The organism is Paenibacillus sp. CECT 9249, from assembly GCF_918697855.1.
GTDB lineage: Bacteria > Bacillota > Bacilli > Paenibacillales > Paenibacillaceae > MSJ-34.
Window position 1 is genome coordinate 1 of record NZ_CAKKLI010000003.1, and the last position, 57,671, is coordinate 57,671.

Below are 57,671 nucleotides of genomic sequence, written 5' to 3' on the forward strand. Positions count from 1 at the left end.
CCCCCCTCAAGATGAGATTTCCCAATTCGTAAGACCCCTTGTAGACGACGAGGTTGATAGGTTGGAGGTGGAAGCGCAGCAATGCGTGCAGCTGACCAATACTAATCGGTCGAGGGCTTATCCTAAAACATACCCCAAAAAGTGACGATATGCTTCGAAGCGTATTCCGATTACTTTTCGGGGGACCCCGAATAAAGGATAACACAAGAATTCGCGTTTGTTTCGCATCTAGTTTTCAGGGAGCAACTCCTTGAATTGAATATTATTGTTCCCTGATAGCTCAGTCGGTAGAGCACTCGGCTGTTAACCGAGTTGTCACAGGTTCGAGTCCTGTTCGGGGAGCCATTATGGAGAGCTGTCCGAGTGGTCGAAGGAGCACGATTGGAAATCGTGTATACGTTAACCGCGTATCGAGGGTTCGAATCCCTCGCTCTCCGCCAGTATGTGGCCCGTTGGTCAAGGGGTTAAGACACCTCCCTTTCACGGAGGTAACAGGGGTTCGAATCCCCTACGGGTCACCATTATTTCTCTTTGATAACCATCATCATCGAAAAATGACTTGCAATATCCTAGAAGAATCTGATAAGATATTGATTGTCGTTAAATCGGAGGCTTAGCTCAGCTGGGAGAGCATCTGCCTTACAAGCAGAGGGTCGGCGGTTCGATCCCGTCAGCCTCCACCATATACAATATCGCGGGGTGGAGCAGCTCGGTAGCTCGTCGGGCTCATAACCCGAAGGTCGCAGGTTCAAATCCTGCCCCCGCAACCAATCAAATACGGAGCTGTGGTGTAGAGGCCTAACATGCCTGCCTGTCACGCAGGAGAACGCGGGTTCGAATCCCGTCAGCTCCGCCATTTACTTTCGAAACGATTAAGGCTCGGTAGCTCAGTCGGTAGAGCAGAGGACTGAAAATCCTCGTGTCGGCGGTTCGATTCCGTCCCGAGCCACCATTGAACAACAACATACGCCGGTGTAGCTCAATTGGTAGAGCAACTGACTTGTAATCAGTAGGTTGGGGGTTCAAGTCCTCTCGCCGGCACCATGCAGCACAATGTGGAGGCTTAGCGAAGTGGCCAAACGCAGCAGACTGTAAATCTGTTCTCTGACGAGTTCGGTGGTTCGAATCCATCAGCCTCCACCATTCCTTAACAATACAGGGGCATAGTTTAAAGGTAGAACAGCGGTCTCCAAAACCGTTAGTGTGGGTTCAATTCCTGCTGCCCCTGCCAGAATAACTTGTTTCATTCATATGGCGGTCGTGGCGAAGGGGTTAACGCACCGGATTGTGGCTCCGGCATTCGTGGGTTCAAGTCCCATCGATCGCCCCATAATTTCATCTTATTGGGGATTAGCCAAGCGGTAAGGCAACGGACTTTGACTCCGTCATTCCAAGGTTCGAATCCTTGATCCCCAGCCATTATGCGGACGTGGCTCAGCGGTAGAGCATCGCCTTGCCAAGGCGAGGGTCGCGGGTTCGATTCCCGTCGTCCGCTCCATTTATTAGGCGCCATAGCCAAGTGGTAAGGCAGAGCTCTGCAAAAGCTTTACCCCCAGTTCGAGTCTGGGTGGCGCCTCCACAATCTTCACCGTGCGGGAGTGGCGGAATCGGCAGACGCACAGGACTTAAAATCCTGCGGTAGGTGACTACCGTACCAGTTCAAGTCTGGTCTTCCGCACCAGTCATCATATGTGCCCTTAGCTCAGCCGGATAGAGCGTTTGACTACGAATCAAAAGGTCAGGAGTTCGAATCTCTTAGGGCACGCCATGTAACATCTTGTCGGGTTGCAGAGGTTGAAATTCCCTCTTTACTTGACGAAAGAAACATACTATAATCATATAGTACATGCCGGTGTGGCGGAATTGGCAGACGCGCGCGACTCAAAATCGTGAGGGAAACCGTGGGGGTTCGAGTCCCTTCACCGGCACCATATTCTTCATAACCTTCTTGTCCTTGAAACTGGAGATTTCAAGGACTTTTTTGATTTTATTTGACAGATTTAATTCTTCGGAAACTTTAACGCCAATTACTACTGTTGTTTAGGCTAGTTCGTTGCGAAAATGGGAAGTAGCGGCAAAAACAGGAGCTAATTTAGCGTGGTTTGACAAGTATGCGGATTTTTGGGACTTTTAGAGCCAACTTTTCCATTTAATTAGTTTGCACTGAGGCTAGGGCAATAATTAACGCCGCTTTTTGGATCTATCGATAAACATTTCACAAATTGTACTGTTAAGGAAACGATTTTCTCAAGTAACAAGAAACACCGGCCGGAAGCGCGCGCTCCGTGACCGGTGTTTTTTGATACGGCTAACCGTTCACCTGTTCGATATGGAGGTAGGTTTGCTTGCTTAAATCGATGAAATTGCCGCCAACCTGCACTAACGGGCGGGTCGGATCATGAGAATTGATCATAACGATATTCCCTTTGCTTCCGTCAGTTAACAGAACTTCGCTCCCGGTGAGCGATTGCATCATTTTATCAAGGAAGATATGTATAACTTTGGCGTCGAACGCACCGTAAGCGTTCTGGTTCATCTGTTTGAGCGTCTCGTAGAAAGGAGTGGCGTTTCGATACACCTTGTTTGAGCTCATCGCGTGAAATACGTCGGCAACGGCTACAATGCGGCTAAATAGATCGATCTCTTTCTCGCGAATCCCGTACGGATATCCGCTGCCGTCATGTCTTTCGTGATGCTGGAGCGCCACTAGAGCCTGTCTATGCGTCGTTCCGGCCGTGCTTTGAATGAGTTCGTAACCGTATATCGTATGTTTTTTCATTTGTTCGAATTCTTCGGCCGTTAGCGCTCCCGGCTTGTTCAATATATGTTCCGGCACCATCATTTTGCCGATATCGCATAATGTGGCGGCCATCGTCAAGTCGGATAATTCCTCATTGGGCAAGCGAAGCCATTTCCCGATCATTGAAGCGATAATGCCGACTGCAATCGTATGGCGGTACGTATAATCGTCCATTGCGCGAAGCGATGAAAAAATGCGAAACAAATTAGAAGTTTCGGCTGCATTCCGGATCGTCGGAATGACCTGATCATGAATATCTTCGAGCGGGATTTTGTTCTCGAAACGGACCTCCCTGAAAATATCCTGGACCATGGAAACGCTTTTATCAATGAGCGCTTTATGACCGTTTTGTTCGTTGGATGGCGGCGTTTCAAGCGGGTAAACATCATGCATGGAGATGTCGATTTGATGCTGCCCGATCATTTGCAAATGTTCTTCGTTCAGAACGGTTAAAGCCGGAACGATCAGAAGTCCCGTCTTATTGAATATATCTCGCTTCAACTGGCAGCCGAGAAACTTCTCAGTCGATAGCGCGCTCTCTCTGACCATCTGATTTCCTCCAATCGAGTGGGAATAGTTCGTTATTCCTATTACCATATTTTACATTAGAAGAGTGATTTCTACAATTGAGAATTGTTGAATCATAGCGAAATACAGGTTTCCAATCGACATCATACCTTAAGTCGATAGTGTACCCCGACCTAGGTCTAGGTGCAAAAACCGTCGTGGGTCCGTTTTGAAAAAAAGCGAAACAACCTAAAATAAAGACATAAGCAAGAAAGAAGACGAAAGGCGGTGAATCATTGCAATGAGAACAAATAAAAATTTTGGAATTGCGATAGCAATCATCGGATTAGGGGTTATCCTCCTACTCTCAAAGTTCGGCATCCTTGGCGGATTGATGGGGTATATCATTCCGATCCTAATGATCGCCCTCGGTTATTACGGAATTAAACAAGGCAATAAATTTTTCGGTTGGATCATTTTGATCATCGGTACCATCGCGCTTGTCAGCAAGATGGCTTGGATTTTCGGAATACTGCTCGCGATCGGTTTGATCGTTTTCGGAATATCGATGCTGTCCGACCGAAGAAAATCATATCGATGAAGTAAATGAAGGATAGGAGGCCGAAAGATGAGTGTTATTCGTCGGGTAAGGGACATAACTGCTGCAACGTTAAACGACCGTTTGGAACGGTCGGAAGATCCGGTGCGCTTGATTGACCAGTTTCTCGTCACGACTAAGCAGGAAATCGTCGAAGCGGAAAGATTGTACCAGCAGTATTTAATGCACGCGAATCAAATGAAGCAGCAGCTTCAACAAGCGCAGTTGCTTCGGGATAAGAGGGAACAACAAGCGCTGCTCGCCCTAAAGGCGGAAGAAGAACATATCGCTAAAATGGCATTGCAAGAAAAAATCCAGCAAGAAGAAAAAATCGAACAGTACACGGAACTGTACGAGCAAAGCAAAAACGCCATTTTGGAGTTGGAAGACCAAATCAATATGTTGAAGTCGGAGTATCAAACCGTCTTCGACAAACGTCAGTATTACTTCGCCCGGATGGAATCGCTTCGATTGCAGCAGCGAATGAATCAAAGAATGGGCGCATACGGAATGCAAGACGTTCCGCGCATGTTTCAACGCTTGGAAGACCGCGTCTCCGACTGGGAGCTGGAATCGCGCAGTTTGCGGGATCTGCGCCGGATGGGGCAAGAATTCGCGGTGCAGGCGGGAACGACTTTGCAATCGGCGCTTGACCGCGAGCTAAACCGATTAAAGCAGAAATTGGAGGATAGCGGAAAGGAGTAAAAGATGACCAAATTATATCGTTCTAACCGTGACAAAACATTTACCGGTCTTTGTGGCGGATTGGCGGAAATGCTGGGGATGGACTCTACCCTGATTCGAGTCTTGGTAGTGATTCTAACGGTCTTTACAGGCGGGACCGTACTGTTCATCTACATCGTAGCCAGCTTGGTCGTACCGAAAGAACCGACTTATCCGCCTTTCGGCCCGTTCGGTCCGGGTCCGGGTCCGGGCTATGGAAGCAACGGCTTCCACGGGTACAATCATAACAAATACGGCGGGTATGGAAACCAGGGCCCCGTTCCGCCAAACGGTCCTTTCGGGCCGTCATACGGACCGAGACCCCAAGGCCCGTCGGGATTTGGAACAAACATGAACGCTGGCGGTCCTGTCAACGGATCGAATCCGGCGAACGCATCGCCGATCGATGCGGCCATGGAAGATATCGAGAAAAAAGCATTGAAAAAAGAATTGGAAGAACTACGCGCCAAAGTTGCGAAATATGAGAAGGGAGATGTTTAAGAATGGGAGTATTTCAAAGAATTAAAGATATGACGAAAGCGTCGATTCACGACTTGTTGGATAAGGTGGAAGATCCGGTTGTCATGTTGAACCAATACTTGCGCGACATGGAAGGGGAAATTCACGAAGCGGAAGTAACCGTTGCGAAACAAATGGCGAACGAACGCCGCGTGAAACAACGTTATGACGAAGCGGCCCGCATCGCGGGAGAGCGCGAAGCGCAAGCGGAATTGGCGCTGCGCAACGGACAGGAAGAAGTTGCCCGCAAATTGCTTGAGGAAAAAATTTATTACGATCAAAAAGTTTCCGAGTACAGCAACATGCATATCGAAGCCAAAACACAGGCCGACGAGTTGATGAAGCAACTGCATGAAATGAAAGACGAGTACTACAAGCTGCGCAACAAACGCAATGAACTTGCGACTCGCGCGCAAATGGCGAAAGCGAAAAAGCAAATGGCCTCCATCACTACGCTGCATACGATTGAAGGCGGCGGAGCGGCCCGCGGTTTCCAACGGATGGAAGAGAAAATTATGCAATTAGAAGCGGAAGCCGACGTTATCCGCGCTCCGTACTCGGGCAGCAATCTGTACAGCCCGCCGGTCGATGCTGAGAAGCAGCTCAAGGTGGAAGAACAATTGAACGCATTGAAAAATAAATTGAACGACAAAAATTAAGGTTTCGATTTTCGCGAAATTCTGATAGACTATGATAGGCAAAGCCATACGGCGCGTTCCACGGCCGGATGGCTTTCCATCCTTTTCGTTGAGCATAAGGAGGTGCGGCATGGATCAGCGTAACCGAAACTTGGCGATCATCTTGATAGCGATAGGCGCATTTATATTGTTAAGCCGGTGGGTTAGCATTTTGACAATTGCCGCCCTCGTTCTTATCTTTTTTGGCGTGAAAAGACTGCGCAGCAATGAAGGAAAAAGCAGCTACAAGCTGTTAATTGTCGGCGCCATTCTGCTAATGTTCGACAATTTTACGATGATTTTCGGCATCGTACTTATCTCGCTCGGCCTATTCTATGCCAAATCCAAGAAGGCTCATCGCGACGAACGTTATATCCAGCGGCATAATTTGCATAGCAGCATTCAATGGAATCGCGAACCGTGGATATTGCGCAGCATTAGCCTATGGCATGTCGTCGGCGATATCGAAATGGACTTCTCATTGGCTATTCCCGAAAGCATGGAAAACGTCGTCGTTCTGCAAGGGGCGTTCGGCGATATCGACATAACGATCCCGGACGATATCGGCGTGTATATCGAAGCCTCGGTGCTCCTCGGACAGGTCAGCTTCGATCAGGATCAAGACTCGGGATTGGTGAACAAAAGGGTGTGGCAATCGCCGAATTATGAAATGAGCGAACATAAAGTGAAACTGTTTATTTCCTATATCGTAGGAGATATTGATATCCGATTGAACTAAAGAAAGGGGAATCGTGCGTTTGGAACCGAAAAAAACGACCAATATGGTCATTCGAAGCATGGGTCAAACGATTCTCTTTTCTTTAGTTTTGTTTGGCGTTATCATATTTTTAATGAAGTATTACGGCTATATCAAGCCGTTCGCGTCTTGGGTCGAAGGGGTGAACGCAAGCGTTACGGCCATTTTGGTCGTCGCGGTGATCGCCGCCGTATTCGGTTTTATTCAAAGCCATACAATAAAAAAGAGGCTGGATACGCTGCGCGATTCGGTATTGCAAATGGAGAAAGGCAATTTGTCCACGCCGTTGCCCGATTTAGGGGGCGATGAAGTCGGCCAGCTTGCGGAGCAGGTGAGACGAATGAGCAAAAAATGGGAAGAGCAAGTGAATTCGCTGCAGCGGCTTTCGACGAACAATGCGCAGTTGGCGCAGAAGGCTAGGTTTACTGCGATCATTGAAGAACGGCAGCGGCTCGCGCGCGAATTGCATGACGCGGTCAGCCAACAACTGTTCGCCATTTCCATGACGGCGACGGCCGTCGGGAGGACGCTCGAGAAAGATTTCGACCGGGCCCAGCGGCAGGTGAAGCTGATCGAGGAAATGGCTTCCGTTGCGCAATCGGAAATGCGCGCGCTGCTCTTGCATTTGCGTCCGGTTCACTTGGAAGGAAAAGGGTTGGAGCAAGGATTGCAGGAACTGCTGTCGGAGATGAGGGCGAAGGTGCCGATGGAAATCGTCTTCGAAATGGATGAGAACATTCAACTGTTAAAAGGGATAGAAGATCATATATTCCGAATCGTTCAAGAAGCGTTGTCCAATACGCTGCGTCATGCGAAAGCGACCAAAATGGAAATTAAGCTGAAGCTCCGGGCGGACGGCGTTCGCGTTCTGCTCAGGGATAACGGCGTCGGTTTCGATTTGGACGTGCAAAAACAAGCTTCTTACGGTTTGAAAACGATGCAGGAACGGGTCAATGAAATCGGCGGTTCCATTCAAATTATGACTGCGCCGGGTAAAGGAACGAAAATTGAGATCCGGATCCCAATCGTAAAAGAAGAAAGCGGAGGTCATGGGGAAGATGGAAACGGAATCGACGATTAAAGTATTGCTGGTTGACGATCATGAAATGGTAAGAATCGGCCTTGCCGCCGTATTGAATACGGAAGACGGCATCGAGGTCGTTGGCGAGGCGAGCAACGGCCATGAAGGGATCCGGTTGGCCCAAGAATATAAGCCTGACGTCGTGCTTATGGACTTGGTCATGGAAGGTATGGACGGCATCGAGACGACAAGGAAGCTGCTTGAGCTCCACCCCGATTGTAAAGTAATCGTGCTGACCAGTTATTTGGACGATGAGAAGATGTATCCGGTCATCGAGGCGGGCGCATTCAGTTATTTGCTCAAAACGTCGCGCGCGGGAGAAATTGCCGAAGCGATTCGGGCCGCGGCCCGCGGGCAGTCGGTGCTCGAATCGCAAGTCGCCTCGAAGATGATGAACCGATTGCGGCAACCGAAGGCGAGCGCAGCGGCCCACGAAGATTTGACCGACCGCGAAATGGACGTGCTTCGTCTGCTCGCGCAAGGGAAATCCAATCAAGATATCGCGGACGAATTGTTTATCGGCGTCAAAACCGTAAAATTTCACGTAACGAACATATTGGCGAAGCTGAACGTCGAAGACCGTACGCAAGCGGCCATTTATGCATATAAGAACGGATTGGCTGAATGAGAATAAACCCGGAATTTCCGGGTTTTTGGCTATTCTCCAAGCTTATTAAATGAACACGAGGAAGAGAAGTGCTAGCAAGGCCAAATCCAAAGCGATGCCGGCGCCGTATCCGAAACCACCATACGGATATGGGGCGAATGCGTTAAGTTTCGCGGAGTCTTTGTTCGCTACTTTCTTGCCTTTTTGCTTGCCGCCTTTCTTGGATGTTTTCGAATGGCCGTTCGTCAAGACAGACGGGTCGCCGTCCAGGAACAATTGACCGTTTCTGCAACCGGTGATCCGTCCGATGTATTGTCTGCCATCCTTCATAACGGCGCATACATAATACCCGCAATACGGATTGATAGCATCTTCGGTTAAAGGATAAATCGGAACCATAGATGCAGGGCACCTCCTATTATTAGTTTTCAAGCGAATGTGACAGGGCGGAAACATTCTTTAGATTCAGTGTATTCGATAGGCTTATCCCTTGTATGGTTACTAACCTATATGAGAAACGCCTATTTTTCCGAACGGCTTTATGGCGGAAGTGAAAGCGACGCTCTACGGCGGATTGATTTCGAGGAAAGGGGATACGCTATGAGGAAGGCGATATGGTTCGTATTCATTGCGCTGCTTGGGGCGGGGATCGTTGTTGCGATAATGGCGGGGATCACGCGTCCGGGGGATCGTCTTGCCGGCGATTTGGACATGCTGTGGTCGTTAGGCGAAGCGGAAGGAGCCGAGCGGATCGTCGCCAAATTGAACGGAAGTTTGGTCTATCGTCCCGATCAATCCGATTTCGCCGAAGAGGCGCGGCGAATCGGCGAAAGGTTGGCTTTTCCCGGCGGACAAATCCTTCAGGAACAAGGGAAAGAAATATACCGGGCCGTATCGGATCAGCCGAACGATAAGCTGCAACTGACAGTCTATAAAGAAGAAGACCACATGATAGGGTTCGTCGTTGAAATGGCGGGGGAAGGACGAGACGGTTACCGCAAAGTGGCGGACCGGTTGCGGAAACAGACGGAACGATTGCGCCGGCATCGGATTCCATACCGCTGGAATGCAACCGTTCAGGGATATGCGGGCAATGGCGGGACGGCCGATTATGATGCGATCACCGCACGGATTGCCAAACGCGTGAAGATGAAAGAGATGGAACGGTACACGGATGAGACGACGGTTAGCGCGACTTACTTCGCCCCGGAAATCGATGTCGGAATCGAGAGCGGGGGGAAGACCGTCAATTTGCAAATCGCGGTCCATGACGATCGCGAGAAGGATAAATCCCGTATTTCTATTGGAATTCCGCTTATTACGATCGAATATTAACCGAATTATGCCATCATATATTGAAAAAAATTTTTAATTGGATAGCGTAAAGCGATCAATTATGTTAAAATGACATATTATCAAACAAGTTTTCATTCCAGAATGGAAAAACACGTAAGTGCCTAAAATACATATAGGAAGAATGAGGACCATGATACAAAATCAAAACAACGAACATGCACTGACATCTGGAGCCGTCTTTTTCATATTCGGAGCGACAGGCGATTTGGCAAGCCGTAAATTGTTCCCCGCGCTTTATAGTTTATACCGGGAAGGGAAGTTGGCGGAAAATTTCGCCGTCGTCGGCGTAGCGCGCCGTCCGCGGACGAATGAAGAATTCCGGGAGGACGTATACCGCTCGATTCAAGAATTTTGCCGTTACAAAACGGAAGACGCCGAGCAATGGAACCGATTTGTCAAACATTTTGAATATAAATCGCTGGACATTAACAATGTCGAAGGCTTTCGCGAACTCAACGCGCAGACGGAAGCTTTGGAACGAGAATTCGATATTCCCGGCAACCGGCTTTTCTATTTGGCGCTTGCGCCGGAACTGTTCGGCAGCGTTTCGCAAAATTTGCGGGCCGGCGGCATGCTGGACACCGACGGTTGGCATCGGCTAGTCATCGAGAAGCCGTTCGGTTACGACTTGGAATCCGCGCAGAAATTGAACGAACAAATTAACGAAGTGTTCCGCGAAGAGGAAATTTTCCGTATCGATCATTATTTAGGGAAAGAAATGGTGCAAAATATCGAGGTTATCCGGTTTGCCAACCAATTCTTCGAACCTCTCTGGAACAACAAACATATCGCCAACGTTCAAATTACGTTAAGCGAAACGGTCGGCGTTGAGGAGCGCGGCGGATACTACGATCATGCCGGCGCGCTGCGCGACATGGGACAGAACCATATGCTGCAGATGTTGACGATGATCGCGATGGAACCGCCTAGCCGGCTCCATCCGGAAGATATCCGCGACGAGAAGGTGAAGGTTCTCCGCTCGCTGCGCAAATTCGCTTCGGCGGAGGAAGTGCGCGAGAATGTCATCCGCGGCCAATATACCGAAGGCGAACTGAACGGCAAACCGTTGCCGGGTTACCGGCAGGAAGATAAAGTGAATCCGGAGTCGGTAACGGAAACGTATTTCGCCGCCCGGGTGTTCGTCGACAATTTCCGCTGGGCGGGCGTTCCGTTCTATATCCGTACGGGCAAGCGTCTGCCGGTTAAGACGACGGAAGTCGTCGTCGAATTCAAGCGGATGCCCACGAATGTCTATTTAGGCCAGAAGCATAAATTGGAACCGAACTTGCTTGTCATTCGGGTGAATCCGATGGAAGGCATCTATGTGAAGATCAATGCGAAGAAGCCGGGCTCGGAATCGGAAATTCAACCGCTCGCGATGGATTTTTGTCAAAGCTGTCTCGTCGGCATTAATTCGCCGGAAGCGTACGAACGCCTGATCTTCGATGCGGCGCGCGGCGACTCCACTTATTTCACGCGCTGGGACGAGGTCGCTTCGGCTTGGGCTTTCGTCGATCGGATCGCAGAAGCTTGGGCGGAAGGAACGGACGATTTGCAGCAATATCCGGCCGGTACGTGGGGGCCGAAGAAAACCGACGAAATACTGGAGAAGGACGGTTTTCACTGGTGGCCGGTCAACGGACAAGTGGAAGACAACGTAGTTTGGGTGAAAGGCTCGTAAACAAACGGCAAGATGTCCTCAAGCGGAATATCCGCTTGGGGCATTTTTGTCTTTCGGACGCCGAAAGACGCCAACCCGCGATCGCGGAAAAAAATCACGTTTTGACGCGTTTTGTGGTACAATAATAGCTATGTGATTTTCGTATGGAAGGGATAAAACTATGAGCAAAACGCTTTCGGAACAAATTAGCAAAGAGGTGGATAAACGCAGAACGTTTGCCATCATCTCCCACCCCGATGCGGGGAAAACGACGTTAACGGAAAAGCTGCTTCTATTCGGAGGCGCCATTCGGCTGGCAGGGACGGTAAAAGCGCGCAAAGCCTCGAAGCATGCAACGAGCGACTGGATGGAAATCGAGAAGCAGCGGGGCATCTCCGTCACTTCATCGGTTATGCAGTTCGACTATAACGGCCATCGCGTCAATATTCTCGATACGCCCGGCCACCAAGACTTCAGTGAAGATACGTACCGGACTTTGACGGCGGCGGATAGCGCGGTCATGTTGATCGACGTGGCCAAAGGCGTCGAGGCGCAGACGATCAAATTGTTCCAGGTTTGCGCCAAACGCGGCATTCCAATTTTTACGTTCATTAATAAGCTGGACCGCGAAGGGCGCAGTCCGTTCGAGTTGATGGAAGAAATCGAACAAGTGCTGGGCATCCGTTCCGTACCGATGAACTGGCCGATCGGGATGGGGCGGGACTTATGCGGCGTATACGATCGGGCGAAAAATCAGGTGGAACTGTTCCAAGGGGACGATCATTCCGTCATTAAGGTACAAAAGGTGGAAGATTACCACGATCCGGTAATTCGCGAGATGGCGGGACAGTTTCTGCATGACCAACTATGCGAGGAATTGGAACTGCTCGATGTCGCCGGCGATCCGTTCGATTTCGAGAAAGTGAAGCGGGGCGAATTGACGCCGGTTTTCTTCGGCAGCGCGATCAACAATTTCGGTGTGCAGACGTTTCTTGAAAATTTCCTGCAGCTTGCGCCGAAGCCGGCTCCGCGCCAAACGATCGAAGGGTTGCTGGAGCCTACCGACGAGAAATTTTCCGGTTATATATTCAAAATCCAGGCGAACATGAATCCGGCTCATCGCGACCGAATCGCATTCCTGCGCGTTTGTTCCGGGAAGTTCGAACGGGGCATGGCCGTGAAGCATGTGCGCGTCGGTAAAGAAATCAAGCTATCTCAGCCGCAGCAATTTCTGGCGCAAGACCGCGATATCGTTCAGGAAGCTTATCCGGGGGATATTATCGGCTTGTTCGATCCCGGCATATTCCGCATCGGCGATAGCTTGAGTCAAGGTTCCGAGGTGACATTCGACGAACTGCCGACGTTCTCGCCCGAATTATTCGCCAGAGTCACGGTCAAGAATGCGTTAAAGCATAAGCAATACCAGAAAGGCGTCGATCAGTTGACGGAGGAAGGAACGATTCAGGTGTTCTACTCCACGGGGACGTTCGACGAGACGATTCTCGGCGTTGTCGGCCAGCTGCAATTCGAAGTGTTCGAATATCGGATGAAAGCCGAATATGGCGTGGAAGTGCTGCTGCAGCGGCTGCCGTTCCAATTCGGCCGCTGGGTTGTCGGCGACAGCATCGATCCGGCGAAATTCCGCATTAATTCGCAGCTTGTCAAGGACAAGAAAGACAATTACGTCGCCTTGTTCGAGAACGAATATGCGATGCGGACCGCAATCGACAAAATGCCTGACGTAAAATTTCTGGAGACGGCTCCGTAAGAGCCGTCTTTTCTTGTATTGCGATTAGGGGATATCGTGCCTGTTCCGATGCGTTCTGACGCTGAGAACGAGCCCTACCGCGATCATATTCGTCAATAAGGAGCTTCCTCCGTAACTTATAAAGGGCAGCGCGATTCCCGTCATCGGCATCATGCCGATATGCATGGCGATATTCTCGAAGATTTGCAAAGTCAACATTGAAATGACGCCGACCACGATGTACGACCCGGACAAATCTTTGCATTCGGACGCGATGCGGATCATCCGGTAGAAGAGCAGGAAGAACAAGATGAGCAATAACGCCGAGCCTGCAAACCCGAATTCTTCTCCGATGACGACATAAATAGAGTCTGCGTAATTATAAGGGATGAATCCGTTTTGCGTATAAAAACCGTGCTGAAACCCTTTGCCGAACAACTGCCCCACCCCGACGGCGGTGAGCGAATTCATGACATGCCAAGCGGAATTCGGATCCGCCCCGGGGTCCAGAAACGTTTGTATCCGTTCTAATTGATGCGGCTTAACAATTTTGGAGAATAGATTGAAATCGAAATAATACAAAGCAACGATGAGCCCGACGATGGCAGCGGCCGTTCCGGCGCCGACCGCAATATGTTTGATACGGATATTGCCCGACCATAGCATGCCGATATAAATGCTGATGAATACGATCGCCGTGCCTAAATCGGGCTGCATCAAGACCAACACAAACGGTACCGCCGTGAACAGAGTAATCGGCAGGATGTCGCTCCACACTTGAAGCGCGTCGCCCTGCCTTTTTTCTTGCAGTTTGGCAATGACGAGAATGAGCGCAATTTTCACAAGCTCGGACGGTTGAAATTGAATAAAGGCGAGATTGATCCATCGTCTCGATCCGTTAATCGTTACTCCTTGGAACATGACATAGATGAGGAATACAATCCCGATTCCGTATAAAAGATAGGATAATTTACGAACGAAAATTCGATAATCGATAAGCGCCAGCACACAGACCAAAATACCGGATACCCCGTATAGCAGCAGGTTGTTCATGTGCAGTCCTTCGTATTTCGTAAGATTGGTTGCGCTGTAAATGGCGATGGTGCTCACGGCCATGAAAATGCCGACAATAAGCAAAATGATATAATCCAGTTCTCTCCACTTTTTAAACATGCATATTACCTCCAATAAAAAAAATGAATCCCCTAACTACTAGAGGATTCATGGAATATGCAAATGCAAATAGAAACTTCCGATGTCCCTCCAAGTCGAGTTTTGGCACTATACAACGTAAAGGCAACGTCGAGCGTTGTCTTAGCCACATTATGAAAAGCCTTAATCCGGCAATCCCTGTTCAACCCATGGGCATCTTTCGATATTTCTGGGCAGTGGCATCTGTTTGTATAGGAGCCTCACCTAACGAGGTAATTGGCAAATCATTTTATTATCTATAGCATCATACGACTCATGCCGATGAAATGTCAATACTTCTGGAGGAAAAAGATATAAATAATGGCAAACACTACTGAAGAACAACTTTGTCCCCTTCGTTCAGCCCGCTGATCACTTCGGTTTTATCCGCCGTCTCCAATCCGATTTCAATAAATGTTTTCTCGAGTCCTTCCGGGGTCTGCTTCATAACATAGTACTTGTCGTTTTCCCGCTGCACGGCCAGCGTCGGCACGACGACGATATTCTCCTTATTGGCGATTTCAATCTCGCCCGTCAAGCTGAGGCCGGCGATCAAATTCTCGTTCGGCTGCAGATGAATATTCACTTCGAATTGCGCGGCTTGGCCGGAGCTTTGATCCGTTCCCGACTTGGCAAATTTGGAGACGCGTTCGACGCTGCCCTCAAGCGTAATATTTTTCAGCGCATTGATCTTCACCTTAACCGGCATGCCCGGCTTGATCTGAAATACGTCTTGTTCGCCGACGTACGTTATCAGTTGAAGTTTGCCTAAATCGACGATTTTGCCGAGCCGGTCGCTTTCCTTGACGGCCTGCGGAATTTTGCTGGAATCTTCGAATAGAAATATGCCGGCGTCCGGCGCGGCAAACTTCGATTGGCCGAGCTTCTTTTTCTTTTCCTCAATATCCGTTCGATTGATCTGTTCATTAACTTCGTTTAATTCGTTTACAATTTTGTTTTGTTCTTTTTCCACAAAATATTTTTTCGATTCGTATTCCGTCGTCAATGGCGGAGCTTCGTGTTCGCTCATGGCAGCCTGCAGCTCATTCAATCTTTTTTCCAGCTGCGCCTTTTTGGAATTCGCCTCCATCAATGCAATATCGTTGCTGAGCTTGGTGCCGTCGAGCTCGAACATGATATCGCCTTTTTTCAATTGCGTCCCGTCTTTCACATGCCATTTCACAACATCGCCGGAATATGGCGCATAGATGAAAGTTTCATTCAAGTAAGAGGATTTCCCTTTCACTTCGATCGTCTTGGACAAATTTTCGCGGGTGACATCGAACTGCAGCATCGTTTCCGCTCCCAAATCGACGGGCGCTGCCGCCGGAGGTTTACTGAGCCGATATAAAAAGAAACTGATAGCGATAATGACGATTCCGAGGACGCCCAGCCAAATTTTTTTCTTCAATGATTGTTCCCCCTAATCTCGTTTAATTGCCGTTAAAGCATCGGTCCGCGAAGCGCTGATGGCGGGATAAATGCCGGACAGCACGCCCGTCAGCACGGCGAAGAAGATGCCGACCCCTAAAATCCAGGTAGAAATAAAGATGAGCTCGGATGTGCCGCTGTCGACCGCGGACAACAGCCCGTTAATGCCCCAAACGACCCAATAGGACAGCAGGATGCCGACCATGCCGCCGAGCAAACCGAGCAGCGCGGATTCGACGATAAACATGTTGCGTATTTGGCGCAAATTGGCGCCCAGCACTTTCATCACGCCGATTTGTTTCCGCCTTTGATATGTGGACATTGTCATCGCAACGACGATCGAGATCGAAGCGATGAAGAGCACGAACAAGCCCACTCCCAACGCGACGGTGCGAATAACGGCGAATTGCTCGTTTAACCGGTCTTGCTGATGCAAATTGTTTTGGGTGTTTAATTTTAGTTTTTTTATTTTCTCATCCAATGCTTTGACATGTTTCGTGTCGTCCACTTTCACGACAACTCTTGCGTAAGAGTCGAACCGCTCCATGCCGGCATTCGATCCGGTCGATTCTTTCATTGCGTTTTGAATTTGCTCCGCCATTTCATGCGATATGTATGCTTCCTTCATATATGGGATCGAATCTTCCGGGACCCCGCTCGGCTTGTTAAGAACTCCCGTTACGCGCGCGGGCACTTCGATCACCTTCGGCTGGCCGCTGCCGGAAGGATTGCCTGTGATGAGCAGCTTGATTCCTTTCTGGTATAGAGGCGTCGGAACTTTGTCCAAACTGCGGTACATTTCCCGCAGCTGCTTATTGTCCGGATTCGCCTGCAACTGTTTGTTCCGGATTTCGTCGGTGCGTTCGTCGTACAGGCCTAACGTCGCTCCGTAGCTAAGCACGATCGTATTCGGTTGATCGGAATAATTGCCTTGTTTGAACTCCTTGTCGAAATAGGTTAACGTGTCAAGATCGGTTGCGATCAGATTGACGCGGCCGTTTTTCTGGTCGTCGACGACGAAAGGGAAGTACCCCAGATCTTTAAAAGTCGCAACCGCTTTGACATGCGGGAAGCTGCGAATCAAGTCGAGCTTTTGTTTCGTAACTTTCCCATAGTCGTCCGGGCTTTCGTTCGAAGGTTCGCCGGAATTTCCCTCCGAATTGTCCATGATCGTAATTTCATCGATCTTTAAAAAGGCGTTCACTTGTTCCTGCGCATACTTTTGCGACGATTCGCCGAGCGACAGCGCAACGATGATTGCGGAGGAACCGATGGCGATGCCGCAGGCGCACATGGCGGTGACGACTTTGCGCCGTTTCAGCTGATCCCAGCCGATGCGGAGGTAATCTCTAAGCCTCATGCGCTATTCCCTCCCCCCATTCGTCGTCTTCGATCAATTGCCCGTCGCGCAAATGGATGATGCGTTTCGTTCGAATGGCGACTTCGCGTTCATGCGTAACGATGACGAATGTAATATGTAATTTCTCGTTCAGGTCGATAAGAAGATCGATAATTTCTTTCTCCGTCTTCGTATCCAGGTTGCCTGTGGGCTCGTCCGCAAACACGATGGAAGGCATCGTGATGAGCGAACGCGCAATGCTGACCCGCTGCTGTTGTCCGCCGGACAATTGCGACGGGAACAGCTCGGTTTTGTCCTGCAGGCCGACTTGATGGAGCAGCTCGATGGCCTTCTCTTTGCGCTCGCTAGGACGCATCCCCTGAAAGACGAGCGGCAGCTCCACGTTTTCGCGCACCGTCATATGCGATATAAGCTCATAGGCTTGGAATATAAATCCGATGTTCGTACGCCGGTATTCGGCCAGTTTGTTTTCGCTCATTTTCTCGATCGGCTGGCCGTTGATGATGATTTGTCCTTCCGTCGGTTTCATTAACCCGGCCATCAGGTTGAGCAATGTCGATTTGCCGGAGCCGGAACTGCCGAGCAATGCCACCATCTCCCCCTTTTCTACGGTAAAATTAATGTTTTTCAGTACGGGCGTATCTTCGCTGCCGTTGCGAAAAACATGCGAAAGATCATGTACGTGCAGCACGACAAATCCTCCCCTCTAAAAGTTTTGTGAAGCGATGCTTCTTCGATTGCCTGCGCAACAAAACTTGCTTCGAAAGCATGGGCTCTGTTTTGTGAAGCGATGCTTCTTCGATTGCCTGCGCAACAAAACTTGCCTGTGCACAAATCATGGAACCCGAACGCAACTAGCCCTTGCACAATTACTTAGACGATCATGATTCGGTTTTCACTTCAATTTTGTCGAAAAAAAATGAATGGAGGGGGATTTTCGCAAGGAGGGTTGTATGTTGTATGAAATACAATATTTGAGCGGGAAAAAGTGCAGGAGCCTAGTACCATGTTGCATCTCGTACAACAAAAACGCAAGCGGAAGGGCGAAACGCTCCGTTTGAGCGCCGCTATGTTGCAAATTTTACAGCATAGTTTGCGTAGCGAGGTAGAAAAATGGAGATATGTTGTATATTATACAAGATCAATCCCGGTTCTTATGTTCTCAATCAAACAAACCTGAGGGTGAGCCTCAGGTTCGGCGGCATGTTCGTTTAAGAAGAGGGCTTTGCTTTCAAGCCTTGCTGCAGCGCGTCGATTAGCTGATTTTGCGTGTTCGTATCAATTTGTTTCCATATCGTTTCAAATAAGACGCCAAGTCCCGGCAGCGCGCGTTCGTCTTGACCGATCGAATCCTCGATAATTTCGCGCAAATCTTCATTGGACTGGCCTTCGACCTTCTTCACGATCGCTTCCCGCAAACTCATAACTACTGCCATGATGAACGACCTCCGTGTTATAATGTTTTCCGTATTTAGCGTTCCCCAGATGGCTGTAATGGATTCAATGGATTCGTTTCGGCGCAGCATTCCGCACGTTTAATCGGGAAAGCTTTATGATATAATAGACGCAATATGTATTCTGAGCGGAGAGGGGTCGGAATCCTTTTGAGCAAAAAACAATTCGCGATTATCGGGATGGGCCGTTTCGGTTCGAGCGTTGCCCGTTCTTTGAATCAAATGGGGTATGAAGTGCTTGCGATCGATTCCAGCGAGCAAAAGACGCAAGAAGTGGTCAATTTCGTCACTCATGCGGTTTCGGCCGATTCGACGGACGAAGAGGCGCTCAAAGCGCTCGGGATCCGCAATTTTGACGTCGTTGTCGTTGCCATTGGACAAGACATTCAATCCAGCATTTTGACGACTTTGATTCTGAAAGATCTCGGCGTGCCGAAAATTATCGTCAAAGCGCAAAACGAACTGCACGGGAAAGTGCTGAACAAAATCGGCGCCGACAAAGTGATCTACCCGGAGCGGGACATGGGATTGCGCGTCGCCCATCATTTAATATCGCCGAACATTCTCGATTATATCGATTTATCCGACGACTACAGCATCGTCGAGATGAAAGCGGCGAAGCAAATGATCGGCAAAAATTTGATGCAGCTCAACATTCGGGCCAAATTCGGCTGCAACGTCATGGCGATCAAAAGCCATGGAACGATGAATATTTCGCCGTATGCGGAAGATATGATCAAGCAGGACGATGTGCTCGTTATCGTCGGCCGCAACCAAGACTTGCAGAAGATGGAAGTCGCTTACGCGGAGGAATAAGCGGCATCGCGGCATGAGGCAATGTATCGGCCGGCGATTCTTTACAGAAGTATACAATTAGGAGTTCATTATGGAAATAACGTCGAATCAAAATCCTCGCGTCAAACTATGGGCGCAACTTCTAAACAAAAAACATCGGGACAAACAGCGCAAATTTTTGATCGAAGGGATTCATCTCGTGCAAGAAGCGCTGGCCGCGAATACAGACATCGAGTGCATCGTATATTCGATCGAGCAAGGGCTGCCTGCCGAAATCGAACGCTCCGCCCGCGACCGCCTTAACGTCGAATGGATCGGAACGACGGACGCGATTATTGCCAAATGCAGCGATACATTAACGCCTCAGCCTATATTCGCTGTCATACGAAAAGGCTCCTCCCATGCGGATGAGTTGTTGAACCGCAAGCAAGCGCTTGTCGTGGCGGTCGACGGCGTGCAGGATCCCGGCAATTTGGGAACGATCATCCGCAGCGCCGATGCGGTGGGCGCCGACGGCGTCGTGATCGGCAAAGGAAGCGTCGACTTATACAATCCGAAGACGATTCGCGCCACGATGGGCTCGATCTTCCATCTGCCGATCGTCGAGGGCGACTTGGCGGAGCTGCTGCCCCTAGCGAAGGAGCGCGGCGTTCACATCGTCAGTACAAGCCTTCAGGCGGAGCGGCACTGCTACTCCTACGATTTCAACCAAAGCACATGGCTGCTTGTCGGCAATGAAGCGAAAGGGGTATCCGCCGCGGCATCCGCCTGGATCGACGACGCGATCATTATTCCGATGCATGGGGAGGCGGAATCGCTTAACGTTGCCATGGCAACATCGGTGCTGCTGTATGAAGCGCTCCGGCAGCGGCATTACGGCGAGAGGTAAGGGGAGCGGGGCGTGCAGCATTTTTAACGGAAGTGGAAGACCTTTTAGCGGAAAAAAACAAACTTTTCGGATTCTAACGGAACTCAGCGCTCTTATTTATTGTTTCTCTAGCGAAAAATGAGCGAATGACCGCAAATAAGGTTCCTCATTTCCGTTACATTTTGAAAAGCCGCGATTTTACTCAAATAAGGTCCCTTGGATCCGTTAGCCGTACAATACTAGATTAAAACTAAGAGACGAAATTCACGATTCGGTGTTCTTCGTCTCTTAATTTTTTTTACAAAAAACGAATCCTAACGAGGAAATATTGTTTCTTTAGCGAATTAATTCAATATTTTGGTATTGCCTTTCCCTATATTCAGACAGATTCCGAACTGTAGTCATACGATTGACATTGAAGTGTAGCGAATGGAGAGGGGATAAGCTCATGCATTTGAGGCAGGCTGATTTAATTGATTTCGCTTTCAATCATGCATCGATTGGAATGGCAATTGTATCTTTGGAAGGACGCTTTATCCAGGTAAACCGGGCGCTTTGCGAATTGATCGGCTACAATGAACGGGAGCTGCTGTCGATGAATTTTATGTCGATCATCCAGCATGACGATGCGGAGGAACATCGAGAGTGCTTCAATCAATTGGCATGCCGGGAAGTAGAAGCGTTTCACACCGAGAAGCGCTGCGTTCATAAGCAAGGGCAAATGGTTTGGTGCATGATTGTCACATCGTTAGTCTTCAACGAGAAAGGAGAACCGATATTTTTATTCGCCCAGTTCCATGATATTACGGCGAATAAACTGACTGAACTGGCACAGAAGGAAGTCGCGGCGGTATTAAAGGAAAAGGAAGAGTCCTTGCGCATTTTGATGGAAGAACTGCCGCTGGCGGTGCTCATTACGCAAAACGGCGTATGCAAGTATTTAAACGCCGCCGCGCTCGAATTGATTGAAGCCGACAGCGCAGAACGCTACTTAGGCACGTCTACGAACGAAATCGTCGATCCTTGCGATCACGAAAAGTTGCACGAACGGAGAAGAAAGTATCGCCATGGCGAGAAAATGGGAAGCGTCAAATATAAGGTCAATTGTTACAACGGCGATACGAAGTATGTGGAAGGCATTTCGATTCCGGCCACCTATTGCGGCGAACGTGCGGTAATCGGCGTATTTCAAGATATTACGGAACGGAAAAAGGAAGAAGAGCGGATGCTTCATTCGGAGAAGCTGTCGATATGCGGGCAACTGGCCGCCGGCGTGGCGCATGAAATTCGCAACCCGTTAACGTCAATCAACGGATTCATTAAATTAATGCGCACTTTGAAGCATGAGAAGGACCAGTATTATGACATCATCGAAGCGGAACTGAAAAGCATAGAAATTATTTGCAATGAATTGCTCTTGTTAGCGAAACCTAGCGTAATGACGAGAACGAAAACCGATATTGTACGGGTGCTGGAGCAGGTGATCGCTTTGATGAGCGTACAAGCGACGCTGAAAAACTGCGCGATCGTTGCCGCCTATCCGCAAGAAGCGATATGGCTAAGCTGCGATCCGAATCAAATCAAGCAAGTATTTCTCAACATTATTAAAAACGCCATTGAAGCGATGCATGGAGGCGGAAATATACATATCGACCTCACTATTCACGGGGAATACGCACATATATCGATACAAGACGAAGGATGCGGCATTCCTCCGGACAAGCTGCAAATGCTCGGTCAACCTTTTTATACGACGAAAGAATCGGGAACGGGATTAGGTTTAATGGTCAGTTACAACATTATTGACAATCATGGCGGCAGCATGTCGGTGGAGAGTGTGCCGGACCAAGGAACGACGTTTACAATCAGTTTGCCGATCATGGAATCTGCAGATTTATACTGAGCCCGGCATGGCGGAAGTCCCTGAATATCAGCTTCATTCAGGGATTTTTTGCGCTCCGATCATTGCTCTGCGTTCTCGCACAAAAAAGTGTTGCTTAATTTTCTATTTCATTATAATCTAAAGGTAAAGCGCTTAACCCAATACTAGTAATAAAATTAATGGAAATAGAATAAAGTATATAGATAAGCGCTTAACCTATGTGGAGGTGATGTTGCATGAGCAAGTTGCGATTGACGATGGCGCAGGCATTGCTCAAGTTTTTGGATTGCCAGTACGTTTCCGTCGACGGCGTAGAAACGAAGTTTGTACAAGGCGTGATGGGCATTTTCGGTCACGGCAATGTGACAGGCATCGGGGAAGCTTTGGAGCGCAGCCCGGGCGAACTGACGTACATACAGGGCAAGAACGAACAAGGAATGGTTCATGCTGCAACCGCTTACGCCAAACAAAAGAATCGCAAACAAATTTTCGCCTGTACGTCTTCGATCGGACCGGGCGCTTTAAATATGGTGACGGCGGCGGCGACCGCTACCGTAAACCGTATTCCGGTACTGCTGCTTCCGGGGGACCATTTCGCGGACAGGCAGCCCGATCCGGTGCTGCAGCAGCTGGAAGCAAGCGGAGATTACACGATGTCGACGACGGATTGCTTCAAGCCTGTCAGCAAATATTGGGACCGGATCGTCCGGCCGGAACAGCTGATGTCGGCGGCCGTTCAAGCGATGCGCGTCTTGACGGACCCGGCCGAGACGGGCGCGGTCACTTTGGCGCTGCCGCAAGACGTGCAAGCGGAAGCTTACGATTACCCGGCATCGTTCTTTGCCAAGAGAGTCCATTACATCGACCGCCGTCCCCCTGCGGCTAATACCGTCAAGCGCGCAGCGGAACTGATGTCGGGCAGGAAAAGACCGCTTATTATCGCCGGCGGCGGCGTGCTGTATTCGGAAGCGGAGCAGGAATTGCTGCGGTTTGCGGAAACTTTTCATATTCCGGTCGCCGAAACGCAAGCGGGGAAAAGCGCGATCTCATGGAAGCATCCGCTGAGCGTCGGCGGCGTGGGGGTGACCGGCACGCTGGCGGCAAATAAGCTGGCGAAGGAGGCGGACCTCATCATCGGCGTTGGAACGCGCTATTCGGATTTTACGACTTCATCCAAATCGGCATTCGAGCACCGGGATGTCCGGTTTCTCAACATCAATGTAAACGGCATGGATGCCGCGAAATTAAACGGCGTTTCCCTTCTCGCCGATGCGAGGGAAGGATTGCGGGCGCTTCGGGAAGCCTTGGCTGACTCTGGGTACCGCAGCGGCTACGCCGACGGGGAAATCGCCGCCCTGCAAGCGAAATGGAATGCCGAAGTCGACCGTTTGCACCTGCTTGAAAACGATCAAGGGCTAACGCAAACCCGGGCGCTGGGCGTCATGAACGGGACGATCGGTTCTTCCGCCGTCGTCGTCTGCGCGGCCGGCAGCTTGCCGGGCGATTTGCATCGGATATGGAGAAGCGAGGAACCGAAAACGTATCATATGGAATATGGATTTTCCTGCATGGGTTACGAGGTGTCCGGAGCTTTCGGCGCCGCGATGGCGGAACCTGACCGGGAGGTGTACGCCCTTGTAGGAGACGGCAGCTACTTGATGCTGCATTCGGAAATGGTGACAAGCTTGCAGGAAGGCATAAAATTTACGGTTTTATTATTCAATAATCACGGTTTTCAATGTATCCATAATTTGCAGAGAGGTCATGGAAGCGACGGCTTCGGCAACGAATTCCGTTATCGGGAAGCGGATACAAACCGGTTGACGGGATCTTATATGCCAATTGACTATGCCGCCCATGCTCGCAGCTTGGGAGCGAAGACGTATCAAGCCGGGACGGCGGAAGAGCTCAGGGAAGCTTTGCAACGGGCGAAGGAAGAAACGGTTACCGTACTCATTGAAATCTCGGTTTTGCCGGGGACGAATACGGACGGTTACGAATCTTGGTGGAACGTTGGCGTGCCGGAAGTGTCGGCAAGCGAGAAAGTCGTTGCCGAGCATGCGAAAAGGCGGCGGCGGATCGAGCGTATCAACTTATATTAGAAAGGAAGGGGACCGAATATGAGACGGAAATTATTCCGCATCGGCGCGCATCCGATTAATTGGGTCGGCGAGGATGTGAAGGAGCATGGCGAACATACGACTTATGAACAAATTCTCGACGATATGCAATCGCTCGGATTGCTTGGAACGGAAATGGGTCGCAAATATCCGCAAGATGCCGCTCTACTGCGGCAAGAGCTCGATAAACGCGGCATGCGGCTCGTCTCCCAATGGAAGTCGGTGCTGTTCTCCGATCCGTCCTGCCGCCGGGAGGAGCTGGAGAGCTATCGCCGTCATGCGCAATTTCTGCATGAGATGGGTTGCAAAGTGATCAGCACTTGCGAGAGCGGCGGTTCGCCCCAGTTCGATCCCCGAACATCGCCGGGACAGATAGGGGTGATTCGGCTGGACGAAGCGGGTTGGAAGAGCCTTGCCGAAGGATTGAACGCCGCCGGAGCGATCGCAAGCGAATATGGGATGAAGCTGACTTACCATCACCACGGAGGCACGGTCGTCGAGCGTCCCGAGGAAATCGACCGGCTGATGGAGATGACCGACCCCGAGCTCGTCAGCTTGTTGTACGATACGGGACACGCGTATTTCGGGGGCGCCGACCCGCTTGCGGTTCTGTGCAAGCATTACGATCGCATCGCATACGTCCACCTCAAGGACGTTCGCAAAGGGGTATTAACGCAGGCGCGGGAAGAAGAGGCGGATTTCATCGAATGCATCAAGCGGGGCGTATTTACGCTGCCCGGAACGGGCGATCTCGATTTCCGGCCGATTGTCGGGGAACTGCTTCAGCGCGGCTACGACGGATGGGCGATGCTGGAGGGAGAACAAGATCCGGCGAAGCATCCTCCGCATGAGTATGCCCGGACATCGCTCAACTATTTGAACAAGATTATTTCGGAAAAGGCAGGTGCGTAAACGTGGAACGGTATATTGAGTTTCCGGCGGACAGTACGTATGATTTCACGGCGATCGGCAGGTTATGCATCGATTTGAACGCGAACGAGATCAATCGACCGATGGAAGAAACGATGACTTTTACCAAATATGTCGGCGGTTCCCCCGCGAATATTGCGATCGGCATGTCGCGGTTTGGCATGAAGACGGCTTTTATCGGCAAAATCGCGGACGACCAAATGGGGCGCTTTATTCGCGGCTATTTGGAGCAAAACCGGATTCATACCGGCAATGTCGTTACCGATCGTACCGGAGCGGTGACGGGACTCGCCTTTACGGAAATTAAAAGCCCGACCGATTGCAGCATTTTAATGTACCGGGACAATGCGGCCGACCTGCTGCTGACTGCGGGAGAAGTGCAGGAAGAGCTCATTGCCGGATCGAAGGTGCTGCTCATTTCCGGAACGGCGCTGGCGCAAAGCCCGTCGCGGGAAGCGGTGCTTCAATCGCTGCAATACGCCCAAAAACACGGAACGATCGTCGCATTCGATCTGGATTATCGCCCTTACACTTGGAAATCGGATGAGGAGACGGCAGTTTACTATAACTTGGCGGCGGAGAAATGCGATATCATTCTCGGCACCCGCGAAGAGTTCGATATGATGGAGCGGTTCGGCGGCAATCCGGAGCGGGACGACCGGGTGACGGCGTCCAACTGGTTCGGGCATCGCGCGAAAATCGTCGTCGTTAAACACGGCAAGGAGGGGTCGATCGCTTATACGGGCGACGGCATCGGCCATCGCGCCCAAAGCTTTCCGGCCAAAGTGGTGAAGACATTCGGCGCGGGCGATTCCTATGCGGCCGGATTTCTGTACGGCATCATGCAGGGCTGGACGCTTACGGCATGCATGGAATTCGGCAGCGCAGCGGCCTGCATCGTCATTTCGAGCCATAGCTGTTCGGACGCCATGCCGACGGCCGCGCAAGTTCATGCATATATCGAACGCTGCAAAGCCGGCGAAATCGAAGTGCAATAGCAGCCAATTTTGATCAAAAAGGAGATATGACACGATGGCGACAATATTGAAAAATTGGATCGGCGGCGAATGGACGGATTCGTCGTCCGTACGTCTCGAGCCAGTCTATAATCCGGCCACGGAGGAGATTCTCGCGCAAGTTCCGCTCTCCACACAGACCGATGTGGATGCGGCGGTGCGGAAAGCCGGGGAAGCGTTCGCAACCTGGAGCCGCACGCCGGTACCCCGCCGCGCGCGCATTATGTTCGCGTATCAGCAGCTTCTTGTCCAGCATTGGGAAGAGCTTGCGAAGTTGATTACGAAAGAAAACGGAAAAAGCTATAACGAAGCTTACGGCGAGGTGTTGCGCGGGATCGAATGCGTCGAGTTTGCCGCGGGCGCGCCCTCGCTTATGATGGGCAAACAGTTGCCGGATATCGCCACGAACTTGGAATCGGGCATGTTCCGCTATCCGATCGGCGTTGTCGGGGGCATTACCCCTTTCAATTTCCCGATGATGGTGCCATGCTGGATGTTCCCGCTCGCGATCGCTTGCGGCAACGCGTTCGTGCTGAAGCCGTCCGAACGGACGCCGCTGCTCGCCAACCGATTGGCGGAACTGATGCACGAAGCGGGACTTCCCGCGGGCGTACTGAACGTCGTGCATGGCGCTCATGATGTCGTTAACGGCATATTGGAGCACCCGGACGTGAAAGCCGTCTCTTTCGTCGGATCCCAGCCTGTCGCCGAATACGTCTATAAAACGGCCTCCTCCCACGGCAAACGGGTGCAGGCTTTGGCCGGCGCCAAAAACCATACGATCGTCATGCCGGATGCGGATCTCGACCTGGCCGTCAAGGAAATCGCAAACGCCGCTTTCGGTTCCGCCGGGGAACGCTGCATGGCATGCTCCGTCGTCGTAGCGGTCGGGGAGATCGGCGATGAACTCGTAAACAGGCTGGTTCAGGCCGCAGACCGGATTACGATCGGAAACGGTCTCGACGAGGGTGTGTTCCTCGGACCGGTTATTCGGGATTCCCATAAAGAACGGACCGTGAAATACATCGAAATCGGAGAGAAGGAAGGCGCTTTGCTCGTTCGCGACGGGCGCAAAGATTCGGCGTCGTCCGGCGAGGGCTATTTTGTCGGGCCGACGATTTTCGACGGCGTGCGGTGCGGGATGAAAATTTGGGAAGATGAAATTTTCGCCCCTGTCTTATCCGTCGTCAGAGCGGATACGCTCGAGGAGGCGATCGAGCTGGCGAATCGGTCGGAGTTCGCCAACGGAGCATGCTTGTTCACCACGAGCGGCAGCCATGCCCGCCAGTTCCGCGAGCAAATCGATGCAGGCATGCTCGGGGTCAACCTTGGCGTACCCGCACCAATGGCGTTCTTCCCGTTCTCCGGCTGGAAAAAGTCGTTTTACGGCGATTTGCACGCGAACGGCATGGACGGGGTTGAATTTTACACGAGAAAGAAAATGGTGACGGCAAGATGGTAATCCGTAGAGAGGATGCGTGTCTATGAAAAAAATAACGATCGGCATCATCGGCGCGGGCAGAATCGGGAAGATTCATGCTGACAATATGGCGAGGCTTCCGAATGTCGAAATTGCGGCGATCAGCGATCTGTTCGTGGGTCCCGAACTCGAAGCTTGGGCGGCGGAACGGGGGATTGGGCTGGTAACAAAGAACAGCGGGGATATTATCGCCCATCCCGACATCGATGCCGTATTCATTTGCTCTTCGACCGATACGCATGTACCGCTGATCAAACAAGCGGCGCAAGCGGGAAAACATATTTTCTGCGAGAAGCCGGTCAGCATGGATCTCGCCCAGACGAGAGAAGGGGTCGCCGCGGCGGCGGAGGCGGGCGTCAAACTGCAAATCGGCTTCAACCGGCGCTTCGATCATAACTTCAAACGGGTGCGGGAGCATGTGCAAGCGGGGACGATCGGCCGGCCGCATCTGATCAAAATTACGTCGCGCGATCCGAGTCCGCCGGGTGAAAGCTACATTCGGGTGTCCGGCGGCCTGTTTATGGATATGGCGATTCACGATTTCGACATGGCCCGGTATTTGGCGGGCAGCGAAGTGGAGGAAGTATACGCGCAAGGCAATGTGCTCGTCGACCCGGTGTTCGCCAAGTACGGCGACATTGATACCGCCGTAATTACGCTTCGCTTCGAGAACGGGGCGCTCGGCGTCATCGACAACAGCCGCAAGGCGGCGTACGGATACGACCAGCGGGCGGAAGTATTCGGGTCGAAAGGAAGCGTCGCCGTCGCCAACGATTATCCCAACAGCGCAGTCGTCAGCTGCGCGGATGGAACGTATTCCGACAAGCCGCTGCATTTCTTCCTGGAACGCTACAATCAAGCGTACGTCGACGAGACGCGGCTCTTCGTCGAATGCTTGCTTGACGGCGGGCCGCTCGTGGTTGACGGCCATGACGCCTTGCAGGCGGAAAGCATCGCCTTGGCAGCGAAACTGTCTTTACGCTTGCGGCGTCCGGTCCGGCTGGATGAGTTAGACGAACTCGGCAATAAGGAATAGGAGTGAGGAGAATGTCCAATTTGATTGTAAAACCGGTGCCGCCAGGATACGGCGATTCCCGAGTCCTTGCCGTCACCCCGGAAGGCGCGCAATGGAACTATGTCGGATTTGAGGTTCACCGCATCGCTGCGGGCGGTTCCTTGCACAGCGATACCGGGGGGCGGGAAGCATGCCTTGTGTTGCTCAGCGGCAAGGCGAATGCGAGCACGTCGGAACGATCGTGGCATGATATTGGGCAGCGGATGAGCGTATTCGAGCAAATTCCTCCGTATTCCGTGTATGTGCCAAGCGGTGACAGATATGAAATCGAGGCGCTTACGGATGTAGAAGTTGCGGTTTGCAGCGCGCCGGGCCAAGGAAATCATAAAGCGAGGCTGATCGCCCCGGAGCATGTCGGCGTCGAGGTGCGCGGCAGCGGCAATATGCAGCGGCATATTCACAACATTTTGCCGGAACAGGAGCCGGCCGACAGCCTGCTCGTCGTGGAGGTATTTACGCCGGGCGGCCATTGGTCCAGCTATCCGCCCCATAAGCATGACCGCGACGCGTTGCCCGACGAGTCGTTGCTGGAAGAAACGTATTATTTCAAAATTAAGCCCGAGCAAGGGTTTGCGGTGCAGCGAGTTTATACCGACGACCGTTCGCTCGACGAGACGCTCGCCGTGCGGGACGGCGAAGCGGTGCTGGTGCCCCGCGGATACCATCCCGTGTCCGCGCCTCCCGGTTACGACGCATATTATTTAAATGTCATGGCAGGCCCTGTCCGCATCTGGAAGTTCCAAAACGATCCGGATCATGCTTGGCTAATGAACCATCCGTCTTCGCATAAATAGGGAACATATTGCATCAGGCGCAGAAAATACGCATAATGGGGTAAGGGGATGAGAGCGCATGAATCCATCCCCGTTTTTTATCCATGTCGGTAATAATCAATGAGTCGGGGATGTTCATGAAAGCTACCATATACGATGTTGCCAAAGAAGCCGGCGTTTCCATCGCGACCGTATCCAATGCGATCAACGGCAAAGGCAAAATAAGCAAAAAAAGACGGGAAGAAATATTCAAAGTAATGGAACGGCTGCAATACAAACCGAGCGTGATTGCTTCGGCCTTAATGGGAAAAAGAACCTTTACCCTCGGTTTGCTCATTCCGGACGTATCCAATCCGTTTTTTGCGGAAATCGCCAGAGCGATCGAGGACGAAGCCCATCAATCGGGGTACAGTCTCATCATTTGCAGTACGGACAATAAAGACGAAAAAGTCGAGCGTTATCTCAAGCTGTTGGAACAAAAAAGCGTGGACGGCATCATTATCGGCACAGGCATCGAAAATATCGAATTATTGAAGCAATTGCAGGAGAAATCGATACCGATCGCGATGATCGCCCGGGAGGTCGAATCGTTGACCGCGCATACCGTCGTGACGGACGATTTTCTCGGCGGAACGCTTGCGGCCCGTCACTTGCTTGAGCTCGGACATCTTCGTCTTTCCGTACTGACGGAAAGTTTGAAGGTAAGCAGCAGCCGCGAACGGATCAGAGGTTTTACGTTCGCTTTATTCGAAGCCGGCATCGCGCTGAACGAAGAGAGCATCGTCACTTGCGATCATACGATCGAAGATGCCAAGCTGGGGGCCAAACGTCTGCTGCGTCAAGCGGAACGGCCGACCGCCATCTTCTGCAGCAACGACATCCTTGCCGTCGGGGCTCTGCAAGCCGCCAAGGAAGAAGGATTGCGCGTTCCCGAAGACGTATCCGTGATCGGGTTTGACAACACGATTCTGTCTTCCGTCACCGATCCGGCGCTGACGACGGTCGCTCAGCCGATGGACCGGATGGCCAAGCTCGTGTTCAACCTGTTGACCGGCCATTTGGAGAACAAGCCGGATACGGCGATGCAGCGGATCGTATTGCGTCCCGAATTAATCGTGCGCCAATCGACGGCGGAAGCAAAGGGCTAGTTGCCGTTAGTACATGAATTTTCAGGATATCTATTAAATTATGAGATGAAACTCAAACTTCGATTCCGAGAAGCTGGGAAGTTTGAGTTTATCATTTTCATTGCCGTTTTCTTCGATCCGCTTACACCTTATATCTCATTCTTGTCGTTTTAAGGTCATGCCCTAGAAAATGATCTACATATTGCTTTTCAATTCTAAACCCCTTTTTTTGATAGAACGACATTCCTATAGCATTGTCTGTTTCAACATCACATACGATCTCAGTGCCAACTTTACATTCCCCAATCATTTTTTCGAATAATTGAGTACCAATCCCTTTACGTTGAAACAAAGGGTCAATATAAAATGCCGATAGTTCCACCAAATCATTTTTCGTAACAAAATAATTAATAAATCCTACGATTTTATTTTCGCAAATAGCAAGAAAAAATAAGGTGTTATCCATTCTGTTACTCAACATTTCATTTGAATAAGCATGGTCTAAAAAAGACTGTTGCACTTCAGGCGGAATGATTGACCTATATGTACTTTCCCAAGCAGTTACAGCGATGTTTCTAATGGCTTGGATATCTTCTATAGTTGCCTTTCTAATTTGCATCTTAAACACGCTCCTATGTAAGTAAAACACCTTCCACGAAGGTCATAAAATCTAAAGATTCTGTCAATATTTCGTTAGCGGCAGTTTCCATAAACAAGTATATTCTACTCATATTCTAATCATGGAAGGGAGTAGAACGATGTTTGCGATGACGAAAAGCGGAAAATCGATTTTTGTAAGCGCTTTGCTGGCCTTGGCTATGGCCTTGGCCCCTTCGGCCGGCAACGATATGATGGCCGCCGCCAAACCGGCGGAACGGCCGGTCGATCTCGGCGTGCTGTTTATCGGAGCCCATCCCGACGACGAGGCGGGCAGCTTGTCGACCTTCGGACAATGGAACGAATATGAAGGCATTCGTACAGGCGTCATTACCGTCACGAGAGGAGAAGGAGGAGGCAACGCGGCGGGACCGGAAGAAGGAGCCACTCTGGGCATTATACGGGAAAAGGAAGAGCGCAACGCAGTGGGGAAAGCAGGCATCGAGCATATTTACAACCTGGATAAACTGGATTTCTACTACACGGTCAGCGCTCCGCTGACGGAGGAAATGTGGGGTCACGACGATTCTTTGGAAAAGACGGTCCGTATCGTGCGCATGACGCGCCCGGAATTGATCGTTACGATGAATCCTTCTCCGACGCCCGGCAATCACGGCAACCACCAGTATGCGGCCCGATTGGCGGTCGAAGCGTTCTATGCCGCCGCCGATCCGGACGTCTTCCCCGAACAGATCGAGCAGGAAGGGCTGCAGCCTTGGCGGGCGAGTAAAATAGTGATGCGGTATGCCGCCGGAGCGGGACAGCTTGGAGAGCGTTGCGAGTCGTCGTTTGCGCCGACCGAGCCGACGGATGCGGTATACGGCGTATGGAACGGACGCCATTCGGAAAAGCATGGCAAAACATGGGGCCAAGTGGAGCGGGATGCGCAGCGCGAGTATGTGACCCAAGGCTGGTCGGTCTTCCCTGACGTGGCTTCCGACCCGCAGCAATTAGGTTGCGATCAATTTACGGAAATCGACAGCCGCGTGCCCGGTTTGGAAGGCGGGACGGATTCCGCGGCGATCTTGGCCGGGGCGCTGAAGCAAGCGGAAGGCGGTTTGCCGCTCGGCTCCGAATTGTATTTGACGACCGATGCATTCCAACTTGTGCGCGGCCAATCGTTTACCGTAACGGTCCATGCGCGGAACGGCGGAAAGCAGACGCTTCGCGATGCCGAAATCCGTTTGGAATTGCCGGACGGATGGAAAGCGGAGGGTCAGGGTGCGATCGCCAAGCTGGAACCGAATCAACCGGTTTCCGCCGCATTTACGGTAACGGTGCCGGACAATGCGGAGTTGAAACGCGTGCGGCTGAACGCCCGCTTGACGACAGGAAATATGAAAGGCTTTGCAAGCCGGGTCGTCAACGTTTCCCCGGAAGTGGCGGGTACGCTCCAGCCTTTGCCGCAAGTGAAGCAATTCCGGAACTGGGCGCAGCAAGTCGGCGTACCGCAGCTCGATAATTTGATCAAGCCGGTGCTTGCTCTCGGCGTCGGCGAGATGCGCACGGTGGAAGTCGATGTGACGAATTACAGCGATCGCAAGCAGAACGGCACAGTAACGCTGCAACTGCCTGCAGGTTTCCGGGCGGAGCCGGCGGTGCGGTCGTATTCCAATTTGCAGCCGGGAGCTACCGGCAAAGTGACATTTCAAGTGAAAAACACGAATTCCAACTTGAAAACGTCCAATGAGGGCGGAGAGAAGGGAGATTATAACTTTACCGTTCAGACGACAAGCATTGGCGGAAGCAGTACGCAGGCGGCCGCTCTGAATCTCGTGCCTGTAGCGGAGATCGCGAAGGCGAATGCCGCGCCGCGCGTCGACGGCGTGGAATCTCCAGGGGAATATCCCGGCGTCGCGTTAGACTTAAGCCGGGTGTGGGAAGGCGATGCCCCGGAATCGACGGCGGACGCCTCCGGCAGCGCGAAAGTGAGTTGGTATGACGATGCGCTCTATTTCGTCATTCACGTCAAGGACGATGTGCTGGGCGCCGTCCTGCCGCCGGATGACGCCAAGCGTCATTGGCGCACCGATTCCGTCGAAATCGCCATCGATCCGCGCGGCGATTCGGAGAATACGTCCACGACGTTCAAAGTGGGCATTTTCCCGGTCACGGACGATGCGCAGCATGGCAATCCCGCAGCGGCGTACCGCGACGCCGATCATAAGCAAGGGCCGATTGCCGAGACGGCTCCGGGCATGGTCGTCAAATCCAAGGTAAGCGAGCCGTATGCCGGTTATACGATCGAGGCGAAAATTCCGTTCGCCGAGTTGCCGGCGCCGATCGATCCGCAGCGGATGGGCTTGAATATTTTCATCTACGATTCCGACACGCAAGACAAAACCGGCCAAACGCGTCTCGGCTGGTCGACATGGGGCGGCGTGCAAGGCGATCCGTACCGCTGGGGCCAAGTGTCGCTATCCGGCTACGACCGGGCGAAAGACGCCGCCGTTGACGTCGGGCGCAGCGTAGCTTCGCCGCAGTCGATCATCCAATCGTTAGCGGACGGCGTTCCGCTCGCCGGCGGACGCGATGCCGGCAAGGTCGTTCAATTCCAATCGAAGCCGGTTTGGCAGGACGGTTCGATTGCCGTCGAGTTGAAAGCCGACGCAGCGGGCGAAGCCCATCTGTTCGTCTGGGCAGGCGGCGAAGCGCTGGCTTATCGATCCGTTCCGCTTGCGCCGGGCAAACCGGAGAAGCTGCTCCTGCCGGTTGCGAAGGACCGGGCCGACCGCGCGCGGCAAGACGCGATCGTGTTAGCGGCGTTTGAAACCGAGACCGGCGCAACGGCGGCTTTATCGGAAGCTGTGAAGAAGAAGTAGCAAGCAGAGGCGGTATCATGTTGATGCCGCCTCAGTTTCGTTCCGTTCATACGCAATGAAGCAGTGCATGGATCGAATCCTCCGAATTTGTTTGAGTTTCATACTCAAATCGCGATTTGAGACCTGCTCCTGCAATGGCGTTGCATTGAGGAAATTGCTATCCGGACCGTACGGCCGTTATTTTGTGTCAAACTTGCTTTTTCGCTGTTTAGGCGGACAGTGGTTCGTTATCCGTTCGTCGGAGGGCTTATTTTTACGTTTTTGCCGCGAATAGAGGATCGTATGTCCGCAAAAGGTCCGAAATCGGGCCGTTTGTCACAATTAGCGTCTCCTGTGTCCGCGAACTTGGGGAGCAGGGCGGTAGATGAAATGTGAAGGAATAGCACCGTAATCCACACAGTTGTCTCAATATTTGCTGAAAAAAGTTAATGCAACGCCAGTGCTGATCCTGCTCAGGTATGCGAAAAATCGTACAAAACAAGCGGCTCACACTTCCAATCCATCGACTTAGTTTGAAATTTCATACATACGCGCCGATTTGAGCCCTATTCCCGCAAAGGTGTACGAATAATCGTACGAAACGAGCCGCGCACGCTGCGAATCCGTCGACTTAGTTCGAAATTTCATATACAAAACGCGATCTGGGCCCTGATTCTGTAGTTGTAGACGAAAAATCATACACAAAAGAGCGGCGCATGCATCGACCCGTTGCTTTTGTTCGAACGTTCGGGGCGGAACCGCTAAGCGGAAAAATAAAAAAGCTTCCGTTTGCAGGAAGCCTTATTTCATTTCCTTGGCCAAGAAGCCAGCGATTTCTTCGCGTCGCTACGCAACCCTCGAATTCGATGCTCGACGTCAATATTTTTTGAGATTGTAAAAAATTTTGGGCAGCTTGCGGTATTTATTCGGACTGATGCCGATCATTTTCTTAAACATCCAATGAAAATGCGTGACATTGTTGAAGCCGACCTGGTACGCAATTTCCGTGACCTGCGTATCGGTATAGAGCAGCATTTCCTTAGCGTGCCAAATTCGTTTGAACGAAATGAACTCCACGATCGAAAAGCCGGTGTTATGCTTGAATTCCCGGCTTAAGTAAGACGGATTTACCCGAAGCTGGGAAGACAGCTTGGATAAGTTGATATCTTCGTTATAGCACCGATTAATATATTCCATTGCGTTCTGGACGACCGGCTTCAAGTGAACGCCGTTCCAGCATTCAATCTGGTTATAGCGCTTGTTCCGGCCGTACTCCCGCTTCAATTCCAGCAGCAGCCATTGCAGGAGGGAGCCGACCGTGCGCAGCGAGAATCCTTCCTTGCGGTCGTATTCCTCCATCATCAGATCGAAACACCACCGCAGCTTCGGCTGCAGCGTCGGATCCACTTTCAGTTGATGCGAGAAGTCGTCCGTCCGTTCGTAGAATAGCGCTAGCGGATCGACCCCGTCGTCCAACTGTATCAAATTGGCAAGCGACGGATCGAACATGATGATCATCGCTTCAAACGGCTCTTGATTGATCAATTGGCTTTTATGCAATTCGTGATTGCCGATGACGAACAGATCGCCGGGCTCGAAAACGTATACTTTATTTTCGATATAATATTTGCCTCTGCCCGATACGACATAGAAAATTTCGAGCGGTTCATGCCATTCGAACGGCATGCGCCACTCGCCTTCATTGCGATTGATAAAAATTTGGAAATCGTAGAAGCTGCGAAACGTTTGCAGCGATTCGGGAAGTCTGTTCATAATATCAATCACTCCTTCGGGTAGATCAACCTTTTAACGCGCCGCTTGTCAATCCTTGAATCACCTGTTTTTGCAATAAAATAAAAATAATGACGATCGGAATGACGCTGACGACAATCGCCGCGAACATCGCCGCGAAGTCGGCGTTAAATTGCGATTTGAACAAACTGATGCCTACCTGTAAGGTACGTACTTTCTGGTCGCTGGTCAATAGCAGGGCGTATAGAAATTCATTCCAGCACAATAGAAACTGAAAAATGGCGGCCGTAGCCATGCCGGGACGAATTAACGGAATCAGAATGCGTCCGTAGGTATAGTAAAAGCCTGCGCCGTCCATATAAGCGGATTCCATAATTTCTTTCGGCACGGAGCGGACGAATCCGTATACGAGCAACAACGTTAACGGAAAGCCCATCGCGGTATAGGTCGTAATCAGCGCCCATTTCGAATTCAGCAAATCGAACTGGCCCGCAATCAGATAATACGGCACCATTAACGAATTGACGGGAAGGAAAATACCGGCCGTCATCGCGACATACACCGATACGGTCCACTTCTTGCCTTGGCTGACCGCATAAGCGGCCATCGTCGCGAACAGCAAACAGAAGCCGACGGATAACAGGCTGACGAATACCGAATTCAGAAACAGCTGCCCGAGCTGCCCTACGACGTAAGCTTTGCGGTAGTTGGCGAAATGCCACTCTTCCGGCAAGGAAAAAGGCGAACTCATCAATTCCGCGTTGCTTTTGAGCGAACCGATCAAGATCCAAAGAATGGGGAGCATCGTGACGCAAAAAAAGAACAGAATGACGAGATAGGCCGGAAGCTTGGCGACACTGTTTTTCCAATTCATACCGATCCCCCTTTACAGATCTTTCTCACGGAACGCCAGACGCACGGCAAGCACCATGGCGGCGCCGATCGCAATCAGCATGACGGCAAGCGTGTTCGCGTATCCGTATTGATAGGAAACCATCTTATTATATATGTGCAGCGAAAGAACCATCGTCTGGTTGATCGGCCCGCCGTTCGTCAGCAGAAACGGCGCCTCGAAATTTTTGAGCGTATCGGTTAACGACAGCAGGACGGCAATCGAGAGCGCAGGCTTGAGCAAAGGAAGCGTAATATGCCATTCCTGCTTCAGGACGCTCGCGCCGTCGATTTGCGCCGATTCGTATAAGGACGGGTCAATCGTTGAAATAAACGACATGAAGATAATCATGAAAAACCCGATATAGAAAATCCATTGGCCGATCAGCGCCGGAAAAGCGGTATGCAGTTCGCCGAGCCAGTTACGCTGCCAGGAGCCTAGCCCGAGAAACTGGAGCAATTCGTTCAGCAGCCCGAACTCCCCGTTGTAAATAAATTGCCAGAGCATCGCCAGCGCCAGGGTGGAGATGAGATTGGGTATAAAAAATACGGTCCGGAAAAATTTCCACCCCGCTATTTTGCGCGATAAAATCATCGCGACGATCATCGCCATCGGAATATGGATGAAGACGGCGGCGGCGCCCCATGCAAGCGTATTCAACAATGATTTGTGAAATACGCTGTCCTCGAGCAACCTTCCATAATTATCCAATCCGACGAATTCCATCGGCGTGATCGAATCCCACTTCATCAAGCTCGTATAGGCCAAAAATCCGATCGGGTATATAAAATAAATAAGGAAGACTACAACGGCAGGGATTAAAAATAAAATAACGCCTATTCGATGTTGATTTTTCATATGTTCGGACCTCTCTAATCAAAGGTTCTGACGGCATCTCCGCGGCGATGGGCCGCGTAAACGCCGTCATATTTGCCACAAACCCTTTATTCCATGCTCGCCTTTTTCAACATTTCGACAAACTGTTCGGCCGTGAATTGGCCGAGAACCAAACCGGAAAGCGCTGTCGGAAATTCGATTTTGACAGCCGAACCGGTCATCCCTTCAAAGTAATCGTACGTTTGCGGAGCCGCGTTTAGTTTGCTTAATATCTCTTGAGAAATCGCATCGACCTGATCGTCCTGCTCGATTTGATAGTTGGTCGATTCGAATATTTCCCCGCTTTCCAGAAAAATTTTCTTGGCGTTATCCGGATGGGTGAAAAATTCGATAAACTTGGCCGTATATTCGGCCCGCTGCGCATCGTCCTGCTTCTTGCCGGCCATCGTCCAACCGATTCCCGAGATGAGGGCCCCTTGTTTGCCGGTCCCGTCCTTCGCGCTAGGGGAAGTGCCGACGCCCATTTTAGCCGCAAGAGCTTCGCCGCCCTTTTCCAAAAATTCGGAGATCATCCACGGTCCGTTGACGATCATGGCCGCTTTCTCATTCAAATAATGGCTGGCGTATTGCTGATAGGTCGCTCCCACGGCGTCCTTCGGAGAGTAAGCGAATAACTGCTTGAGCATCTCCGCCGCCTGCACGTACGCAGGATCGTCCAACCCTTTCTCCAATACATCGGAACCGCCGATGCTGGATACAAGATACGAATACAAGAGCATCGCCGACCAAGCGTTCTCGCCGGTTCCCATCGCAAACGCGTAGATGTCGTTTTTCTTCAACGCTTCGGCCGCATCGATCATCTCGTCCCAAGTTTGCGGAAATTGCCGAATGCCCGCCTGCTCGAACAGCGATTTATTGTAGAAGATCGGCGTCACCATCTGATCGAGCGGAATGGCCAGAATTTGATCGTTGAACCGCCCCGTTGCGAGGACGTCTTCCTTCAAATTGCCTTTCCATTCGTCGCTCATATACGGCGCAAGATCCAACAGCTTTCCGGAACTGTAATAGCGCTCCGACTCAACAGGATTATAATAGAAAGTAAAAATGTCGGGCAAGCTGTTCGTCGCCAAGTTCGTTTTCATTTTATCCTGGTATACGTCGTCGTCCGGGATCGCGTCGATGGATACTTTCGCTTTTCCTTCGTATTGGGCATTGAAACCGTTCACAATTTGCTGCACGATATCCGCCTTGCCGTCCTCTCCGACCCAATGGGTCGAGAAGACGAGTTCGACGAGTTTATCCGGCGAGCCGCCCTCTCCCGGCTCGGAGGAGCTTTGCGCGCCTCCCGCGCCGCATGCTTGCAGGAGCAGAGAGGCCGCGCACACTACCGCCAACACTAGAATGGAAGCTTTTCTTTTGACCTTCATGGAAATCCCCCTCTAAAAATGGTTTTATGTGAAATCATGAAGTAACTGCTCCAAGGTGGGAGCGCCCGTATAGCCTCCCATCGACTCAACGCATTTGCCGCCGCAATAGTTGGCGATGCGCAGACATTCCTCCATCGGTTTGCGCTGCAGCCATCCGTACAGGAAGCCTGCCGCGAAGCAATCTCCGGCCCCGGTCGAATCGACCACTTGCGCCGCCTGCGCCTCCGCCGCGTAACGCTCCCCGTTCGCCCGGCAAATCGCGCCTTGCTCGCCCAGCTTGATGACGGTGACGGGGCAAAGCGCGGATAATTCCGCAAGCGCCTCGTCGGGATGCTCCTTGCCTGTAATCAATTGCGCTTCCTTTAAGTTCGGAATGAAAATATCCGCTAATCGAATCATGTCCTTCAATTCCGAAGATTGGAGCCAGTCTTCGTCCCAACTGGTATCCAAACTGATCGTTTTGCCAAGCCGTCTCGCCGCCCCGATCAAGTCGAAATATTGCTTTTGCGCCGAGAAGTGATATAAGCTTGCATCCGAATGATGCAAAGTATCGTGCAAATGGCGCAAATGAAGATCGAAATTCCGCTGGTCCGCATAAGAGACGAACGATCGGTCCTCCCGATAATTCAAGGCGACGGTAATTTGCGGATACGGTTCGGCATGCCTGTGCACGAATTGCAGGTCGATGCCTTCCTCTTTCATTTTGGCAAGAATCATGTCCCCCCACAAATCGTCTCCCGATTCGACCGCAAGGCCGACGTTCATCCCTAAGCGGGCCGCCGCCGCCGCCGAATTCATCATGCCGCCGACGGTCAATTCCAAATGCTCGGCCCAAATCTCTTCCCCCAGTTTCGGCAAGGAAGGCAATCCGTTAAAAATAAGGTCACAGCAAGCCGAACCGATAAATATTACGTCATGTTTATCCATGCAGTGCTCCTTTGTGTCCGAACCTCGGCAAATATTGTCGATGCTGCTGCAAATAGTCGTCCAAAATGTTCCGGGCAAGCGATTGGGATAAGACGAGCGGATGGACGGTCAGCGCCATCATGGCATCTTCATACGAACCGCGGACCGCGGCGGATACGGTGTAACGCTCGTATTGCTTCACGCTCTGAATCAGCCCGTTCGCCGCTTCCGGAATCGCCCCCACGTTCAACGGCACCGGGCCGTTGGCGTCCAGCAAGCAAGGCACTTCGACGACATCGTCGTCCAACAAGCCTTTGACGGCGCCGCGGTTCGGCACGTTTAGAATAAGGCTTGTTTTGCGGTTATTATAGATGGCCGATAAGATCGACAGCGCGAGGCCCGCATATCCTTCGTTCTCGAGCGGATCCGCTCCGGCATCGTCCCGCTGCCGGGCATGGGCGGCTCCGGCGTTGCCGGTTTCGGCCGACATATAGCTGTTCTGCCGCTCCGCCATCGTGCCTGTGTACAGGTCGAGCGCCTCTTTCATCCCGCCTTGGCGCAATTTCTCCGCGAGTTGGGCCATTAAGTTTTTGTTCAACTCCACGATTTGTTCGCCGCGCGTGCGCGGGCTGTTTAATATATAGTCTACGGCTTGTTCGCGGTAATAATAATAGTATAAGTACTCGTTCGGCAGCATGCGGAGCTGCTTGATCAGTGCCTGAGAGAAGCAAGCCATATGCGGACTGCAGGCGGTAAATTTTTCGTAATTGTCGACGATTTCGGGCAGCCGGTCGCTGCCCCGCACCATAATGCGGTTCACCCAGCCCAGATGATTCAGCCCTACGTAATTCATGTGGATCTGATCGGGGGCCTCGTTCAAAAACTTGGCGATATCGAGCTTCAGCGCCGAAGGGGCGTCGCAGATGCCGATTATTTTCAAGTTCGTATATTTCGTCAACGCTTCGGTGATAAGGCCGGCAGGATTGGTAAAATTGACCACCCATGCGTTCGGCGCCTCCTTCTCGATGATTGCGGCGTATTCCAGCATGACGGGGATCGTCCGCAGCGCCATGGCGAACCCGCCGGGACCGGTCGTTTCTTGCCCGAGAACCCCGTAGCGCAAGGCGACCCGTTCGTCGATCGCCCGGCCTTCCTCGCCGCCGACACGTATCGCCGTATAGATGAAATCCGCTCCCCGAACGGCTTGCGCGAAATCCGTCGTCACTTTGACTTTGAAAGGGGAACCGTACTGTTGCACCAAATGCTTCACGATGGCGCCGATCGTATCGATTTTTTCTTGGCTAATATCGTGAATGCATAACTCGCGGATTGGAATTTCCTGCTGCTTGCGGACCAGGTCGTAGATCATGCTCGGCGTTCTTACCCCGGCTCCTCCGATTAAAGCCAGCTTCATAAGTTTGCCTCCTTCGTTGTTTATCAGTATCTAGTGTAAAGTTGGAAGCGTTTTTACGCTAATGATGATTTGTTTGAAAGTTTAGATATTTTTACTTTTTTTGCTCTATGGAATGGAAGTAAGTCGTAGGCAAGCAGAGGGGCTTGTACGAAAAAAAAGGGGGGGTGTGGCCGATAAGGGGACTCCTCCGCCGAAGGGATAAATTCGGCGGAGAAAGGCTTACTCGAAATAAACGATTTGCGAGTATAATACGTGATGCTTCTTGTGACTGCTCGGAACGAGGGCGAGATGGTCGATAAATACGCCGTCCAATATTCCTTCCAGCTTGCCGGCCGTCGTCATGACGCAAATTTTTTTGCCTACGTGCTGTTTCAGATGTTCCATAAATTTCGGTTTTAGGATGATGGTGCAATTCGTGGGCATGTAATGCGCCATATGATGCTTTCCATGATGCATATGATGCATTCCGTGATGCATATGGTGCATCGGGTAATCCGTTCTGTATCCGACTGCGGGAATCGCATCGGGTACGTCATAATAGGCGTTCATGTTCGGGATCCGCTCCTTTATTGGTTAACTTCTATCGTCTATCGTCATTAATACGATATGACGCCGGCCTAGTTTTGGTTCCGTGTCCTAAGCCCGGCCTTCTTTTTTTTGCCTGTACCGCATAAGCATTAGATGATACGAATTGACTCTATTTCTGGGCGGGGGGCATGCTTATGCGCAAACGGACGAGGTGGCACAGCAGACAGACAAAACCGCGAAGCCGCCGGAAATTTTTCTTTATCGCCATGGTCATTTTCACGCTATTTTCCTTGCAATCGTTTATTTATATCGAGAAGAACATGCGTCCGCCGCTGATGGCGCTTGCGAAGATGCGAATCAAGCAGATCGCCACGACGGCGATCAATAAAGCGATTTCCGAACAGGTGGCGCGCGGGAGCGATTATGAGCGTTTGATCGATTGGAAGACGGACAGCCAAGGCAAGGTTGCCGGATTTATGCTGAATTATGCGGAAAATATTAAAATTACGTCCAATACGAAAGATATTGTGGAAGGCACGCTCGCCCAACTGAAAGAAATGCCGGAGCATATTCCGCTCGGCCAAGCGATGGGAAGCGCGATAATCGGGTCCTTCGGCCCGAGAGTTCCGGTTAAGCTGGAGCCGCAAGGCGCCGTCAAAGTGGCGCTCAATACGCGGCAGCAGGATGCGGGCATCAACATGATTCTCGTAGAGGTGTATATTCGCATCGTGGCCGAAGTGGCCATCATTATTCCGTTCGACACGGAACCCGAACTGGTCGAGACGGAAATTCCGATTTCTTATTTGCTCGTTGTAGGCGATGTGCCAATGTACTATTACGACAATAAAGGAAATCCGGTTGGCGAGCGCAGCGGCAATGCGCCGAGCATCGCGCTGCCGATGCCGTCGGCCCCGGCGATGGGGGACAATCCGGAAGGGACGACCACAACGACCACAACGACGCCGACGCCCCAGGAGCAGAAGGAACAGGTCGGCACGCCGTAAAAGCCGTTTCCGTTATCACCTGCGAATAGCCTTGTTCAGAAAAACTTGCTGAAATCGGGATCCCAGTGGTATTGCTCTTCGCAAACCGCTTGCGCTCTCGCATAAAGGTCGTCCCAATCGTACCCTTCTCTTTGATGCAGCATTTTGCATAGCCTGAGGAAGCGCTCTTTCGGCAATTTGCGCATTTGGCCGATAATCAGCGACCGGAATTGGTCGATATAGGGCTTGGTACGCAGGGCGCATCCGGCTACATCGATCAATATATTCTCTCCGCCGGGCAACTTCGCGATCTCGATCTGGTATCTGGTGACGTAGCGCAGCGTTCTTTTTTTAATCAGGTCTTTCCTGATTCTGGCGATCGTGCCGATATAGTCTACCAGATCCGGATCGAATTCCCGCATAATAAGCGAATCCATTTCCAGATCCATATCTTTGCGCAAATAAAACTGATTCAGGAATATAAGCTTCAACTTGCGGATCGGATCGCTCCGCAGCAGCGTGCCGATTTCACGCAATTTTTCATAGGCGATCCGTTCCTGGCCGGCGTCTCTGTCCCGGACGATCGACTGGGAGTTCCGCAGCAATCCGGCCTTGATTTGCGGAAGCTGCTTATGAAACATGTTGTCAAGGTGGAAGAGAAAGAACGATTTCCTCCATTTTCTTTGGAATAGAAATAAAAGGGTTAACAGAATGAGTCCGCAAAGGATCATTGCGATAGATTCCACGGACGTTCGCGCTAACAAAACGCCTGCCAGAAAAAGAAAGACGGCGATCAAGGCGTCGATGCGCAGTGACTTGGCCGCGACAAGTTCGGCTTGCCGTTCCACAGGAATCGGCGTTTTTTTGTGACAGACGGAGCAGACCTGCTCTTTAAGGATGGAGAACGTGCCGCAACGGCGGCAATAGGTCAGCTTCTGAAAGGCAAAGGTAGTGCGTTTAAACGGTTTGAATTGAACGGGCTTTTTTCTCATCGTCATTCACTCTCGTCATTTAATCGGCGGATAAGAGATTTGTCGATTTCTTGAAGTGAAACAATTTTGCTGTGGCGAACGTAATAGAATATAACTTTTGAAACGACAAAAAGAAATAATATCGAAAGGAAAATATATGTAATCATCGCTATTTTCACCCTTGGTTTTTAGTAGATTTATAGGACTTTAGGACTGTTTTCGCCTTCGTTGAAGGGATTCGAGTCGTTCAAACGTCCGTGTAATTACAGAATGTGCGAATGTTTACTTATGTTAGATTATATCATATTATTTAAATGATAGAAGCGGGCGACGCCTTCGGTTGGTGCGGTTTCCGCTTGCATATACGGCGAAAGAGACACGATAAGTTCATTACATCTTGTACGGAGGTTTGGAATATGTCCCGGCTTTATCTAAAAAGAGTCTTATATCTCATTTTTATATTGACCGCGCTTGTCCCGTATCCGGCGTCGACGTTCTCGACAACTTATGCGGCCGCCGGTTCCGCCACGTCGAAAATCGACGCGGTGTTGACAGTCGACGTGAGCGGATCGATGAATAACAGCGACAAGAATAAAATCAGCAACGAAGCGATGAAGATGTTCATCGACATGCTGTCCGCCCAAGGGGACAAAGTCGGCATCGTCGCTTATACCGACCAGATCGCGCGCGAGAAGGCGCTGCTGGAAATCCGGTCGGCGCAGGATAAAGAGGATTTAAAAACATTTATCGATCAATTGGTCCGCGCTTCTTATACGGATATCGCCGTTGGGGTCAAAGAGGCGGTTAAGGTGCTGCAGCAAGGCTCCGAGCCGGACCACGTGCCGCTTATCGTCCTGCTGGCGGACGGCAACAACGATTTCAGCAAGAAATCGGGCCGCACGCAGGCGCAGTCCGATCAAGACTTGAACGAAGCATTGGAAATCGCTCAAAAGAACGGATACCCCATTTATACGATCGGATTGAACGCCGACGGCAAATTAAACAAAACGGTGCTGGAAGATATTTCGGCCCAAACGAACGGGAAATTTTTCGAGACGAGTACGGCGGATAATCTGCCGCAAATTTTAAGCGAAATTTTCGCGAGCCATTTGAAGTTGAAAATCGTGCCCGGACAGGGAATGACCGGAAACGGGGACTTCCAGGAGGTTGCGGTGCCGATTCCGAATGCCAACGTGATTGAAGCGAATATTTCGATCATGTCCCGCCAGCCCGTGGAAGTCAAATTGTTCGATCCTTCCGGCCAGCCCGTGCCGTTGACAGATCCGAATATCGTTTATACCCGGTCGAAGACGTACTCGATGATCAAAATCGCCAGTCCCGCCATGGGCGATTGGAAGCTGCAAGTCAAGGGCGCGAACAAAGATAAAATCGATATCAATCTCATTTTTAATTACGACCTGGAACTTGCAATGGACCCGCTGACGCGATCGACGTTCAAGGCTGGGGATTCGGTCGACGTTCGGTCCTATCTGCTCAGCAACGGACAGAAACTGCAAAACAACGATATTTACAAAACGATGAAAGCGACGCTGGTCGTGAAAGACTTGGACACGGGAGAAGAGGAACAGGTCGAACTGGCTAACAAGACGGATCATTTCGCGGGCTCATACTCCATCCCGGACGCTCATATTTATGAAATAAAAGTACGGGCCGAGGACCGGAGCTTCTACCGCGAGACGGCGCCGGTTCAAATCGACGCCAAAACCGGCGCCCCTGCCAATAATGGCCAGTCCGCGCAAGGGGCGGGGGGAGACGAGGATCGTAAACCCTTTCCGCTGCTTCCCGTTATTTTGGGTGCGCTAGGGTTGATAGTCGCCGCCGCAGCGGCCTATGCGATAGCCGCTTATGTGAAGAAAGCGAACAAAGGGTTTGTCGGCCAGGCGGTCATCGAGATCAGGGACAACGACACCGGCGATATGACCTACCCTCAATACAAGAAGCTGAATACCTTCAAGGGGAAATTCAACTTGCACCAGTTGCTGCAGCTTGCGCCCGAATTCAAGGAAACGGAAAAAGTGATCTTCACCCCGGCCAAAAACGACGGCATCGCCGTACGAAATCTGTCCGGATGCACGCTGGAAAAAGGCGGGCGTCCGCTGGACGCGAGCAAGGGCAAGGAACTGAAATCGTCGGAGCGCATCAGCGTCACCATGCAGCATGTGAATAAAACGATTTTCATCGAATATATACGATAACATTTGCGAAAATATTGGAGGGTACGACATGAAACCGGTTGTGAGAGAACATATCCAGCAATTAGACGTATCGCTCGGCGGAGGGATCGTCAGCGAAAAGATCCGGGTCGATACGATCGATAATCCGATGTTGATCATCGGTTTGGGCGGCACCGGAATCGACGCGCTTCTGCGGCTCAAATACCAGATTAACCGCCGATTCAGACTTCCCGAGGATCCGATTTCGAAGAAGAAACTGGAAAAACCGGCAAATGTCGAATTTCTGGCATTCGAGACGAACGAACAAGACCGCAACAAAAAATATCGGGGCATCGGCCTGGACCCGATCAACGAATTCGTATTGCTGTCGAATCCGGAAATCGGCGGGTTGCTAAGCAACCGCAGCATTCTCGAGCCTTATATTACGGATTGGCTCTCCCCGGAATTGAACATTACCGACGGCATGAACGGGGCGGCCGGGGTACGGCAGGCAGGCAGATTGCTGTTGTTCACCAAAATCAACCAAGTCGTCCAAAGCATCGACAAAAAAATCAAGACGCTCTCAGTCGGGACGAATAAAAAACTGATGGTGTTCCTTCTGACCGGCTTATCCGGCGGTACGGGCAGCGGCTGTTTCCTGGACATCGCTTATATCGTGCGCGGCATTATCGAGCGGGATCACGGTTCGTCCGGCATCGACCGCGTCAACACGCTTGGCTATTTGTTCACGCCGGACGTGAACCTGTCGAACAAAAGCTTGAGCGAGCATACGAAAGAATATATTAAGAAGAACGGCTACGCGGCGCTGAAGGAATTGGATTACTGGATGAACGTGGATAGCCGCAATGAACGTTTCAAACAGCAATACGGCAATATATTGTCCGTCAATTCGCCGTTGCCGCCGTTTAATCTATGCCACCTGATTTCGGCTACGAATACGGAAGGCAAGCTGCTCGAGAACGCCTACGATTATTGCATGAACGTGACGGCGGAGAACATTACGAACTTCATGGCCAGCGAAGAGAAGCAATCGGGCGAGGAATTCGCCATTCACGATTATATTAGCAACATTCGCACCAATATCGCGCAAATGAACAAAACGTATGCGGCGAATTACGAATACAACATCATCGGCGCCTCGTCGGCGGTATTGCCGATCGAAGAGATGACGACCTATTTGGCCTTCCGTCTCTTTAACAAAATGGAAAAAATGTTCGACAAGGCGCCTTCGCAAGACGACGTCGAGAAGTTTGCGCGCAAAATCGGCATCGATCTGGATACGGTCGTGCGCGATTTCGAAGCGAGAGTGCCGGAACCGCTGGCGGGCTATCAGAACAGCGAACGCCTCAGCTATCATAATGTCGTCAAGACGCAGGCGATCAACCTGGATACCGAGCTTGAGCAAGGCTTCCTGGCGCGGGCCAGAGAGGAATATATCAAAGCCAAGAAGCAAATGCCGGCGGAGAGGCTCGAACGGTTCGACGACCAAATCCGCAGGCTTTTCCTGCACCCGGAACAAGGGCCGTTTTATGTGTCGCGGCTTATTTATACGGAAAAAGGTTTTTGCTTGCTGAACATGATCTTATCTTATATCGAGACTTTGAAAGAGAATATAACCCGCATTCCGCGGGATATCGAAAGCGCGCGCGATCAGGCGCTGGAGAAGCTCGGCGACGCGCGCAGCGCGTTCGTGTCCAAGGAAAAGAAGAAAAACGCCTTCATCGAGGCGAAAATCAACGAGTACCTGTTGCATGCGGATGTCGAACGAACGGAGCAACTGATCGAATTTTACGAAGACTTGTACCGCTTGCTGAACGAGCAAAACTCCAAAATTTATAACGTCTTTACGGAAATATTGAACGCGCTCAACGATATTTTCGCCAAAAACGGAGATATTCTGATCAACGGCGAAGAACAACAAGACCATAAAGGGAACAAAAAATATTACTGGAACGTCGTCAGCGTTCCGGATATTGCGAAAGTGATCGGCGGAATGCTGGAACAGAAGGATGCCGACGATCTTATGCGCGATTTTACGGCGGAACTGTTGAAGCGGTCCAACCAATGGATCAAGGAACAGGAACTGGACGTCATCGCTACGATTTCCGATTTCTTGACCGAGAAATTCGGCGATTTAATTACGAAATCGATGGAAGATTTTCTGGTCATCAAATACGGGAAGGACGAGTCCGTAGACAAATTCGTCGAACGGTTCATTGCGCCGAAGCTGGACGAAGAAGCGATCGCCGTGTTCCATTTGAACAACAGCATCGGCAATCTCTATTTTCCTTCGTGGGGCTTCGTGTCGGTTCCGGTGCAGGCGCCGAGCATTTTGAAAGGAATTAAAAATTATCAAAACAACTCGATCGGCAAATCGAATTTCACCGTCAAAGAGAGCGAAGTGAAAAACCGGATCTTCTGGTTGAACACGAAGAACGGCGTTCCGTTGTTCGCCTATACCCCGCTCAAGGTTTACGAAGAAAGCTACGAGAAGACGATATTGGACAAAGAAGGCGTCGGACGTCATTTGGTGCAAACGGATAAAGTCAACTGGACGTATCTCCCTTCCCCGATCCCGGAAAAATCGTGGGGAGAAACCTATTCGAACGAGCGAATCAAAGAGTACAACGCGCGTGTTCGCGAATTGTTCGGGCGGGCGCTCTCATTCGGGGCGATTGCGGAGAAGCATATCGACAGCAATACGAGCAGCCGCTACGAATGCGTCTTTACGAAGCCTTTCGCGCTTGCCGACATCTTGGCGAAATACGACTTGCGCTTGGACAGCCCGAAGCCGAATTTCGGCGAAATGAGAAAATGTGCCGGCGAATTGAACCGGCTGCTTGCGGAAGGCTTGGAGCGCGAGAGCGCCAAAGATATTTTCGGAAGCGTGAATACGGAGATGGCGCAGGAAAATTTCATCCGTTCGCCGGAATTGATCAAACGGGTGAAGGAAGAAACGGCCAAATACGAAGCGATTGCTGCGAAAGTCGCCGAACTGAACGCGCTGATCGCCGCTCATCAAGACGAAGACAAGTTGATCGACCAGTTTATCGAAGCGATGTATACGGGAACGATTGTCAAGAAGGGCGCCCTTTACGTATATGACCGCGATCCCGAAGAAGACCAATGGGAGCCTTTCGCCAATGTAATGAAGGTGAAAAGTTATATCGAATACGCCGTATTCGACCGTTTCCGCAAATTGGACGACAAAGCGAAAGCCGTTCTGCTGAGGAAGTCGCATAAGCGCGATGCCGAGATGACCGCGGCGGAGGATATCGCACCGCTGCTCGCCAAGCTGGAGGAATTGATCGAAGCGTTCGGCGGGGCGAAAGAAAAGCTGGAGTACGAAAAAATCGAGCTCGCCGACGGGGAAGACATGTATCAATTCTATCGGCAAGTATTCGGCAAATTAAACGATATCGTTAGAAATATGAAATAGGGGTAGAGGCCGATGAAAGATTTGTTGGAACGCTCTTCCCTGGAGTATGCCTTTGCGCAAGAGAAGCGGACCGATACGGGCAACGATCAGGGCAGCATCCACCATCCGGCGGTGTTCGTGTTCCTTGGGGACTTGACGGCCGATGCCATCCGGCCGATCGCGGAGTTGAACGAGAAGAAATGGGACAATAACGCGGGGGTCGTCTATCTGCACGTTTGCTCGAACGAAACGGTTCAATACCCGAACGTCGTGTCCTTCCGCATCCCGGAACCGGAGCAGGCGGACAAAAAAACGTTGCGCAAGGCGATTTACGATCAATTTTATAAAGACGGACAGCGGCTGTTTGAGCTGAATCAAACGATTCGCCGCTTAAGCAACAACGTCTCCGAATTCGGCCGTCTGTATTCCTCCTTCGAACGGATTCATATTTCTGTCATTACGCGGGTCGACGACCCGCTTAATGTATTAATGTCGGAAATTACGCTGCTCATGCAGACGATATTCGCGCTTTCTTTCAAAGTGGTGCAATCGGATTTGTACGCGTTGATTCGCGAACGGGAGGAAGGGGAAGGATTCGGTTATGCGGCCGCGGCGGGTTTCGGCTTTTTGCGGGAGCTGGAGACGGTTCAGGACGCGGAATATGCGTTTGAGGCCGAATTGCAAGTAACGGGGGAAGGCGTCAGGCTGCCGGTCGTTCATCGGAAGTCTCCGTTGTTCGATCTTGTCTACCTGTTGTCGGACAAGAAAGAGAGCGGAATTGCGACGCGCAACCGTTTGACGGACAATTACGAAATCATTTGCCACATTCATTTGCTGAAAAATCGCAACGTGCGGCAAGTACCGGACAACGGCGTTGAAACTTACAACAACACGATGTTTAAGAATCAAATTATGTCGCAAAACGCGCGGCACGCTTACGTCACCGCCGGCTTTTTCAAAATGAAACGCCCGAATCAAGCGATCTTCCTAGCTGTCGTTTATCATTTCTATAACTCGATGCTGGCGAAGATACAAAGTATGGGAAATTGGAACAAACGCGAGGTACTCGAGCTTTTCGAGCTGGACCCGCCGTCGCTCGATCGGTTGGTAGAGCGGATCGTGCCGGATGACGACACATTGCGCGGGATGACCGCGCTCATGCATCGGCCGGTTCGATTTGGAGATTTGAAACGCGTTACGGTGAAAGAAGCGGAAGCGATGCTGTTTGGCGACAGTTGCGAAACGTATTTCCAACACAATTTCGTTGAGGCTGCAAACGCGCAGTTGGACGACTTGAATATGCCCGAACTTATGGAGCGCACCATTCTGGAAATCATGAAGCGCAAGCCTGGAATCGGTCTGTACAGCCTTTACGTATGGACGGATGAAAACAATAAGGAAACCGGCATATTGGAGGAAATTCGTAGAATGGCGAGGGAAACGGCCAAGGATTTGGAAGAGGCCAAAGCCCAATTGGAGCTGTTGTACCAGGAACGCGTCGAAGAGCAGACATTTCAGCGGGTTCCGTTGATGGACAAAACGAATACGCGCAACTTTATTCGCTGCTTTTTCGCCAGAATCTACGGCTATAAGACGGAAATGCTGCGTTTGCAAACGAGACTGTCGCTGCTCCGCCGGTATGAAACCGAACTTGCGCGCATTCATCAAGCGATGAGCATCCAGATGAGCGCACTGGAACGGCTTCGGCTTCAATTGCTTGACATCGTCCGCGAGAACGTGAAACAGGCCGACGATTACATCGGACAGAACGTGTTCGAATATTACCAGGTCGTAACGAGGGAAATTGTAACCGAACTGGAAACGAAGCGGGGCGAACACTTTTATTTCGATGAACGGTATGTCGGGAATGTCCTGGAATTGCTTCGGGAAGGCACAACGGAGGAACTCGTGCGCAGAATCGTCGAGGTTTGCAAACGCCATGTGCTGACAGCCGGGCCGTTCATGGAGTCTTTCGAACAAGAACTGCTGCAGCGCACGAACGTAGCCGTCGGTTATTACGACCGGCAGGTATTGACGAAAGATGAATTGTTCAAGGAACTGTACAACGGCCTGAATCAGAACGCGGAAGTTCATCTTCGCCTGTTTCATTACACCCAAGAGCACCGGTACGAAGAACGGTATTTTTTCGGCGATACCGAGAGCGAATTTCTTCATTATGCGCTTCGCATCGACGAAGCTTCCCGTACGTACAAGCTTGGATGCGTGCATGAAACGGGGCGCAGCGGAATTGCCAAGCTTCATCTGATGGGCGGATTCCATCTCGAGGATGTCATGTATTGCCGGAATGCGCAAGGGTATTATGACCGATATTGCAACGAAGGTTATGAATTTCACGGCGTTTCCGCCGAAAGATTGGCTGCGATTCGTTGAGCGAACGGACGAAGAACTCTAATTACCAATATGGAAAGGAAGGCTGCCGATGCTGCGACGAAAAGTAAATATGCTGATGATATGGTTCAGTTTAGTGGGAGGCGTAATCGGCTTTTTGATCGGAGAATGGCTGCTGCGCAGCTACGCCTCGTCCATGCCGGGCATCGTATGGATCGGGATTTATTTTGCGGTCGTCGGTTTCTGCATCGGTCTGATGTGCTTGCTGGCAGAACTGATCTCGCCGCGCCTGAACGGCGTCTCCTGGAAATCGCAATATTCCGGCGCATCGTGGAAGATGCTGCCGATCGCCACATTGGCGGCCTTGTTCGTTGCAGGCCTTCTGCTCGAACTGGTCTACGAACTGGATGTGGGCAAGGCGAAAGCGCCGCAAGACATCGTGATGGCGATCGACGTTTCGGGCAGCATGGAGACGACCGATCCGGGCAACGAGCGGATTGCCGCCGCTAAACGGTTAGTCGACCAGATCGATGCGGATAAAAGATTGGCCGTGATTGCGTTCAATCACGACACGAGAGTCGTGCAGCCGTTCATTCGATTATCCGACGCGGCGGCGAAAGAGGAAGTGAAGCGGCAAATCGACGGCTTGGACCAGGTGGACGGCGGTACGGATATTGCCCGCGCTTTAAACGCGGCGGCTCAAGAAATCGGCCGCTTGCAGGACCGCAGAGGGACGATGGTGATTATGCTGTCCGACGGGTTCAGCGAAGTGAACCTCGGTTCGACCTTGAAAATGTTTCAAGACGATCATATCGCGGTTCATACCGTAGGCATGGCATACGACGACCCGCAAGGAGCCGGTTTGTTGAAGGATATTGCCGCGCAAACGGGCGGGAAATATTACGACGTGTCGAACGCGAAAGAACTGACGGGAGTGTTCCATAGAATTTATACGGAGCGGGACAGCCGCATCTTGATCGACGAGCGGACCGGCCTCGCGCAGCACAACGCCTTCTATGCCGTTTGGCGCATCTTCTCCCTTGTTTGCATCGGCGCGTTGATAGGGCTTGCGCTCGGAATCATTTTCGACAACCGTTATTTGGCGCGGAGCTTCGCGATCGGGGGAACGGTCGCCGGTTTGTTGGCGGGGCTCATTCTCGAGTTCGGATTTGCGCAGCAGCCCGGATGGGGCATGATGCACCGGCTGCTTGCAGATTGCGTTCTGGCGGTCGTCATTTCGCTCTTTACTTGCATTGTGCCGATTAAAGACAAAGGGGCGGTCGAACGTTCTCCGTACGGCAATCGCATGGGGCTTAGGGCGAAATCTTTCGCCGGAGCGGATAACAACCGGAGCAAAGGTTTTTAAGACGGTGAAGGAGGAATGGAGATGCGGGTTGTCGAATCGGACCTTTCCGAGTTTTATATTAGCCGTTTGACGCATACCATCGACGACGGCGCGTGCGTGTTGCGTTGGCAGTGGCCGGAAGGAGTTCGGCATGTGTATATCGACAAAACGCATGCCGACGAGGCGGAGTCCGCGGAACCGCCGCATCCGGAACGTTTGAAGCTTTACACGAGGGAAGAATACAAAGCCAATAACGGCTACCGCGATCGGATCGTTTCCATCGACCGCTTTGCCTATACGGTTTATGCATGCGTGTATGAAAACGGGGAACTGAGTCTTGTTCGTCAGGAAGACGGCCGAAATCGGATTACGGTCAGTACGGGAAAGATTAAAATATATTTTTCGATTGCCTCGAAAACGGGGTTGTTTCGCAAATATAAAACGATTCAACTGCAGTTGCGTTCGGACGCCCGGATCGGCAAAGAGGTGCTTTGTTACGTGAAAAAAGAGGGCGGATTGCCGATTCGCAAGGAAGACGGAACGGTCTATCCTTTCGTAAGCGATTTTGAACCGGGTAAGACGGTGCTCCCGCCGATCGAAGTCGGGAAGGACGATTATATACGCTTGTTTTTTACGGACGGCAAAAAATACGGGCAAATCTACGAATTGATACCGGAATAGGAACAAGCCTGAGGAGGACGAAAGCAATGGGTTTATTCAGTTTGTTTCGCAAGAAACAGGAAGTCAAGGAGCGGCCTCTTTACTATGATATTGTATGCCCTTATTGTTTCAGCAAGTTTCACCCGCAGGAAGTGGTGTTTCGGGCCGCCCATCATAAGGAGAACGATGAAGATTACGCGCTCGGCGAAGACCAACTGCTTAACGCTTATCGGGAAAAGTTCAATTTGGACTCCATCGACGAGATCGAGGCGGTCATCGATCCGGTCACGATTCCGGACGAACATAAAATATATGTGGATAACGTTCTGGCAGGCATTAACGACCATTACGGAATCGTGACCAAAAAAAGACTTTGCCCGAAATGCCATAACGATCTGCCGATATCCGCAGGCAAGGTGCCAAGCAACATTATCTCGATCGTTGGCGCGTCCCAGGTGGGGAAATCGGTTTATATGACTTCGTTGATTCATACGCTGCAAAACACGACGGCGGACAATTTCGATGCGGCTTGCATGCCATTGAACGCCGATATTAGCCGGAAATTCCGGCAAAATTACGAGGAGCCTCTGTTCGAGCGCAACGATTTGTTGGAATCGACGCAGAAGGAAGTTTTGCAGGAACCGTTTATATTCCAATTCATTTTCAAGGACGAAACGAAGCCGCCGCTCATGCTCGTCTTCTTTGACGCCGCGGGCGAAGGAATGGTCGATCAGGAATATTTGGATTTATACGCGGCGCACATCAAAAATTCGACCGGTATTTTGTTCATGGTCGATCCTCTTCAGATCAAGACGATTCGCGAGAAAATCCGCGTCAACCTTGGCGACGAACCGGGCGAATGGGTGTCGCAATACGATGAACCGCGGGATGTCGTGCTGAGCATGTACCAGAACTTTATCGGTTTTGAAGAAGGAAGCAAGACCGATATTCCGACGGCCGTCGTCCTGACGAAAAGCGACATGCTGCACGCGATCAAGGAAGAGGACGGCGAATATATCAAAGCAAACAGCAATCTTTTCCATAATTATGTCCATAAGAAACATTTGAACCTGACCGAATTCGAAAATATTAACGGTGAAATACGCCGATTTATCGAGAAGGTGGACCGTCCTTTTAAGGGCGCGCTTGACGTGCATTTTAACAATATCGCTTTTTTCGCGGTATCCGCACTCGGCAGCAATCCTGTCAATCAGAAATTGAAAGGGCTGGTCGACCCGATCCGCGTGGACGAACCTTTCATCTGGCTATTGTATAAGCTGGATTATATCGAGGGGAGGGAGGAATAGTGGACCGGCGAAAAAAGCCGATTCAGCAGCAATATTACACCCGGGAACGGCGCGGCGTTTTTCGTTCGTCGGAAGGGTACGATACGATTGCCAAATCGGCGAATCTGGACAACAACTTTATTAAAAAAACGATCCATCCTTTTTGCGGATACGCTGCTCCGTTGGAACTGCTGGAACGCAGCGAAAAGGACGCCGGCAAATATCCCGAGAGCGTCACGTTTTTCCAAGCGGACTCCGGGGAGGCGGTGCTCGGAAGAAGCGTCTTCGTGCCTGCCGATTTTACCGGGTTGCGAACTGCGTTTTTCATGCATAATTACGTGATCCCGGCGGAACGAAACGACGAATATGTGAAACAGCCGGCGAAGCTGTTTCGCGCCTCGTTCGCGGGCAGCTACGATATCGAGCAGGGCAAGGAGCTGCCGGAAGTAAGCGACATTCCGCAACAAGCGGGCGATTCCGGTTCGGCGCCGAATCATCGGGCTTTTCTGGCCGGGCTGAACATCGGCGCAACGCTGTTTAAACAACTGCTCGGCGCTGTCGTCGCCTCCGTCTCCAGCAAGAAAAAGGTATATATTGCGTTGGATGTCGAAGTGGAGCACCTTGCGCGGAATTCCAACCGGCTGATGGAGATTCTGTTCTCCGCCCTGCCTTACGAATTTCGGCGGCGCATCGGATTTATCACATATGCGAAGGAACCCCAGAGCAAGAAATATATTCATGTCATGTTTGTGGAAAAAGGGAGCATACGCGCAGGGGACCGCAGCATCGAGAAGGACTACTGCTTCGATCTCGCGCAAGGCCGGATCGTCAACGCGGAGTCGGATTTTGCGAATCAGCCGTATCTTGAGTTTGCCTGGGACCATCTAGACGCTCCGCGGCAAATGGACGATTTTCTGGAATATGCGGACCTGATGCTGGCGGATATGGGCGACGCCCGCAAAATGGCCATCGCCAGCTATCATGAGCTTTGCGTGTTTTACCGAATCGAAGCGGGGGACGACAGGTTGTACCGCGAGCGGCCGGCGTTCGTGCTGCGCGGCATCCTCGAATATTTCGCTCCGCCGTCCGCGCTGGAGCGTAAAGAACGGCTGAATCGGCTGTTTTTGGACAAGTTTGCCGCGGAACAAAAGACGGTTGACCGGCATATAGCACCGGAACTCTCCGTTTGGGAATGTTTCGTCCAATATTTCCACATGGCCCGTCCCGAGGATAAGGGACAAGTCGTGAAATATTTGATCAAATCGATTCATCTCAGCGGCGGCGCGGAGCGGAAGAAAATGTACGCGGCGCTGGAGAGCGACCGCGCTATTTTTCAATCGTTTTTCCAAACGGTGTTTGCGTATGACGAATTGGTCAGAGTGTTGTTCGAACCTTATGCGGAGCGCAAATTCGAATCGCTGGGCAGTTTGAAAGAAGTGATCCGTTTTATTACGGATTGGGAGACGTGGTGTCCGCAGGCATTGGACAACTTGACGTTCGGCGAACTGGCGGAGACGACGGTTGTCGCACGGATGGCCAGAGAAGGCAATTTGACAGCCGCGGCAGGCATGGTGCACGAGCAGTTCAAACGGTGGAAGTCTCATGAAGCTTACAGCTTGCTGGCGGATCGCATCGTTTCGGCGGCGGACTATTATTTGCTTGCCAAGCTCGATTTGGATTCGTTGACGAAGGAAGATTTCATGCGGATTGGCTATGCATCGGAATTGGTTGCGGACGAATATGCAGGCAAAATCAAGGCGCTGCAAGCGGCTCAGCGGATCTATCGCTTGTCCGAGCCGTCGGAAACGGAATTTGCCGGCTTGTCCGCGCGTGAGGCGGAGACTGTGCAACAATTGATCCGGCGCGTTCTGGCGGACGAGATCGTTCCGGCCAATTACCGCAAAATTACGCTGGCGTTTGCGGAAATAACCGGCGGCGTTCGGGGAAGCGGCAAGGGGAGAGAGGAAACGGGGCCTCGAGTTTTCTATTTCGATCTGTTGACTTATGTTCGCGAACATGGCGGAAGCAAGGACACGGTGTATTCGTTCCTGAAATGGTCGGGGCGAGACGAATATTTTGCCGGGACTTCACGGTTGTACCCGGGGTATGCGAAGGCGGTCAAACAATATTTTCAACAATACGACCGCGAAGCATTCAAAAGCGGAAAAGACCGGAAATTGTTGTACGCAGACGCCCCGCAATCGTTGCAGCGGGTTCTCGACGACGTCAAATACGATCTATCCGGCGGATTCGCCAAATTTCTCCACAGAAAAGGGAAGATACTGGGGCTTGTGTTGGGGATCGTCGTCGTTGCGGTTGTCGGCGCCGGCATTCTCTACAACGCGTTCTTCAAACCCGAAGCGGTTCCCGCGATGGCGTACAATATTGAAGAAGTGACTGCGCAAACGGTGCAGGGGATGAACGTAATCGAAATCCGCTTTGAATCCGCGGACGGCTGCAGGGCGTTTCAAGGCGAAGAATCGGATCCCGCCGCGTACAATATTCTATTAAAGCGCGGCGAGGATGAGGTAACGGGCGCGCTCCGGCCGGGCGCGAGCGGACAAGCCTTCGCCGCAAACGGCTTGGGCATGAAGCCGGACGGCGAGCAGGACGCGTCCTCGAATGCCGGCTCGACTACGGCGGAGGGTACGGCGCCGGACGGCGAATCCGCCGGAGGAACGGGCGGCGCGGCGAGAACGGCGCCGGATGGCGGGGC

At 51.4% G+C, this 57,671-nt stretch carries 45 protein-coding genes, 17 tRNA genes, 1 rRNA gene and 1 riboswitch (1 of these 64 running past the window's edge); of the genes, 47 read left to right on the top strand and 16 right to left on the bottom strand.

Annotation, left to right across the window (positions count from 1 at the left end; translation table 11 throughout):
• The 18 genes from LQ229_RS03420 to LQ229_RS03505 all read left to right on the top strand — a co-directional run.
• Nucleotides 1–125: ribosomal RNA gene (locus LQ229_RS03420) — 23S ribosomal RNA — on the top strand; the annotation flags it as partial.
• 144 nt (nucleotides 126–269) lie between these two features.
• Nucleotides 270–345, top strand: a tRNA-Asn gene (locus LQ229_RS03425).
• Nucleotides 346–349: 4 nt separating this feature from the next.
• Nucleotides 350–440: transfer RNA gene (locus LQ229_RS03430), tRNA-Ser, on the top strand.
• Between the two features lie 6 nt (nucleotides 441–446).
• Nucleotides 447–521: transfer RNA gene (locus tag LQ229_RS03435), tRNA-Glu, on the top strand.
• Nucleotides 522–607: 86 nt separating this feature from the next.
• Nucleotides 608–683 (top strand) — tRNA-Val (locus tag LQ229_RS03440).
• 10 nt (nucleotides 684–693) lie between these two features.
• Nucleotides 694–770, top strand: a tRNA-Met gene (locus LQ229_RS03445).
• A 9-nt stretch (nucleotides 771–779) separates the two neighbouring features.
• Nucleotides 780–856, top strand: a tRNA-Asp gene (locus LQ229_RS03450).
• 20 nt (nucleotides 857–876) lie between these two features.
• A tRNA-Phe gene (locus tag LQ229_RS03455) sits at nucleotides 877–952 on the top strand.
• A gap of 16 nt (nucleotides 953–968) precedes the next feature.
• Nucleotides 969–1,044 (top strand) — tRNA-Thr (locus LQ229_RS03460).
• Between the two features lie 13 nt (nucleotides 1,045–1,057).
• Nucleotides 1,058–1,143, top strand: a tRNA-Tyr gene (locus LQ229_RS03465).
• Between the two features lie 14 nt (nucleotides 1,144–1,157).
• Nucleotides 1,158–1,231 (top strand) — tRNA-Trp (locus LQ229_RS03470).
• 23 nt (nucleotides 1,232–1,254) lie between these two features.
• Nucleotides 1,255–1,330: transfer RNA gene (locus LQ229_RS03475), tRNA-His, on the top strand.
• A gap of 14 nt (nucleotides 1,331–1,344) precedes the next feature.
• Nucleotides 1,345–1,419: transfer RNA gene (locus tag LQ229_RS03480), tRNA-Gln, on the top strand.
• A 4-nt stretch (nucleotides 1,420–1,423) separates the two neighbouring features.
• Nucleotides 1,424–1,498 (top strand) — tRNA-Gly (locus LQ229_RS03485).
• A 7-nt stretch (nucleotides 1,499–1,505) separates the two neighbouring features.
• A tRNA-Cys gene (locus LQ229_RS03490) sits at nucleotides 1,506–1,579 on the top strand.
• 13 nt (nucleotides 1,580–1,592) lie between these two features.
• Nucleotides 1,593–1,681, top strand: a tRNA-Leu gene (locus tag LQ229_RS03495).
• A gap of 10 nt (nucleotides 1,682–1,691) precedes the next feature.
• Nucleotides 1,692–1,768, top strand: a tRNA-Arg gene (locus LQ229_RS03500).
• Nucleotides 1,769–1,848: 80 nt separating this feature from the next.
• Nucleotides 1,849–1,931 (top strand) — tRNA-Leu (locus LQ229_RS03505).
• A gap of 377 nt (nucleotides 1,932–2,308) precedes the next feature.
• On the opposite strand, the gene LQ229_RS03510 is transcribed toward LQ229_RS03505, so the two are convergent.
• Entirely contained in the window at nucleotides 2,309–3,349 is a 1,041-nt protein-coding gene (locus LQ229_RS03510; RefSeq protein ID WP_216537110.1) for an HD-GYP domain-containing protein, read from the bottom strand.
• 259 nt (nucleotides 3,350–3,608) lie between these two features.
• On the opposite strand from LQ229_RS03510, the gene LQ229_RS03515 reads away from it, so the two are divergent.
• The 7 genes from LQ229_RS03515 (at nucleotide 3,609) to LQ229_RS03545 (ending at nucleotide 8,290) form a co-directional block, all read left to right on the top strand.
• A complete protein-coding gene (locus LQ229_RS03515) occupies nucleotides 3,609–3,908 on the top strand; it encodes a hypothetical protein (protein ID WP_216537111.1) in 300 nt (99 codons plus the stop codon).
• Between the two features lie 27 nt (nucleotides 3,909–3,935).
• Entirely contained in the window at nucleotides 3,936–4,610 is a 675-nt protein-coding gene (locus LQ229_RS03520) for a PspA/IM30 family protein (protein ID WP_216537112.1), read from the top strand.
• Nucleotides 4,611–4,613: 3 nt separating this feature from the next.
• On the top strand, nucleotides 4,614–5,129 hold the full coding sequence (locus LQ229_RS03525; protein WP_216537113.1) for a PspC domain-containing protein: 516 nt from the start codon (nucleotides 4,614–4,616) through the stop codon (nucleotides 5,127–5,129).
• Nucleotides 5,130–5,131: 2 nt separating this feature from the next.
• Nucleotides 5,132–5,806 carry a PspA/IM30 family protein gene (locus tag LQ229_RS03530; RefSeq protein WP_216537114.1) on the top strand — a complete coding sequence of 225 codons (675 nt, stop codon included), beginning with the start codon at nucleotides 5,132–5,134 and terminating at the stop codon, nucleotides 5,804–5,806.
• 109 nt (nucleotides 5,807–5,915) lie between these two features.
• Nucleotides 5,916–6,563: a cell wall-active antibiotics response protein LiaF gene (gene liaF, locus LQ229_RS03535; protein WP_216537115.1), complete on the top strand. Its 648-nt coding sequence runs from the start codon at nucleotides 5,916–5,918 to the stop codon at nucleotides 6,561–6,563.
• Nucleotides 6,564–6,582: 19 nt separating this feature from the next.
• Nucleotides 6,583–7,662, top strand: a complete 1,080-nt coding sequence (locus LQ229_RS03540) for a sensor histidine kinase (RefSeq protein ID WP_216537116.1) — start codon at nucleotides 6,583–6,585, stop codon at nucleotides 7,660–7,662.
• Nucleotides 7,631–8,290 carry a response regulator transcription factor gene (locus tag LQ229_RS03545; protein ID WP_290370013.1) on the top strand — a complete coding sequence of 220 codons (660 nt, stop codon included), beginning with the start codon at nucleotides 7,631–7,633 and terminating at the stop codon, nucleotides 8,288–8,290. Before LQ229_RS03540 ends, LQ229_RS03545 begins: the two co-directional genes overlap by 32 nt.
• Before the next feature lie 45 nt (nucleotides 8,291–8,335).
• Here LQ229_RS03545 and LQ229_RS03550 read toward each other — a convergent pair whose 3' ends face one another.
• On the bottom strand, nucleotides 8,336–8,668 hold the full coding sequence (locus LQ229_RS03550; RefSeq protein WP_216537118.1) for a hypothetical protein: 333 nt from the start codon (nucleotides 8,666–8,668) through the stop codon (nucleotides 8,336–8,338).
• Between the two features lie 201 nt (nucleotides 8,669–8,869).
• On the opposite strand from LQ229_RS03550, the gene LQ229_RS03555 reads away from it, so the two are divergent.
• From LQ229_RS03555 to LQ229_RS03565, 3 genes are all read left to right on the top strand, one after another.
• Nucleotides 8,870–9,604, top strand: coding sequence for a YwmB family TATA-box binding protein (locus LQ229_RS03555; RefSeq protein ID WP_216537119.1), 735 nt, complete (start codon nucleotides 8,870–8,872; stop codon nucleotides 9,602–9,604).
• 151 nt (nucleotides 9,605–9,755) lie between these two features.
• Complete coding sequence (zwf, locus tag LQ229_RS03560; RefSeq protein WP_216537120.1) at nucleotides 9,756–11,306, top strand: glucose-6-phosphate dehydrogenase; 1,551 nt, start codon at nucleotides 9,756–9,758, stop codon at nucleotides 11,304–11,306.
• A 160-nt stretch (nucleotides 11,307–11,466) separates the two neighbouring features.
• The gene (locus LQ229_RS03565; protein WP_216537121.1) at nucleotides 11,467–13,053 is read left to right on the top strand and encodes a peptide chain release factor 3; all 1,587 of its coding nucleotides are present in this window, start codon (nucleotides 11,467–11,469) and stop codon (nucleotides 13,051–13,053) included.
• 24 nt (nucleotides 13,054–13,077) lie between these two features.
• On the opposite strand, the gene LQ229_RS03570 is transcribed toward LQ229_RS03565, so the two are convergent.
• From LQ229_RS03570 to sspI, 5 genes are all read right to left on the bottom strand, one after another.
• Nucleotides 13,078–14,205 (bottom strand): FtsW/RodA/SpoVE family cell cycle protein, encoded by a 1,128-nt coding sequence (locus tag LQ229_RS03570; protein ID WP_216537122.1) that lies wholly within the window; start codon nucleotides 14,203–14,205, stop codon nucleotides 13,078–13,080.
• Between the two features lie 81 nt (nucleotides 14,206–14,286).
• Nucleotides 14,287–14,463: riboswitch (M-box (ykoK) riboswitch) on the bottom strand.
• A 91-nt stretch (nucleotides 14,464–14,554) separates the two neighbouring features.
• Nucleotides 14,555–15,634: an efflux RND transporter periplasmic adaptor subunit gene (locus LQ229_RS03575; RefSeq protein ID WP_216537123.1), complete on the bottom strand. Its 1,080-nt coding sequence runs from the start codon at nucleotides 15,632–15,634 to the stop codon at nucleotides 14,555–14,557.
• Nucleotides 15,635–15,646: 12 nt separating this feature from the next.
• The gene (locus LQ229_RS03580; RefSeq protein ID WP_216537124.1) at nucleotides 15,647–17,014 is read right to left on the bottom strand and encodes an ABC transporter permease; all 1,368 of its coding nucleotides are present in this window, start codon (nucleotides 17,012–17,014) and stop codon (nucleotides 15,647–15,649) included.
• Entirely contained in the window at nucleotides 17,004–17,705 is a 702-nt protein-coding gene (locus LQ229_RS03585; RefSeq protein WP_216537125.1) for an ABC transporter ATP-binding protein, read from the bottom strand. Before LQ229_RS03585 ends, LQ229_RS03580 begins: the two co-directional genes overlap by 11 nt.
• Before the next feature lie 520 nt (nucleotides 17,706–18,225).
• The gene (gene sspI / locus LQ229_RS03590) at nucleotides 18,226–18,450 is read right to left on the bottom strand and encodes a small acid-soluble spore protein SspI (protein ID WP_216537126.1); all 225 of its coding nucleotides are present in this window, start codon (nucleotides 18,448–18,450) and stop codon (nucleotides 18,226–18,228) included.
• A 135-nt stretch (nucleotides 18,451–18,585) separates the two neighbouring features.
• Here sspI and LQ229_RS03595 point away from each other — a divergent pair, with 135 nt between their 5' ends.
• The 10 genes from LQ229_RS03595 (at nucleotide 18,586) to LQ229_RS03640 (ending at nucleotide 30,555) form a co-directional block, all read left to right on the top strand.
• Entirely contained in the window at nucleotides 18,586–19,284 is a 699-nt protein-coding gene (locus LQ229_RS03595) for a TrkA family potassium uptake protein (protein WP_216537127.1), read from the top strand.
• Nucleotides 19,285–19,354: 70 nt separating this feature from the next.
• The gene (locus tag LQ229_RS03600) at nucleotides 19,355–20,152 is read left to right on the top strand and encodes an RNA methyltransferase (RefSeq protein WP_216537128.1); all 798 of its coding nucleotides are present in this window, start codon (nucleotides 19,355–19,357) and stop codon (nucleotides 20,150–20,152) included.
• 427 nt (nucleotides 20,153–20,579) lie between these two features.
• Nucleotides 20,580–22,034, top strand: a complete 1,455-nt coding sequence (locus LQ229_RS03605; RefSeq protein ID WP_216537129.1) for a PAS domain S-box protein — start codon at nucleotides 20,580–20,582, stop codon at nucleotides 22,032–22,034.
• Nucleotides 22,035–22,249: 215 nt separating this feature from the next.
• Nucleotides 22,250–24,115 (top strand): 3D-(3,5/4)-trihydroxycyclohexane-1,2-dione acylhydrolase (decyclizing), encoded by a 1,866-nt coding sequence (gene iolD / locus LQ229_RS03610; protein WP_216537130.1) that lies wholly within the window; start codon nucleotides 22,250–22,252, stop codon nucleotides 24,113–24,115.
• A gap of 18 nt (nucleotides 24,116–24,133) precedes the next feature.
• Nucleotides 24,134–25,045: a myo-inosose-2 dehydratase gene (gene iolE / locus LQ229_RS03615; protein WP_216537131.1), complete on the top strand. Its 912-nt coding sequence runs from the start codon at nucleotides 24,134–24,136 to the stop codon at nucleotides 25,043–25,045.
• A 2-nt stretch (nucleotides 25,046–25,047) separates the two neighbouring features.
• The gene (gene iolC, locus LQ229_RS03620) at nucleotides 25,048–26,061 is read left to right on the top strand and encodes a 5-dehydro-2-deoxygluconokinase (RefSeq protein WP_230190988.1); all 1,014 of its coding nucleotides are present in this window, start codon (nucleotides 25,048–25,050) and stop codon (nucleotides 26,059–26,061) included.
• 34 nt (nucleotides 26,062–26,095) lie between these two features.
• Nucleotides 26,096–27,541: a CoA-acylating methylmalonate-semialdehyde dehydrogenase gene (locus LQ229_RS03625; RefSeq protein WP_216537132.1), complete on the top strand. Its 1,446-nt coding sequence runs from the start codon at nucleotides 26,096–26,098 to the stop codon at nucleotides 27,539–27,541.
• Between the two features lie 22 nt (nucleotides 27,542–27,563).
• Nucleotides 27,564–28,595, top strand: a complete 1,032-nt coding sequence (gene iolG / locus LQ229_RS03630) for an inositol 2-dehydrogenase (RefSeq protein ID WP_230190989.1) — start codon at nucleotides 27,564–27,566, stop codon at nucleotides 28,593–28,595.
• A gap of 11 nt (nucleotides 28,596–28,606) precedes the next feature.
• Entirely contained in the window at nucleotides 28,607–29,428 is an 822-nt protein-coding gene (gene iolB, locus LQ229_RS03635) for a 5-deoxy-glucuronate isomerase (RefSeq protein ID WP_216537134.1), read from the top strand.
• Nucleotides 29,429–29,544: 116 nt separating this feature from the next.
• Nucleotides 29,545–30,555, top strand: coding sequence for a LacI family DNA-binding transcriptional regulator (locus tag LQ229_RS03640; RefSeq protein WP_230190990.1), 1,011 nt, complete (start codon nucleotides 29,545–29,547; stop codon nucleotides 30,553–30,555).
• Nucleotides 30,556–30,676: 121 nt separating this feature from the next.
• On the opposite strand, the gene LQ229_RS03645 is transcribed toward LQ229_RS03640, so the two are convergent.
• Complete coding sequence (locus tag LQ229_RS03645; RefSeq protein ID WP_216537136.1) at nucleotides 30,677–31,153, bottom strand: N-acetyltransferase; 477 nt, start codon at nucleotides 31,151–31,153, stop codon at nucleotides 30,677–30,679.
• Between the two features lie 139 nt (nucleotides 31,154–31,292).
• Between LQ229_RS03645 and LQ229_RS03650 the strand changes: the two genes are divergently transcribed.
• Nucleotides 31,293–34,013: a sugar-binding protein gene (locus LQ229_RS03650; RefSeq protein WP_216537137.1), complete on the top strand. Its 2,721-nt coding sequence runs from the start codon at nucleotides 31,293–31,295 to the stop codon at nucleotides 34,011–34,013.
• 855 nt (nucleotides 34,014–34,868) lie between these two features.
• Here LQ229_RS03650 and LQ229_RS03655 read toward each other — a convergent pair.
• From LQ229_RS03655 to LQ229_RS03685, 7 genes are all read right to left on the bottom strand, one after another.
• A complete protein-coding gene (locus LQ229_RS03655; protein ID WP_216537138.1) occupies nucleotides 34,869–35,765 on the bottom strand; it encodes an AraC family transcriptional regulator in 897 nt (298 codons plus the stop codon).
• 25 nt (nucleotides 35,766–35,790) lie between these two features.
• Nucleotides 35,791–36,618 (bottom strand): carbohydrate ABC transporter permease, encoded by an 828-nt coding sequence (locus tag LQ229_RS03660; RefSeq protein ID WP_216537139.1) that lies wholly within the window; start codon nucleotides 36,616–36,618, stop codon nucleotides 35,791–35,793.
• Between the two features lie 12 nt (nucleotides 36,619–36,630).
• The gene (locus tag LQ229_RS03665) at nucleotides 36,631–37,494 is read right to left on the bottom strand and encodes a sugar ABC transporter permease (RefSeq protein WP_216537140.1); all 864 of its coding nucleotides are present in this window, start codon (nucleotides 37,492–37,494) and stop codon (nucleotides 36,631–36,633) included.
• A gap of 86 nt (nucleotides 37,495–37,580) precedes the next feature.
• Nucleotides 37,581–38,900 carry an extracellular solute-binding protein gene (locus LQ229_RS03670; RefSeq protein WP_216537141.1) on the bottom strand — a complete coding sequence of 440 codons (1,320 nt, stop codon included), beginning with the start codon at nucleotides 38,898–38,900 and terminating at the stop codon, nucleotides 37,581–37,583.
• A gap of 24 nt (nucleotides 38,901–38,924) precedes the next feature.
• Nucleotides 38,925–39,827: a carbohydrate kinase family protein gene (locus LQ229_RS03675; protein ID WP_216537142.1), complete on the bottom strand. Its 903-nt coding sequence runs from the start codon at nucleotides 39,825–39,827 to the stop codon at nucleotides 38,925–38,927.
• Nucleotides 39,820–41,220 (bottom strand): glycoside hydrolase, encoded by a 1,401-nt coding sequence (locus tag LQ229_RS03680; RefSeq protein WP_216537143.1) that lies wholly within the window; start codon nucleotides 41,218–41,220, stop codon nucleotides 39,820–39,822. Before LQ229_RS03680 ends, LQ229_RS03675 begins: the two co-directional genes overlap by 8 nt.
• 219 nt (nucleotides 41,221–41,439) lie before the next feature.
• Complete coding sequence (locus tag LQ229_RS03685; protein WP_230190991.1) at nucleotides 41,440–41,769, bottom strand: DUF2642 domain-containing protein; 330 nt, start codon at nucleotides 41,767–41,769, stop codon at nucleotides 41,440–41,442.
• 173 nt (nucleotides 41,770–41,942) lie between these two features.
• Here LQ229_RS03685 and yunB point away from each other — a divergent pair, with 173 nt between their 5' ends.
• Nucleotides 41,943–42,752 (top strand): sporulation protein YunB, encoded by an 810-nt coding sequence (gene yunB, locus LQ229_RS03690; protein ID WP_216537144.1) that lies wholly within the window; start codon nucleotides 41,943–41,945, stop codon nucleotides 42,750–42,752.
• Nucleotides 42,753–42,787: 35 nt separating this feature from the next.
• Here the strand turns inward: yunB and LQ229_RS03695 are convergent, their stop codons facing one another.
• Nucleotides 42,788–43,729 carry a hypothetical protein gene (locus tag LQ229_RS03695; RefSeq protein WP_230190992.1) on the bottom strand — a complete coding sequence of 314 codons (942 nt, stop codon included), beginning with the start codon at nucleotides 43,727–43,729 and terminating at the stop codon, nucleotides 42,788–42,790.
• A gap of 389 nt (nucleotides 43,730–44,118) precedes the next feature.
• On the opposite strand from LQ229_RS03695, the gene LQ229_RS03700 reads away from it, so the two are divergent.
• The 7 genes in view from LQ229_RS03700 to LQ229_RS03730 are tightly spaced (at most 49 nt apart) and all read left to right on the top strand, a layout consistent with a single transcriptional unit that may run on beyond the window.
• Nucleotides 44,119–45,918: a vWA domain-containing protein gene (locus tag LQ229_RS03700; protein WP_230190993.1), complete on the top strand. Its 1,800-nt coding sequence runs from the start codon at nucleotides 44,119–44,121 to the stop codon at nucleotides 45,916–45,918.
• A gap of 28 nt (nucleotides 45,919–45,946) precedes the next feature.
• Nucleotides 45,947–49,336: a tubulin-like doman-containing protein gene (locus LQ229_RS03705; protein ID WP_216537147.1), complete on the top strand. Its 3,390-nt coding sequence runs from the start codon at nucleotides 45,947–45,949 to the stop codon at nucleotides 49,334–49,336.
• 12 nt (nucleotides 49,337–49,348) lie between these two features.
• Nucleotides 49,349–51,706 (top strand): transcription initiation factor TFIID, encoded by a 2,358-nt coding sequence (locus LQ229_RS03710; RefSeq protein WP_230190994.1) that lies wholly within the window; start codon nucleotides 49,349–49,351, stop codon nucleotides 51,704–51,706.
• Nucleotides 51,707–51,755: 49 nt separating this feature from the next.
• A complete protein-coding gene (locus LQ229_RS03715; RefSeq protein WP_216537149.1) occupies nucleotides 51,756–53,030 on the top strand; it encodes a vWA domain-containing protein in 1,275 nt (424 codons plus the stop codon).
• A gap of 21 nt (nucleotides 53,031–53,051) precedes the next feature.
• Nucleotides 53,052–53,690: a beta-mannanase gene (locus LQ229_RS03720; protein ID WP_216537150.1), complete on the top strand. Its 639-nt coding sequence runs from the start codon at nucleotides 53,052–53,054 to the stop codon at nucleotides 53,688–53,690.
• A gap of 26 nt (nucleotides 53,691–53,716) precedes the next feature.
• A complete protein-coding gene (locus LQ229_RS03725) occupies nucleotides 53,717–54,976 on the top strand; it encodes a hypothetical protein (protein ID WP_216537151.1) in 1,260 nt (419 codons plus the stop codon).
• Nucleotides 54,976–57,671: the 5' portion of a hypothetical protein gene (locus tag LQ229_RS03730; RefSeq protein WP_216537152.1), read on the top strand. Its footprint extends 292 nt past the window's final position; 2,696 of the gene's 2,988 nt are visible here — the first part of the coding sequence; its start codon is at nucleotides 54,976–54,978; its stop codon lies beyond the right edge, outside the window. Before LQ229_RS03725 ends, LQ229_RS03730 begins: the two co-directional genes overlap by 1 nt.

Bases quoted from the DNA above. Each gene is read 5' to 3' on its own strand.
- LQ229_RS03510 (WP_216537110.1), bottom strand. From the start codon at position 3,349: ATGGTCAGAGAGAGCGCGCTATCGACTGAGAAGTTTCTCGGCTGCCAG.
- LQ229_RS03515 (WP_216537111.1), top strand. From the start codon at position 3,609: ATGAGAACAAATAAAAATTTTGGAATTGCGATAGCAATCATCGGATTA.
- LQ229_RS03520 (WP_216537112.1), top strand. From the start codon at position 3,936: ATGAGTGTTATTCGTCGGGTAAGGGACATAACTGCTGCAACGTTAAAC.
- LQ229_RS03525 (WP_216537113.1), top strand. From the start codon at position 4,614: ATGACCAAATTATATCGTTCTAACCGTGACAAAACATTTACCGGTCTT.
- LQ229_RS03530 (WP_216537114.1), top strand. From the start codon at position 5,132: ATGGGAGTATTTCAAAGAATTAAAGATATGACGAAAGCGTCGATTCAC.
- liaF (WP_216537115.1), top strand. From the start codon at position 5,916: ATGGATCAGCGTAACCGAAACTTGGCGATCATCTTGATAGCGATAGGC.
- LQ229_RS03545 (WP_290370013.1), top strand. From the start codon at position 7,631: ATGGGGAAGATGGAAACGGAATCGACGATTAAAGTATTGCTGGTTGAC.
- LQ229_RS03550 (WP_216537118.1), bottom strand. From the start codon at position 8,668: ATGGTTCCGATTTATCCTTTAACCGAAGATGCTATCAATCCGTATTGC.
- LQ229_RS03555 (WP_216537119.1), top strand. From the start codon at position 8,870: ATGAGGAAGGCGATATGGTTCGTATTCATTGCGCTGCTTGGGGCGGGG.
- zwf (WP_216537120.1), top strand. From the start codon at position 9,756: ATGATACAAAATCAAAACAACGAACATGCACTGACATCTGGAGCCGTC.
- LQ229_RS03565 (WP_216537121.1), top strand. From the start codon at position 11,467: ATGAGCAAAACGCTTTCGGAACAAATTAGCAAAGAGGTGGATAAACGC.
- LQ229_RS03570 (WP_216537122.1), bottom strand. From the start codon at position 14,205: ATGTTTAAAAAGTGGAGAGAACTGGATTATATCATTTTGCTTATTGTC.
- LQ229_RS03580 (WP_216537124.1), bottom strand. From the start codon at position 17,014: ATGAGGCTTAGAGATTACCTCCGCATCGGCTGGGATCAGCTGAAACGG.
- sspI (WP_216537126.1), bottom strand. From the start codon at position 18,450: ATGGCAGTAGTTATGAGTTTGCGGGAAGCGATCGTGAAGAAGGTCGAA.
- LQ229_RS03595 (WP_216537127.1), top strand. From the start codon at position 18,586: ATGTATTCTGAGCGGAGAGGGGTCGGAATCCTTTTGAGCAAAAAACAA.
- LQ229_RS03600 (WP_216537128.1), top strand. From the start codon at position 19,355: ATGGAAATAACGTCGAATCAAAATCCTCGCGTCAAACTATGGGCGCAA.
- LQ229_RS03605 (WP_216537129.1), top strand. From the start codon at position 20,580: ATGCATTTGAGGCAGGCTGATTTAATTGATTTCGCTTTCAATCATGCA.
- iolD (WP_216537130.1), top strand. From the start codon at position 22,250: ATGAGCAAGTTGCGATTGACGATGGCGCAGGCATTGCTCAAGTTTTTG.
- iolE (WP_216537131.1), top strand. From the start codon at position 24,134: ATGAGACGGAAATTATTCCGCATCGGCGCGCATCCGATTAATTGGGTC.
- LQ229_RS03625 (WP_216537132.1), top strand. From the start codon at position 26,096: ATGGCGACAATATTGAAAAATTGGATCGGCGGCGAATGGACGGATTCG.
- iolG (WP_230190989.1), top strand. From the start codon at position 27,564: ATGAAAAAAATAACGATCGGCATCATCGGCGCGGGCAGAATCGGGAAG.
- iolB (WP_216537134.1), top strand. From the start codon at position 28,607: ATGTCCAATTTGATTGTAAAACCGGTGCCGCCAGGATACGGCGATTCC.
- LQ229_RS03640 (WP_230190990.1), top strand. From the start codon at position 29,545: ATGAAAGCTACCATATACGATGTTGCCAAAGAAGCCGGCGTTTCCATC.
- LQ229_RS03645 (WP_216537136.1), bottom strand. From the start codon at position 31,153: ATGCAAATTAGAAAGGCAACTATAGAAGATATCCAAGCCATTAGAAAC.
- LQ229_RS03650 (WP_216537137.1), top strand. From the start codon at position 31,293: ATGTTTGCGATGACGAAAAGCGGAAAATCGATTTTTGTAAGCGCTTTG.
- LQ229_RS03655 (WP_216537138.1), bottom strand. From the start codon at position 35,765: ATGAACAGACTTCCCGAATCGCTGCAAACGTTTCGCAGCTTCTACGAT.
- LQ229_RS03660 (WP_216537139.1), bottom strand. From the start codon at position 36,618: ATGAATTGGAAAAACAGTGTCGCCAAGCTTCCGGCCTATCTCGTCATT.
- LQ229_RS03665 (WP_216537140.1), bottom strand. From the start codon at position 37,494: ATGAAAAATCAACATCGAATAGGCGTTATTTTATTTTTAATCCCTGCC.
- LQ229_RS03670 (WP_216537141.1), bottom strand. From the start codon at position 38,900: ATGAAGGTCAAAAGAAAAGCTTCCATTCTAGTGTTGGCGGTAGTGTGC.
- LQ229_RS03675 (WP_216537142.1), bottom strand. From the start codon at position 39,827: ATGGATAAACATGACGTAATATTTATCGGTTCGGCTTGCTGTGACCTT.
- LQ229_RS03680 (WP_216537143.1), bottom strand. From the start codon at position 41,220: ATGAAGCTGGCTTTAATCGGAGGAGCCGGGGTAAGAACGCCGAGCATG.
- LQ229_RS03685 (WP_230190991.1), bottom strand. From the start codon at position 41,769: ATGAACGCCTATTATGACGTACCCGATGCGATTCCCGCAGTCGGATAC.
- yunB (WP_216537144.1), top strand. From the start codon at position 41,943: ATGCGCAAACGGACGAGGTGGCACAGCAGACAGACAAAACCGCGAAGC.
- LQ229_RS03695 (WP_230190992.1), bottom strand. From the start codon at position 43,729: ATGACGATGAGAAAAAAGCCCGTTCAATTCAAACCGTTTAAACGCACT.
- LQ229_RS03700 (WP_230190993.1), top strand. From the start codon at position 44,119: ATGTCCCGGCTTTATCTAAAAAGAGTCTTATATCTCATTTTTATATTG.
- LQ229_RS03705 (WP_216537147.1), top strand. From the start codon at position 45,947: ATGAAACCGGTTGTGAGAGAACATATCCAGCAATTAGACGTATCGCTC.
- LQ229_RS03710 (WP_230190994.1), top strand. From the start codon at position 49,349: ATGAAAGATTTGTTGGAACGCTCTTCCCTGGAGTATGCCTTTGCGCAA.
- LQ229_RS03715 (WP_216537149.1), top strand. From the start codon at position 51,756: ATGCTGCGACGAAAAGTAAATATGCTGATGATATGGTTCAGTTTAGTG.
- LQ229_RS03720 (WP_216537150.1), top strand. From the start codon at position 53,052: ATGCGGGTTGTCGAATCGGACCTTTCCGAGTTTTATATTAGCCGTTTG.
- LQ229_RS03725 (WP_216537151.1), top strand. From the start codon at position 53,717: ATGGGTTTATTCAGTTTGTTTCGCAAGAAACAGGAAGTCAAGGAGCGG.